Annotated in this window: 53 protein-coding genes and 1 tRNA gene (2 of these 54 cut by a window edge); 33 read left to right on the top strand and 21 right to left on the bottom strand. The window is 74.0% G+C overall.

Annotated elements, in window-relative coordinates; translation table 11 throughout:
- A protein-coding gene (locus BIV28_RS07410; RefSeq protein WP_076260607.1) for an MMPL family transporter crosses the window boundary here: on the bottom strand, positions 1 to 1778 show its 5' portion. 274 nt of this gene lie to the left of the window's left edge; the window shows 1778 of its 2052 coding nt (coding positions 1-1778); it begins with the start codon at positions 1776 to 1778; its stop codon lies beyond the left edge, outside the window.
- Between the two features lie 64 nt (positions 1779 to 1842).
- Between BIV28_RS07410 and BIV28_RS07405 the strand changes: the two genes are divergently transcribed.
- Positions 1843 to 2388, top strand: a complete 546-nt coding sequence (locus BIV28_RS07405; protein WP_242652821.1) for a MarR family winged helix-turn-helix transcriptional regulator — start codon at positions 1843 to 1845, stop codon at positions 2386 to 2388.
- 27 nt (positions 2389 to 2415) lie between these two features.
- Here BIV28_RS07405 and BIV28_RS07400 read toward each other — a convergent pair whose 3' ends face one another.
- The 4 genes from BIV28_RS07400 to BIV28_RS07385 form a co-directional block, all read right to left on the bottom strand.
- Positions 2416 to 3666, bottom strand: a complete 1251-nt coding sequence (locus BIV28_RS07400) for an NAD(P)/FAD-dependent oxidoreductase (protein ID WP_076260604.1) — start codon at positions 3664 to 3666, stop codon at positions 2416 to 2418.
- Positions 3667 to 3729: 63 nt separating this feature from the next.
- On the bottom strand, positions 3730 to 3963 hold the full coding sequence (locus tag BIV28_RS07395; protein ID WP_076260603.1) for a hypothetical protein: 234 nt from the start codon (positions 3961 to 3963) through the stop codon (positions 3730 to 3732).
- An 85-nt stretch (positions 3964 to 4048) separates the two neighbouring features.
- Positions 4049 to 4690, bottom strand: a complete 642-nt coding sequence (locus BIV28_RS07390; protein ID WP_341350204.1) for a dimethylarginine dimethylaminohydrolase family protein — start codon at positions 4688 to 4690, stop codon at positions 4049 to 4051.
- 180 nt (positions 4691 to 4870) lie between these two features.
- Positions 4871 to 5839 (bottom strand): LysR family transcriptional regulator, encoded by a 969-nt coding sequence (locus BIV28_RS07385; protein ID WP_076260602.1) that lies wholly within the window; start codon positions 5837 to 5839, stop codon positions 4871 to 4873.
- A 140-nt stretch (positions 5840 to 5979) separates the two neighbouring features.
- Between BIV28_RS07385 and BIV28_RS07380 the strand changes: the two genes are divergently transcribed.
- The 7 genes from BIV28_RS07380 to BIV28_RS07350 all read left to right on the top strand — a co-directional run bounded on the left by BIV28_RS07380 (position 5980) and on the right by BIV28_RS07350 (position 15055).
- Positions 5980 to 6747: a MerR family transcriptional regulator gene (locus BIV28_RS07380; protein ID WP_076260601.1), complete on the top strand. Its 768-nt coding sequence runs from the start codon at positions 5980 to 5982 to the stop codon at positions 6745 to 6747.
- Between the two features lie 182 nt (positions 6748 to 6929).
- Complete coding sequence (locus BIV28_RS07375) at positions 6930 to 7964, top strand: aspartate-semialdehyde dehydrogenase (RefSeq protein WP_076260600.1); 1035 nt, start codon at positions 6930 to 6932, stop codon at positions 7962 to 7964.
- Positions 7965 to 8057: 93 nt separating this feature from the next.
- Entirely contained in the window at positions 8058 to 8717 is a 660-nt protein-coding gene (gene tmk / locus BIV28_RS07370; RefSeq protein ID WP_076260598.1) for a dTMP kinase, read from the top strand.
- Complete coding sequence (locus BIV28_RS07365; protein WP_076260596.1) at positions 8714 to 9874, top strand: DNA polymerase III subunit delta'; 1161 nt, start codon at positions 8714 to 8716, stop codon at positions 9872 to 9874. Before tmk ends, BIV28_RS07365 begins: the two co-directional genes overlap by 4 nt.
- A 65-nt stretch (positions 9875 to 9939) precedes the next feature.
- Positions 9940 to 11496: an alpha/beta hydrolase gene (locus BIV28_RS07360; protein ID WP_076260595.1), complete on the top strand. Its 1557-nt coding sequence runs from the start codon at positions 9940 to 9942 to the stop codon at positions 11494 to 11496.
- Entirely contained in the window at positions 11490 to 13406 is a 1917-nt protein-coding gene (locus BIV28_RS07355; RefSeq protein ID WP_083707123.1) for an alpha/beta hydrolase, read from the top strand. The genes BIV28_RS07360 and BIV28_RS07355 overlap by 7 nt, the downstream gene beginning before the upstream one ends.
- 11 nt (positions 13407 to 13417) lie before the next feature.
- Complete coding sequence (locus BIV28_RS07350; protein ID WP_076260593.1) at positions 13418 to 15055, top strand: alpha/beta hydrolase; 1638 nt, start codon at positions 13418 to 13420, stop codon at positions 15053 to 15055.
- Between the two features lie 104 nt (positions 15056 to 15159).
- Here BIV28_RS07350 and BIV28_RS07345 read toward each other — a convergent pair whose 3' ends face one another.
- Positions 15160 to 16086 carry an NADP-dependent oxidoreductase gene (locus tag BIV28_RS07345; RefSeq protein ID WP_076260646.1) on the bottom strand — a complete coding sequence of 309 codons (927 nt, stop codon included), beginning with the start codon at positions 16084 to 16086 and terminating at the stop codon, positions 15160 to 15162.
- Between the two features lie 247 nt (positions 16087 to 16333).
- On the opposite strand from BIV28_RS07345, the gene BIV28_RS07340 reads away from it, so the two are divergent.
- Positions 16334 to 16407, top strand: a tRNA-Thr gene (locus BIV28_RS07340).
- Between the two features lie 247 nt (positions 16408 to 16654).
- Positions 16655 to 18058: a right-handed parallel beta-helix repeat-containing protein gene (locus BIV28_RS07335; RefSeq protein WP_076260592.1), complete on the top strand. Its 1404-nt coding sequence runs from the start codon at positions 16655 to 16657 to the stop codon at positions 18056 to 18058.
- On the opposite strand, the gene BIV28_RS07330 is transcribed toward BIV28_RS07335, so the two are convergent.
- A complete protein-coding gene (locus BIV28_RS07330; protein ID WP_207555830.1) occupies positions 18055 to 18465 on the bottom strand; it encodes a hypothetical protein in 411 nt (136 codons plus the stop codon). The genes BIV28_RS07335 and BIV28_RS07330 overlap by 4 nt on opposite strands.
- Before the next feature lie 600 nt (positions 18466 to 19065).
- Here BIV28_RS07330 and BIV28_RS07325 point away from each other — a divergent pair.
- The 3 genes from BIV28_RS07325 to BIV28_RS07315 are packed head-to-tail and all read left to right on the top strand — an operon-like array spanning position 19066 to position 21337.
- Positions 19066 to 19683: an SRPBCC family protein gene (locus BIV28_RS07325; RefSeq protein ID WP_423221533.1), complete on the top strand. Its 618-nt coding sequence runs from the start codon at positions 19066 to 19068 to the stop codon at positions 19681 to 19683.
- Entirely contained in the window at positions 19680 to 20849 is a 1170-nt protein-coding gene (locus BIV28_RS07320; protein WP_076260587.1) for a phosphotransferase, read from the top strand. Before BIV28_RS07325 ends, BIV28_RS07320 begins: the two co-directional genes overlap by 4 nt.
- On the top strand, positions 20846 to 21337 hold the full coding sequence (locus BIV28_RS07315; protein WP_076260586.1) for a GNAT family N-acetyltransferase: 492 nt from the start codon (positions 20846 to 20848) through the stop codon (positions 21335 to 21337). Before BIV28_RS07320 ends, BIV28_RS07315 begins: the two co-directional genes overlap by 4 nt.
- Before the next feature lie 165 nt (positions 21338 to 21502).
- On the opposite strand, the gene BIV28_RS07310 is transcribed toward BIV28_RS07315, so the two are convergent.
- Together BIV28_RS07310 and BIV28_RS07305 are read right to left on the bottom strand one after the other, a co-directional pair.
- Positions 21503 to 22759, bottom strand: a complete 1257-nt coding sequence (locus tag BIV28_RS07310; RefSeq protein ID WP_076260584.1) for an MFS transporter — start codon at positions 22757 to 22759, stop codon at positions 21503 to 21505.
- Between the two features lie 123 nt (positions 22760 to 22882).
- Entirely contained in the window at positions 22883 to 25297 is a 2415-nt protein-coding gene (locus BIV28_RS07305) for an HAD-IC family P-type ATPase (RefSeq protein WP_076260582.1), read from the bottom strand.
- A gap of 152 nt (positions 25298 to 25449) precedes the next feature.
- Here BIV28_RS07305 and BIV28_RS07300 point away from each other — a divergent pair, with 152 nt between their 5' ends.
- The 4 genes from BIV28_RS07300 (at position 25450) to BIV28_RS07285 (ending at position 30080) form a co-directional block, all read left to right on the top strand.
- A complete protein-coding gene (locus tag BIV28_RS07300; protein WP_207555828.1) occupies positions 25450 to 26889 on the top strand; it encodes an NAD-dependent malic enzyme in 1440 nt (479 codons plus the stop codon).
- Between the two features lie 4 nt (positions 26890 to 26893).
- Positions 26894 to 28225: an MFS transporter gene (locus BIV28_RS07295; RefSeq protein WP_076260580.1), complete on the top strand. Its 1332-nt coding sequence runs from the start codon at positions 26894 to 26896 to the stop codon at positions 28223 to 28225.
- Between the two features lie 30 nt (positions 28226 to 28255).
- Positions 28256 to 28618 carry an MmcQ/YjbR family DNA-binding protein gene (locus tag BIV28_RS07290; protein WP_076260579.1) on the top strand — a complete coding sequence of 121 codons (363 nt, stop codon included), beginning with the start codon at positions 28256 to 28258 and terminating at the stop codon, positions 28616 to 28618.
- 160 nt (positions 28619 to 28778) lie between these two features.
- Complete coding sequence (locus BIV28_RS07285) at positions 28779 to 30080, top strand: MFS transporter (protein ID WP_076260577.1); 1302 nt, start codon at positions 28779 to 28781, stop codon at positions 30078 to 30080.
- Between the two features lie 52 nt (positions 30081 to 30132).
- Here BIV28_RS07285 and BIV28_RS07280 read toward each other — a convergent pair whose 3' ends face one another.
- From BIV28_RS07280 to BIV28_RS07260, 5 genes are all read right to left on the bottom strand, one after another.
- Positions 30133 to 30615 carry a hypothetical protein gene (locus BIV28_RS07280; RefSeq protein ID WP_076260576.1) on the bottom strand — a complete coding sequence of 161 codons (483 nt, stop codon included), beginning with the start codon at positions 30613 to 30615 and terminating at the stop codon, positions 30133 to 30135.
- A 110-nt stretch (positions 30616 to 30725) separates the two neighbouring features.
- A complete protein-coding gene (locus BIV28_RS07275; RefSeq protein ID WP_083707122.1) occupies positions 30726 to 31952 on the bottom strand; it encodes an MFS transporter in 1227 nt (408 codons plus the stop codon).
- On the bottom strand, positions 31949 to 32410 hold the full coding sequence (locus BIV28_RS07270) for a MarR family winged helix-turn-helix transcriptional regulator (RefSeq protein WP_076260574.1): 462 nt from the start codon (positions 32408 to 32410) through the stop codon (positions 31949 to 31951). Before BIV28_RS07270 ends, BIV28_RS07275 begins: the two co-directional genes overlap by 4 nt.
- 156 nt (positions 32411 to 32566) lie before the next feature.
- A complete protein-coding gene (locus BIV28_RS07265; RefSeq protein WP_076260573.1) occupies positions 32567 to 33502 on the bottom strand; it encodes an LLM class F420-dependent oxidoreductase in 936 nt (311 codons plus the stop codon).
- Between the two features lie 54 nt (positions 33503 to 33556).
- Positions 33557 to 34222, bottom strand: a complete 666-nt coding sequence (locus tag BIV28_RS07260; RefSeq protein ID WP_242652819.1) for a TetR/AcrR family transcriptional regulator — start codon at positions 34220 to 34222, stop codon at positions 33557 to 33559.
- A 113-nt stretch (positions 34223 to 34335) separates the two neighbouring features.
- Between BIV28_RS07260 and BIV28_RS07255 the strand changes: the two genes are divergently transcribed.
- Both BIV28_RS07255 and BIV28_RS07250 read left to right on the top strand, forming a co-directional pair.
- Positions 34336 to 34599 (top strand): hypothetical protein, encoded by a 264-nt coding sequence (locus tag BIV28_RS07255; protein ID WP_076260570.1) that lies wholly within the window; start codon positions 34336 to 34338, stop codon positions 34597 to 34599.
- Positions 34600 to 34606: 7 nt separating this feature from the next.
- Entirely contained in the window at positions 34607 to 36106 is a 1500-nt protein-coding gene (locus BIV28_RS07250; RefSeq protein ID WP_076260568.1) for an MFS transporter, read from the top strand.
- A gap of 151 nt (positions 36107 to 36257) precedes the next feature.
- Here the strand turns inward: BIV28_RS07250 and BIV28_RS07245 are convergent, their stop codons facing one another.
- A complete protein-coding gene (locus tag BIV28_RS07245) occupies positions 36258 to 36965 on the bottom strand; it encodes a LysE family translocator (protein ID WP_076260567.1) in 708 nt (235 codons plus the stop codon).
- Positions 36966 to 37035: 70 nt separating this feature from the next.
- On the opposite strand from BIV28_RS07245, the gene BIV28_RS07240 reads away from it, so the two are divergent.
- Positions 37036 to 37995, top strand: coding sequence for a LysR family transcriptional regulator (locus BIV28_RS07240; protein ID WP_076260565.1), 960 nt, complete (start codon positions 37036 to 37038; stop codon positions 37993 to 37995).
- A gap of 25 nt (positions 37996 to 38020) precedes the next feature.
- Here BIV28_RS07240 and BIV28_RS19935 read toward each other — a convergent pair whose 3' ends face one another.
- Both BIV28_RS19935 and BIV28_RS07230 read right to left on the bottom strand, forming a co-directional pair.
- Positions 38021 to 38848: a hypothetical protein gene (locus BIV28_RS19935; protein WP_076260563.1), complete on the bottom strand. Its 828-nt coding sequence runs from the start codon at positions 38846 to 38848 to the stop codon at positions 38021 to 38023.
- 99 nt (positions 38849 to 38947) lie between these two features.
- Complete coding sequence (locus tag BIV28_RS07230) at positions 38948 to 39526, bottom strand: RNA polymerase sigma factor (RefSeq protein WP_076260561.1); 579 nt, start codon at positions 39524 to 39526, stop codon at positions 38948 to 38950.
- A gap of 94 nt (positions 39527 to 39620) precedes the next feature.
- On the opposite strand from BIV28_RS07230, the gene BIV28_RS07225 reads away from it, so the two are divergent.
- Positions 39621 to 40568, top strand: a complete 948-nt coding sequence (locus BIV28_RS07225) for a serine/threonine-protein kinase (RefSeq protein WP_076260560.1) — start codon at positions 39621 to 39623, stop codon at positions 40566 to 40568.
- 32 nt (positions 40569 to 40600) lie between these two features.
- Here the strand turns inward: BIV28_RS07225 and BIV28_RS07220 are convergent, their stop codons facing one another.
- A complete protein-coding gene (locus BIV28_RS07220) occupies positions 40601 to 41119 on the bottom strand; it encodes an inorganic diphosphatase (protein WP_076260558.1) in 519 nt (172 codons plus the stop codon).
- A 173-nt stretch (positions 41120 to 41292) separates the two neighbouring features.
- Here BIV28_RS07220 and BIV28_RS07215 point away from each other — a divergent pair, with 173 nt between their 5' ends.
- The 5 genes from BIV28_RS07215 (at position 41293) to BIV28_RS07195 (ending at position 46637) form a co-directional block, all read left to right on the top strand.
- The gene (locus BIV28_RS07215) at positions 41293 to 42846 is read left to right on the top strand and encodes a D-alanyl-D-alanine carboxypeptidase/D-alanyl-D-alanine-endopeptidase (RefSeq protein ID WP_242652817.1); all 1554 of its coding nucleotides are present in this window, start codon (positions 41293 to 41295) and stop codon (positions 42844 to 42846) included.
- A 124-nt stretch (positions 42847 to 42970) separates the two neighbouring features.
- A complete protein-coding gene (locus tag BIV28_RS07210; protein ID WP_076260555.1) occupies positions 42971 to 44101 on the top strand; it encodes a zinc-dependent metalloprotease in 1131 nt (376 codons plus the stop codon).
- Between the two features lie 21 nt (positions 44102 to 44122).
- The gene (tilS, locus tag BIV28_RS07205) at positions 44123 to 45112 is read left to right on the top strand and encodes a tRNA lysidine(34) synthetase TilS (RefSeq protein ID WP_076260554.1); all 990 of its coding nucleotides are present in this window, start codon (positions 44123 to 44125) and stop codon (positions 45110 to 45112) included.
- Positions 45113 to 45233: 121 nt separating this feature from the next.
- Positions 45234 to 45785: a hypoxanthine phosphoribosyltransferase gene (gene hpt / locus BIV28_RS07200; RefSeq protein ID WP_076260552.1), complete on the top strand. Its 552-nt coding sequence runs from the start codon at positions 45234 to 45236 to the stop codon at positions 45783 to 45785.
- Between the two features lie 12 nt (positions 45786 to 45797).
- A complete protein-coding gene (locus tag BIV28_RS07195; protein ID WP_076260551.1) occupies positions 45798 to 46637 on the top strand; it encodes a DUF1028 domain-containing protein in 840 nt (279 codons plus the stop codon).
- 6 nt (positions 46638 to 46643) lie between these two features.
- On the opposite strand, the gene BIV28_RS07190 is transcribed toward BIV28_RS07195, so the two are convergent.
- On the bottom strand, positions 46644 to 48740 hold the full coding sequence (locus BIV28_RS07190; RefSeq protein ID WP_076260549.1) for a GTP-binding protein: 2097 nt from the start codon (positions 48738 to 48740) through the stop codon (positions 46644 to 46646).
- A gap of 332 nt (positions 48741 to 49072) precedes the next feature.
- On the opposite strand from BIV28_RS07190, the gene ftsH reads away from it, so the two are divergent.
- From ftsH to BIV28_RS07160, 6 genes are all read left to right on the top strand, one after another.
- A complete protein-coding gene (gene ftsH / locus BIV28_RS07185; protein WP_076260548.1) occupies positions 49073 to 51178 on the top strand; it encodes an ATP-dependent zinc metalloprotease FtsH in 2106 nt (701 codons plus the stop codon).
- Positions 51179 to 51181: 3 nt separating this feature from the next.
- Entirely contained in the window at positions 51182 to 51754 is a 573-nt protein-coding gene (folE, locus tag BIV28_RS07180) for a GTP cyclohydrolase I FolE (RefSeq protein WP_076260546.1), read from the top strand.
- 74 nt (positions 51755 to 51828) lie between these two features.
- On the top strand, positions 51829 to 52644 hold the full coding sequence (gene folP, locus BIV28_RS07175; protein WP_083707134.1) for a dihydropteroate synthase: 816 nt from the start codon (positions 51829 to 51831) through the stop codon (positions 52642 to 52644).
- Positions 52645 to 52693: 49 nt separating this feature from the next.
- On the top strand, positions 52694 to 53581 hold the full coding sequence (gene folK / locus BIV28_RS07170) for a 2-amino-4-hydroxy-6-hydroxymethyldihydropteridine diphosphokinase (protein WP_076260544.1): 888 nt from the start codon (positions 52694 to 52696) through the stop codon (positions 53579 to 53581).
- Complete coding sequence (locus tag BIV28_RS07165) at positions 53578 to 54069, top strand: DUF3180 domain-containing protein (protein ID WP_076260543.1); 492 nt, start codon at positions 53578 to 53580, stop codon at positions 54067 to 54069. The genes folK and BIV28_RS07165 overlap by 4 nt, the downstream gene beginning before the upstream one ends.
- Before the next feature lie 193 nt (positions 54070 to 54262).
- Positions 54263 to 55174 (top strand): hypothetical protein, encoded by a 912-nt coding sequence (locus tag BIV28_RS07160; RefSeq protein WP_076260541.1) that lies wholly within the window; start codon positions 54263 to 54265, stop codon positions 55172 to 55174.
- 24 nt (positions 55175 to 55198) lie between these two features.
- On the opposite strand, the gene BIV28_RS07155 is transcribed toward BIV28_RS07160, so the two are convergent.
- Positions 55199 to 55459: a hypothetical protein gene (locus BIV28_RS07155; RefSeq protein WP_207555827.1), complete on the bottom strand. Its 261-nt coding sequence runs from the start codon at positions 55457 to 55459 to the stop codon at positions 55199 to 55201.
- A gap of 8 nt (positions 55460 to 55467) precedes the next feature.
- The gene (locus BIV28_RS07150) at positions 55468 to 56670 is read right to left on the bottom strand and encodes an NADH-quinone oxidoreductase subunit D (protein ID WP_076260538.1); all 1203 of its coding nucleotides are present in this window, start codon (positions 56668 to 56670) and stop codon (positions 55468 to 55470) included.
- 118 nt (positions 56671 to 56788) lie between these two features.
- Between BIV28_RS07150 and BIV28_RS07145 the strand changes: the two genes are divergently transcribed.
- A protein-coding gene (locus tag BIV28_RS07145) for an MFS transporter (RefSeq protein WP_083707120.1) crosses the window boundary here: on the top strand, positions 56789 to 57065 show its beginning. Its footprint extends 1106 nt past the window's final position; only the first 277 of its 1383 coding nucleotides appear in the window; the start codon lies at positions 56789 to 56791; its stop codon lies beyond the right edge, outside the window.

The raw sequence follows: 57065 nt of genomic DNA, 5'->3' as shown, positions 1-57065 counted from the left end.
CCGAGGCGTGGCCCGTGCCGCCGCGTCTCCTCCTGCGCCCGGGTGACGAGGAAGATGTTGTAGTCGACGCCGAGTGCCACGAGGAAGACGAAGGCGTAGAGCGGCGCGTTGTCGTCGAGGGCCTCGAACCCGAACACCTTCGTGAAGATCCACCACGACGCGCCGACGCTGGCCAGGTAGGTCGCCACGACGGTCGAGACGAGGACGAGCGGCGCGACCACGGAGCGCAGCAGCAGGCCGAGCGCGACGAGGACGAGGCCCAGGACGATCGGCAGGATGACGAACCGGTCGCGCGAGGACGCCTCCGCCTGGTCGAGCGCGACGGCCTCGGTGCCGCCGACGTGGGTCTGCGCGATCGGCGCCACGGCGTCGCGCAGGGCGCGAACGGTGGACGTCGCCTCGGGAGAGCTCGGCGCGGCGGAGATCACGGCGTCCACCTCGGCGACGCCGTCGCCGCGCGCCGTGACCCGGGCGCTCGCCACGCCGTCGACCCCGGCCGCGGCCGTGCGGACCGCCTCGGCGTCGCCCGTGGTGACGATGACGGCAGGGTCGGCGCTGCCGGCCGGGAACGACTGGGCGAGACGCTCCCCGGCCGCGATGGCCTCGGGCTTGGTGAGGAACTGGTCGGACTGCTTGAGGCCGGTGTCGACGGCGAGCAGCCCGCTCGCCATGGCGGCGAGCACGACGAGCGTCACGGCGATGACGCGTCGCGGGTGCGCGGCCACGCGGTCGCCGACGCGGCGCCAGAGGGAGTGGCCGTCGGCGAGCGACTCCTGGCCGACGTGCGGCACGCGCGGCCAGAAGACCCAGCGCCCGAAGCACACGAGGGTGGCCGGCAGGACGAGGAGCACGAACGCCGCGGCGACGACCACGCCCACGGCGCAGGCGAGCCCGAGCCCGCGCGTCGCCGGGAAGAGCGAGAGCAGCAGCGTCAGGAGGCCGACGACGACCGTGACCGCGCTCGACAGGACGGCCTCGGCGGTGCGGTGCAGGGCGAGGGACATCGCCTCGCGGCGGTCCTCGTGGTGGCGCAGCTCGTCGCGGTAGCGGGAGATGAGCAGCAGGGCGTAGTCGGTGCCGGCGCCGAAGACGAGGACCGACAGGATGCCGATCGTCGACTCGTCCCAGGCCTGCCCGAAGGCCGACAGTACGTGCGTGGCGACGACCGCGGCGACGCGGTCGGCCACGCCGACGACGACGAGCGGTACGACCCAGAGGATCGGGCTGCGGTAGGTCAGCACCAGCAGCAGTGCGACGACCGACGCCGTCGCGAGCAGCAGCCGCGTGTTGGCGCCGTCGAAGACCTTGGCGAGGTCGGCCTCGACGGCGGCCGGGCCGGTGACCTGCGCAGTGAGTCCCTCGGGCAGGCCCTCGCGGGCGGTGGTGCGGATGTCGGCGACGGCCTTGCCCGTACCGGTCGCGTCGGTCGCGGTGACGGGCACGACGACCAGCGCGGCCGTGCCGTCGTCGCTGCGCTGCGGCGGGATGCGGCCCCCGCCGGGCAGCGCCGCCGCGCGCTCCTGCACGGCCGCGAGGTCGGCGGCGTCGAGGCGCCCGCCCTCCCGCGAGAAGAGGACGACGGCGCTCGAGCCCTTGACCTCGGGCAGGCGCTCGCGCAGCTGCGCGGCGGCAGCGCTGTCGGAGCCGACCGGCAACGCGTCGGTGGTCGAGGCGGTGCGCGTCGCCTCCCCGACGGCGCCGACGACGCCCATGGCCCCTGCAAGCGCGAGAATGACGATGGCGATGGCCCACCATCGCCGCGTGATCCTGTCGGTCATACCCCGCACGACCCACCTCCGGACTAGGATGAGTAACTGGGTTACTCAGAAGATTACTAAGTTGGTGAGTGAGATTAGCACGAAGCGACGCGACGCGTCAGCGACCCCCGGCGCCGCCACCCGGCCCGGAGGCGCCGGTGCCCCCGACCTGCCCGAGGGCGGGCTGGTCCCCGGGGTGCCGCAGTGGCGCACGACGCCGACCCTCGCCGCCCTCCAGGAGCTCGTCGAGCTCTCCGAGACCGTGCCCGCGACGGTGGCCCGCCAGGCCGGGCTCTCCACCTCCGAGCTGCACTCGCTGCGCCACCTCATGCGCGGCCCGATCGGCCCGGTCGAGCTGTCGCGGCTGCTCGGCGTCACCTCGGCCGCCTCGTCCGGCGTCGTGGACCGGCTCGTCTCCCACGGGCACGCCGAGCGGCGCTCGCACCCCGGCGACGGCCGCCGCACCGAGGTGGTCATCACCGACAGCGGCCGGGCCGAGGTGCTCGCGCGGATGCGCCCCATGTTCGAGGCGCTCGCCGCGCTCGATGCCTCGCTCGCCGACGACGAGCGTGCGGTCGTCGAGCGCTACCTCCGTGGCGCCATCGACGCCATGACGTCGCTGACCCGCTGACCCGCTGACCCGCCGGCGCCCGGCCGGTCAGGGCAGGTGGGCGTTGACCGCCTCGGCCGCGCGCTGGCCCGACACGAGCGCGCCCTGGATCGAGGCGGTGTCGCGGTGGTCGCCGCAGACGAAGAGCCCGTCGCCCACGTGCACCGGCGAGCGCACCTCGAGCGGGGGAGCCATGAGCGGCAGGGCCGCGGCGACCCGGTGGCGCGTCACGGTGCGCCAGCCGCTCGTGTCGCACCCGTAGATCTCGCCGACGTGGCGCAGCACCTCGGCCTCCGCGGCGTCGCCGTCGGGCCGGTCGAGCAGGCAAGTGGCCTCGACGAGGTGGCGCGTCGGCGGGGCGTAGCTCGGTGCCGCCGCCGACAGGACGGCGGTGTTCCACACGGGTCCGGGCGAGGTGTGGTCGTGGCGGCGGCCGTCGAGGGCCACGAGCGGCAGCTCGGTCGGCGGCTCGGGCGCCTCGAACCACCAGGTGACGAGCCCCCGGGTGGCCGGTTCCGGCAGCGGCGTCAGGTCGGCGACGCCACCCGGGTCGGTCGCGACGACGGCCGCGCGGGCGCGCAGCCGCGTGCCGTCGACGCGTACGTCGACGGCCTCGCTCGACGCGTCGATCGACTCGACGTGGCTGTGGAGGCGGACGCGGTCACCGAGCGGGCCGGCCAGCTGCTCGGGCAGCGCCTGCATGCCCTGGGCCGGCACCGCCGGGCGCCCGAGGGCGAACATCCGCACGAGCAGCTTGGTGAAGTTGGCCGAGCTGGTGCCGTGGCTGTCGACGAGGACGCCGGCGAGGAACGGGTCGAGGACCTCCCGGCGCAGGCGCCCGGTGACCCCGGCTTCGTCGAACGACTCCGCGAGGGTCGTGTCGGGCTGGCGGATGACGGTCTGCGGGTCGGCCATGACGCGCGCGGTCCACCGGGTCACGCCGGCGAGCTCGCGCGGGTGCAGGTAGCCCGAGCGGATGGTGCGGGCCAGCAGCTTGGGTTCGCGGACCGGGTCGGCGACGACCTGGAGGCCGTCGGTGCGTCGCACGAGGACGCCGGAGCCGAACGGCTTGAGGTCGAGGGCGCCGACGTCGACCCACCGGCGCACCGCCGGGTAGGCGGGGTTGAGCACCTGGAAGCCGCGGTCGCAGCGGAACCCGTCGACGACGTCGGTGCGGACGCGCCCACCGACCGCGTCGCTCGACTCGAGGACGACGACGTCGCGACCCAGCTCGGTCAGCCGTCGTGCGCACCTCAGACCTGCGAGCCCAGCACCCACGACGACGACGTCTGCGTCCACTGAAGGATCACCCCACTGCTCGAGTCCGGCCCCCGCTTGGGCAGCCTAGACCCGCGGCGTGGCTCAACGGGGCGCCGGACGCAGCGGGTTCGGGCCGGTGACGGCGGACCCGGTGGGCCGGGCCGACCGGCGCCGCAGCGCGACGGCGAGGACGACGAGGGCCGCGGTGACGTTGGCGCACGTCGCGACGGCGACCCAGCCGAGGTAGGCGCCGAACGTCCAGTCGAGCACGGCCCGCTCGGGGAGCCCGCCCACGGCCGGGATAGCCGTCAGGCGCCGCACCAGGGTGCCGAGCACCCAGGCCGACGTAGATCGGCGTCCACACCGAGAAGGCGGGGTCGCCGGTGCGACGTCAGCCACTTTGCCCGGATCGATAACGCCCCTAGCCGCGCAGGCGCACCGACAGGCAGGTGACGCAGCCCTCGAGCTTCTCGAACTCGGAGATGTCGACGACCGTCACGTCGAGGCCGCGCCCCTCGAGCAGGTGGGCGGTGCGCGGGGCCGCCGCCGACATGAGCACCGACTGGCCGCCGAGCAGCACGACGTGCGCGCCGGCCTCCTCGGGGACGGGCACGAAGGTGTCCCACACCGACGGGTCGTCGACGAGCGGCGGGTAGCCGATGACGCTGCCGTCGGGGAGCGCGGTGACGGCCGACTTGAGGTGCAGGACCCGCGAGACCGGCACCGGCACGACCTCGACCCGGTTGCGGGAGAAGGCCGCCGCCAGCTGGCGGACACCCTCGGCGTCGGTGCGGCCGCCGACGCCGACCCACACGTGGCGGCCGTGCTTGAGCACGTCGCCGCCGTCGAGCGTGCCCGGAGCGGTCACCTCGACGACGCGGTAGCCGTGCGCCTCGACCGCCTCGCGGACGCCGACCCGCTCGTCGCGCCGGGCGGGCGCGCCGCTGCGGCACAGCACCGCGACATCGCCGTGCACGACGACCTGGTCCTCGACGAACACGCCGTCGGGACAGGCGTCGACGGGGGCCACCTCCTCGAGGTGCCAGCCCCGCCGGCGCAGCACGTCGCAGTACTCGTGCTACTGGCGCAGCGCCAGCCCGGCGTCGACACGGGTGGCGCGCTCGAGGTGCGTCACGATCCCGTCCGCGAGCAGGGGGGAGGGTCGGCGGACGAGCGCGAGGCGACGGTGCACGCGCTCACCCTAGGGGGCCGACGCGTCCGGCCCCGGCGCGCGAGCCCGGGCTCAGTTGGCGAGGGTCGGCTTCTCCTCCGACAGCGCGGTGCGCCACCAGTCCTGGGTCTGGGCCGTGTGGGTCAGCTGCTCGCGGTAGGCCGAGCCGGCGGCCCGCGCACACCGCTCGACGTCCGGCTCGTCGAGCGCCCCACGGCGCCAACGGAGTACGCGCCTGGCGGTGATCGGCTGGCCGGTGAGCGGGCGCAGCACGCCACCCGGCGGGGCCGACGCCGTCGGTACCGCGAACGACACGGCGCGCCCGGCCACGACCGAGGGCCACAGCGGGCCGAGGTCGTGCGGGCCGTAGCTCGACCGGAGCGTCATGCCGAGCCGGGCCAGCACCGCCGCCGTGGCCTCGCTGCCGGGGTCGATCTCCGACGGCGGCAGGATCCAGTCCTCGCCGGCGAGGTCGGTGATGTCGACGCATCGGCGGGACGCGAGGGGGTGCGTGGCCGACAGCGCGACGAGCAGCGGCTCCCGCTCGACGACGCCCCGCTCGCCGATCATCGGCGACTCGACCGGCGTCGCGGCGGTCAGGACGATGACGACCGCGACGTCGATGCGCCCGTCGACGAGGGCCGCCGTGGTCGTCGTGCCCGGCAGCGGCGGCACGGGCATGAGGGGGCGGCGCATGTCGGTGGCGTAGGCCTGACCGACGAACGAGCTGAAGAAGCGCATCGAGTCCGAGGAGATGCGCAGCGGTCCCCGGGCCGAGGCGTCGGAGCGGATGTCCTCGCGGAGCCCGGCGAGCTCGTCGAGGACGGCCCGGGCCCGCGCGACGACGCGCTCGCCGACCGCCGTGCACTCGACGCCGGCACCCGCAGGGCGGAACACGGTGCACCCGAGGAACCGCTCGATGCGCAGCACCTCCGAGCCGAGCGTCGACTCGGTGACGCCGAGCGCGGCCGCCGCCGCCGGCACGCTGCCGTGCTGGGCGACCGCCGCGACGACGCGCAGGTGACGGACCTCGAGCTCCACGTCCCCGAGACTAGGGCGAGTGCCCCTCTCGTGCCCCCGGACCGGGTGCCCTTGAATGGGCTTGACCCTCACGCCACGTGAGGCACCACGCTCGACCCATGACCACGAGAGCGACGACGAACGCGAGGCTGGAGCCGCACATGACCACCTGGACGGTGGGGCAGGTCGCCGACGTCTTCGGCGTGACGGTGCGCACCCTGCACCACTACGACGAGATCGGCCTGCTCACCCCGAGCGCGCGTTCGGCGGCCGGCTACCGCCTCTACACCGACGCCGACCTGACGCGTCTGCAGCAGGTCGTCGTCTACCGGCGGCTCGAGCTGCCGCTGGAGGAGATCGCCGGCCTCCTCGACGGCGACGAGGACGCGGTGACGCACCTGCGTCGGCAGCGCGACGCGGTCATGACCCGGCTCGACGAGCTCAGTGGGATCGTCGCGGCCATCGACCGAGCACTGGAGAGAGAGATGAGCAACCAGCCCGCCACGCCCGAGGAGATGAAGGAGCTCTTCGGCGACGGCTTCGAGGACGAGTACCAGCAGGAGGCGCAGGAGCGCTGGGGGGAGACCGACGCGTGGAAGCAGTCGGCGGCCCGGACCCAGCGTTACACGAAGGCCGACTGGGAGCAGGTCAAGGCCGAGATGGACGCCGTCAACGCGGCCTTCGTCGCGGCGATGAGCGCCGGGGAGCCGGCGACCAGCGAGGCGGCGATGGACGCCGCCGAGCGCCACCGCCGGCACATCGCCGACCGCTTCTACGACCTCGACCACGACTTCCACCGCGGCCTGGCCGACATGTACGTCGCCGACCCGCGGTTCACGAAGACGTACGAGGACGTCGCGCCCGGACTCGCGCAGTACGTCCACGACGCGATCCACGCGAACGCCGACCGCCACGCGTCAGGCAGCTGACGCGTCGCACGGCCCCTCTTCCTCCCGCGATTCGAGGTATTCGGCGACCGCCGGTGGTCGCCGAACACCTCGAATCGGCGAAGGGCCGGTCAGGGGGAGCGAGGGGCGGGGAGATCGAGCGGGCGTGACCGAGGGGTGAACGCGGCCCGGGCCCGCCACGGCCCGGGCCGTAGCCTTGTGACATGCGAGTCGGTGTCTTCGGTGCTACGGGTCAGGTCGGCGGGGTCATGCGGGCCCTCCTCGAGGAGCGGGACTTCCCGCTCGACGACGTGCGGTTCTTCGCGTCCGCGCGCTCGGCCGGCACGACGCTGCCGTTCAAGGGCCGCGACGTCACCGTCGAGGACTCGGCCACCGCCGACTTCTCCGGCATCGACGTCGCCCTCTTCTCCAACGGCGGCGCCGCGAGCAAGGAGCTCGCGCCCAAGGTCGCCGCGGCCGGTGCCGTCGTCGTCGACAACTCGAGCGCCTGGCGCAAGGACCCCGAGGTGCCGCTCGTCGTCTCCGAGGTCAACGCCGCCGACCTCGACACGATCCCCAAGGGCATCGTGGCCAACCCGAACTGCACGACGATGGCCGCGATGCCGGCCCTCAAGCCGCTGCACGACGCCGCGGGCCTCGTGCGCCTGCACGTCAGCAGCTACCAGGCCGTGAGCGGCTCGGGCGGCAAGGGCGTGCAGGAGCTCGACCGCCAGCTGCGCGGCGCCTACGCCGCCGGCGACCCGGCCGGCCTGGCGCTCGACGGCCGCGCCGTCGAGGTGCCGGAGGCGCAGGTCTACGCCGTGCCCGTCGGCTTCAACGTCGTGCCGCTCGCCGGCTCGATCGTCGACGACGGCTCGCTCGAGACCGACGAGGAGCAGAAGCTGCGCAACGAGTCGCGCAAGATCCTCCATGCCCCCGACCTGCGGGTGTCGGGCACCTGCGTGCGCGTGCCGGTCTTCACCGGGCACAGCCTCGCGATCCACGCCGAGTTCGAGCGCGACATCACGCCCGAGGAGGCGCTCGACCTGCTCAAGAACGCCCCCGGCGTCGTCGTCACCGACGTGCCCAACCCGCTCGAGGCCGCCGGTCGCGACGAGGTCTTCGTCGGTCGCGTCCGCGTCGACCAGGCCGCACCCGAGGGCAAGGGCCTCGTGCTCTTCGTCGTCGGCGACAACCTGCGCAAGGGCGCGGCCCTCAACGCGGTCCAGATCGCCGAGGCGCTCCTCGCCCGACGCTGACTCGCGCCTCGTGCGCCACCCGGGACGGTCGCGTCGCGGAGGGGCCCGTGGGACCGGCGGGCGGTGACGGTGCCATCGCCTAGGCTCGGGGCCGTGACGGAGACGCCCACCGCCAGCACCGCGCGAGCCAGTACGGCGCCCGGCCTCTTCGTCTGCTTCGAGGGCGGCGACGGCGCCGGCAAGTCGACGCAGGTGCGACTGCTCACCGAGGTCCTCGAGGGCCGCGGGCGTCGGGTCGTCGTCACCCGGCAGCCGGGCGGCACCCCGCTCGGCCAGCAGATCCGCGACCTCGTGCTGCACGGCGACCACATGGACTCCCGCGCCGAGGCGCTGCTCTTCGCCGCCGACAAGGCCCACCACGTCGAGACCCTCATCCGACCGGCGCTGGCCGAGGGCGCGGTCGTCATCACCGACCGCTACGTCGACAGCTCGATCACCTACCAGGGGGCCGGCCGCGACCTCGGGGCCGGCGAGATCCGCGACCTGCAGCACTGGGCCGTCGGCGGCGTGCTGCCCGACCTCACGATCGTCCTCGACGTCGCTCCCGAGGTCGGGCGGGCCCGGCGCGGCGACGTCCACGACCGGCTCGAGTCCGAGGCCGACGCCTTCCACGCGGCGGTCCGCCAGGGCTACCTCGACCTCGCGGCCGCCGACCCCGGCCGCTACCTCGTCCTCGACGCCGCCGAGCCCGTGGAGTCGCTGCACGCGGCCGTCCTGGCCCGCGTCGACCACCTCCTCGAGAGCCGCTCATGACCGTCTGGCGCGACCTCGTCGGCCAGGAGCCGACCATCGAGACCCTCTCGCGGGCCGTCCGCGACGAGGCCGCGATGACGCACGCCTGGCTCTTCACGGGGCCGCCGGGCTCCGGGCGGTCCACGGCCGCAAGGGCCTTCGCCGCCGCACTGCAGTGCCCGCAGGGTGGCTGCGGCGAGTGCGTCGAGTGCCGCACCGCCCTCGACGGCACCCATGCCGACGTCAAGGTCGTGGCCACGGAGGGCCTGTCGATCAAGGTCGCCGAGGCGCGCGCCCTCGTCCAAGAGGCGGCGATGCGTCCCTCGGTCGGGAGGTGGCGCATCATCATCATCGAGGACGCCGACCGCCTCACCGCCTACACCGACGCCCCGGCCGACGCGCTGCTCAAGGCGCTCGAGGAGCCGACGCCTCGCACGGTGTGGATGCTGTGCGCCCCGAGCCTCGAGGACGTCATCGTCACGATCCGCTCGCGCTCGCGGCACGTGCGCCTGCGCACCCCGCCGGTCGAGTCGGTCGCCGAGCTGCTCGAGCGCCGCGACGGCGTCGAGCCCGCGATGGCCCTCTACGCCGCGCGCGCCGCCCAGAGCCACATCGGCCTGGCCCGCCGCCTGGCCCGCGACGAGCAGGCCCGCATCCGGCGGCGCGACGTCATCGCCATGTCGACGAAGATCGTCGGCGTGGGCGATGCCATCGGCGCCGCGGCCGACCTCGCCCAGATCGCCGAGGAGGAGTCGTCGGCGTCGAGCACCGAGCGCGACGCCGCCGAGCGCACCCGGCTCATGGAGACCCTCGGCGCCGACCCCGGTGCCCGCGTCCAGCCGCCGCACATCCGCTCGCAGCTCGCCGCCCTCGAGCGCGAGCAGAAGACCCGCGCCACCCGGCACGGCCGCGACGTCATCGACCGGGCGCTCGTCGACCTCACCTCGATCTACCGCGACGCCCTCGTGACCCGGCTCGGCTCCGACGTCGGCCTCGTCAACCCCGACGCCGTCGACCGGGTCCGCGGTCTCGCTGGGGTCTTCACCGCCGAGCAGCTGCTCGGGGCGATGGACGCCATCAGCGAGGCCCGCGACCGCATCAACGCCAACGTCCAGCCGCTGCTCGCGCTCGAGGCGATGGCGCTGCGGCTGCGGCTCCCGCGCGATCTCGGCATGTGAGGAGCCCCACCCGCCCCGTGCGGCGCCGGCTCGCGCGCCCAGCCGGACCGGTTACCGTTTCGGGCATGACGACACGCCCTGCCGCCATCGCCCGAGCCCTCCTCGCGACGACGGTGACCGCGGCGCTCGTCCTCACCGCGGCCGCGTGCGACCGGTCCGACCCGCCGGTCCCGAGCGCGAGCAGGTCGGGGCTGCCCGAGGCCACCGCGGCCCCCTCCCCGCAGCTCGCGCGCTACTACTCGCAGAAGCTCGACTGGAAGGCGTGCGGCACCGCCGAGTGCGCCGACCTCACCGTCCCGCTCGACTACGCGGCGCCGGACCCCGCGAGCGACATCACGATGAAGGTCGTCCGGGTCAAGGCCCGCGACCAGGGCCACCGGATCGGCTCGCTGCTCGCCAACCCCGGCGGGCCGGGCGCGTCGGGCGTCGACTACGTGCAGCAGGGCGCCGACACCATCGTCGGCCCGCAGGTGCGCAAGTACTTCGACCTCGTCGGGTTCGACCCTCGCGGCGTGGCCCGCTCGGAGCCGATCGACTGCCTCAGCGACTCCGACATGGACACCTACCTCGGCACCGACACGACTCCCGACACCCCGGCCGAGGAGCAGGCCCTCCTCGAGCAGAACAAGAAGCTCGCCGCCGGGTGCGCCAAGGACAAGCCCGAGCTCGTCAAGCACATGTCGACGGCCGAGGTGGCCCGCGACATGGACGTGCTGCGCGCGGCCGTGGGCGACCGGCAGCTGAACTACCTCGGCAAGTCCTACGGCACGTTCATCGGCTCGACCTACGCCGACCTGTTCCCGCAGCGCGTCGGCCGCGTCGTCCTCGACGGCGTCGTGCCGCCGGACCTCACGAGCAAGGAGCTCGCCGCCGGTCAGGCCAAGGGCTTCCAGATCGCGACCAACGCCTACCTCGCCAGCTGCGTCCAGGAGGGTGACTGCCCGCTCGGGAACACGGTGCCCGAGGCCGCCAAGGGGCTCGACGACTTCTTCGCCCGGCTGGACCAGGACCCGCTGCCCACCGGTGACGCCACGATCCCGCGGATGGACGAGGCTTGGGCCCGGCTCGGCGTCGCCTACGCCCTCTACGACCAGGGCGCGTGGGGCATCCTCACCCAGGCCCTCCAGGAGGCGAAGTCGGGGTCGGGCCAGACGCTGATGCAGCTGGCCGACGGCTACGCCAGCCGGCACCCGGGTGGTGGCTACGACGGCAACCTCCTCGAGGCCATCAACGCCGTCAACTGCCTCGACCGGCCCGACAGCCCGGACCTGTCCGCCTACGAGGGCTACGCCAAGGAGTTCGCGAAGACCGCGCCGACGTGGGGCGCGACCCTCGCGTGGGGCGCGCTGCCGTGCGGCTTCTGGCCGGCGAAGTCCACCGACCAGCCGCACGAGGTGCGCGCACCCGGGGCCGACCCGATCGTCGTCATCGGCACGACCCGCGACCCGGCCACGATCTACGAGTGGAGCAAGCGCCTCGCCGACCAGCTCGAGAACGCCTCACTCATCACCTTCGACGGTGACGGCCACACCGCCTACCGTCGGAGCAACACGTGCGTCGACTCCGCCGTCGACGCCTACTTCGTGCAGGGCCGCGTGCCCAAGGACGGACTCACATGCTGAGCGACACCCCGAGCGACGCCGAGCAGCCCGAGCAATCGGACCAGCCCGGGCGTCCGGCGGGCGCAGGTGAGCCCACCCGCGAGGACCTGCCGGAGGCGCCCGCCCAGCCCTACGCGTCCCTGCCCCGCGCCTACGCCGTGCCCGGCGCGTCGGGTGCGTCGGACACGACCGATGGCCCGGGTGCACCGGGCGTCCCGGACCCCGCCGGCGGCTGGGGCGGCCCGGGTGCCGGCGGCGGGTCGGTCGGGTCGGCCGGGTCGGCGGGAGCCGCACCGACGCCGCCCGGCGCGCCCCGCTCGCGGGCCCGGGTGGTCGTCGCCGCCGTGGCCGTCGCGGCGCTCGTGGCGGTCGTCGGGCTCATCACGTGGCGGGCCGCCAACCCGGTGACGCCGACGGCCGAGCGCGTCACGCCCTCCGGCGCGCCGGTGACGCCGCCGAGCGCGTCGGCCTCCCCGACGCCGGGCGCCTCCCCGACGCGTCCGGCCCCGGGTGGCTACCCGGCCGCGCTCGCGGCGTACTACACGCAGCAGGTCGCGTGGAAGGGCTGCAGCGACAACCCGCGCCAGCTGTGCGGCACCCTCGACGTGCCGGTCGACTACACCAAGCCGCAGGGGGACCGCTTCACGCTCGCGCTGCGCAAGGCGCCGGCCACCGACCCGTCCCGACGCGTCGGATCCCTGCTCATCAACCCGGGCGGACCCGGTGGGTCGGGTGTCGAGTACGCGCAGTACTCCTCGTTCGTCTTCTCCCCGGCGGTCCGCGCCGCCTACGACATCGTCGGCTTCGACCCGCGAGGCATCGGCGGCTCCGACGCCGTCTCCTGCCTCACCGACTCCGACATGGACCGGCTCTTCAGCACCGACCCGACGCCCGACACCCCCGAGGAGAAGCAGGCGGTGCGCACCACCGCCGACTCGGTGGCCCGCAGCTGCGCGGCTCGGGGCGGGCAGCGAGCCCTCCACATGAGCAGCACCGAGGTCGCCCGCGACATGGACGTCATGCGCGTCGTCTTCGGCGACAGCAGGCTCAACTTCTTCGGCGGCTCCTACGGCACCTTCCTCGGCGCGATCTACGCCGACACCTTCCCCGACAAGGTCGGCCGGATGGTCCTCGACTCCGCGATGTCGCCGAACCAGACCGACGCCGAGGAGATGACCTACGACATCCAGGGCTTCGAGGCCTCGATCGACGCGTTCATCGATTGGTGCGTGGCCCGGCCCGACTGCGCGCTCGGTTCGGACAAGGCGGCGGCCCGCGGCAAGATCGCGGGTCTGCTCGACGCCGTGGAGCAGCACGGCCTGGCCACGAGCAAGCCGGGCCTGACGCGCATCGGGGAGGGTTGGGTCGGCTTCTCGATCTTCATGTGCCTCTACAGCGACACCTCGTGGCCGACCCTCAACCGCGGTCTGGCGCAAGCGTTCTCGGGCCGGGGCGACATCCTGCTGGCCAAGGGCATGTCGGTCGTCGAGCGCAGCGCCACGGGACGGTATGCGACGAGCAGCTACCTGCAGGCCATGCTGCCGGTGCGGTGCGCCGACTGGCCCCGCTCGAAGGACACCCCGGCCTCGCTCGCCGAGCAGGCTCGCCTGAAGAAGGCCCACCCGCTCTGGGCGAAGATGACCGGCGAGATCTACGACAGCTGTGCGGCGTGGCCGACGCAGGGCCGCACCCCGAAGGGCACGACCCTCGCGGTCGGGGCCGCCCCGATCCTCGTCATCGGCAACGAGCGCGACCCGGCCACGCCCATCGGTGGCACGAAGCAGCTGGCCAAGGACCTCGCATCGGGCGTTCTTCTCACTTCCGACCATGACGGGCACGGCACCTACTACGCTGGCAACTCGTGCGTGGACCAGGCCGTGGACGGCTATCTCGTGCAGGGGAAGGTGCCCACGGACGGCACGACCTGCTGACCCGACTCGTCGTGCCCCTCACCGCCCTCGCGGTGCTGGGAGCGATGTTCTGGCTGGCCACCGGGCCGCAGCCCGCCCGCCGACCGGCACACCCGACGTCGACGACCGCCTCGACCGCCGTGCCGGCGGCCCCCGCACCGGTCGCCGCCGCCGAGTCCGGCTCGGACACCGAGCCGGTCGAGCTGTCCGACCCGACCACGCCGCTGCCGCAGGGTCTCGAGACGTTCTACGCCCAGAAGGCCGCCTGGGGCACCTGCGCCGGCGCGTCGGCCGGCGACACCGACCAGTGCGCGACGGTCTCCGTGCCGGTCGACTACCTCGACCCGCGCGGCGAGACGGTGCGGATCGCCCTGCGCCGCCTCCCGGCCACGCACCCGGACCAGCGCCGCGGCACGCTCTTCGTCAACCCCGGCGGCCCCGGTGCCTCGGGCGTCGAGATGGTGGACCAGGCCCCCGACTACTTCTCGGAGTCGATCCGCGGGGTCTGGGACGTCGTCGGTTTCGACCCGCGCGGCATCGGCGGCTCGGGCGGCTTCACGTGCATGCGACCCCGCGACCTCGACGCGATGTACGCCTCGGACCCGACCCCGGAGACCGCCGCCGAGCGTCGGGCGCTGGACCGGGCGCGCGTGGCGCGGCTCGCCGGGTGCCTCGAGCGCGGCGGGCCGCTGGCCCGGGCGATGGGTAGCGAGCAGGTGGCCAAGGACCTCGACATCCTGCGGGCCGCCGTCGGCGACACGCACCTCAACTACTACGGCATCAGCTACGGCACCCTCATCGGCGCGCTCTACGCGGCGCAGTTCCCCGACCGGGTCGGCTACACCGTCATCGACTCGGCCGTCGACCCTGACTACGTGTCGTCGTCGGCGGTGACCCAGGACGACATCGACTACTGGGCCGAACAGTCGGCAGGAGAGGCGGACTCGGTGTTCGCCGACTTCGTCGACTCCTGCGTCGAGGACGGCGACTGCCCGCTGGGCGATGACCACGCCGTCGCCGCGCGGCGCCTCGTCGCCTTCCTCGACCGGCTGGACCGCACGCCGATGCCGACCGACGAGCCCGGCATCCCGGTGCTGACCGAGGGGTGGGCGGCCACCGGCCTGGCCGGCGCCATGCGCGACCAGTCGATGTGGGGCGACGCCGTCGAGGCGCTGCGCTCGGCGCTGGAGGACGACGACGGCTCCGGCCTCCTGTGGCTCGCCGAGGACGCGGTGTCACGCGACTCCGACGGCACCTACTACGGCGGCTACGAGTCGGTGCACCTGCCGATCCACTGCGCCGACTGGCCCTCCGACGCCTCGACGTCGATGCGCCCGACCGCCAAGGTGCTGGCCGCGCACCCCCTCTACGCCCACCTGTTCGCCGAGGTGCAGGACTCCTGCGCGGCGTGGTCGGGCACGCAGCGCACCCACCTCGTCATCACGGCCGACCCGACGACGCCGGTGCTCGTCCTCGGCAACGAGGGCGACCTGACGACACCGCTGGACCAGACGCAGCGCATGGCGCACGCGATCTTCGGGTCGCGCTTCGTCAGCGTCGTCGCCGACGGCCACGGCGTGTACGACAACGGCAACGACTGCGCCGACGCGATCGTCGAGAACTACCTCGTGCGCTCGCTCGTGCCCAAGGACGGCGCTCACTGCGCCTGACGCGCACGATGCGGGGGGTGTGCGTGGTGCACCGACGCGTCGGGCATGCCGGTGGCGTCAGGGCGCTCGGAGCGCCCTGACGCCACCGCGCGTGCGCGTGCCGGTCAGTCCTCGGAGACGCGGACGACGACCTTGCCGGCGGCGTGGCCCTCGGCGCTGAAGCGGAACGCCTCGGCTAGCTCCTCGAGCGGGAAGGTCCGCGCGACGGGCACGGTCAGCGCGCCGGCGTCGGCGAGGTCGCCGAGCTCGGCCAGCTCGACGCCGTCGGGGCGGACCCAGACGTAGGAGCCGCCGGCCTGCGCCACCGACGCGTCGGCGATCGACGCGTGCCGGCCGCCCTCGGCGAGCACGGCGAGCGTCGTGTCGAGCACGCCACCGACGAAGTCGGCGACGGCGTCGACGCCCTCGGGCGCCAGCGCCCGGACGCGGTCGGCGAGCCCCTCGCCGTAGGTGACCGGCTCGGCGCCCAGGGCGCGGAGGCGGTCGTGGCTGTGCTCGGACGCGGTGCCGATGACGCGGGCCCCGAGCGAGCGGGCCAGCTGCACGCCCAGCGAGCCGACGCCGCCGGCCGCGCCGTGCACGAGCACGGTGTCGCCCTCGCCGACGCCGAGGCGCTTGAGGACCCGCAGCGCGGTGAGGCCCGCGAGCGGCAATCCGGCCGCCTCGTCCCACGAGAGGCTGCGCGGCCGGGGGGCCAGGGCCCGGGCCGGCACCGTGACGAGCTCGGCGAAGGTGCCGCCGTGCACGTAGTCCTTGCGGGCGTAGGCGACGACCTCGTCACCCGGCGCGAACTCCGGGGTGTCGAAGCCGACCGCCTCGACGACGCCGGCGACGTCCCAGCCGGGCACGACCGGGAAGCGGACGTCCATGACGGCGTCGAGGCCCCCGGACATCAGCTTCCAGTCGACGGGGTTGACCGACGCCGACCGGACCCGCACGAGGACCTCGCCGGGGCCGAGCCGCGGGCGCGGCTGCCGGGTCAGGCGCAGGACGTCCGGGTCGCCGTACGCGTCGTAGGTCATGGCGCGCATCGTGCTCTCGTCCGTCTCGTTCGTCTCGTTGGTGTCACTCACGAGGGGGACAAGGACGGCGCTCCGGCGTGTCATTCCCGCGACCCGGGTGAGGGTGGTCACGAGGGTTCCGTGGCCCGTGGCGGGGTGGCCGACGGGGGCGTCCGGCGCGGCCCCGGCGCTCGGGTCCGGCCGATTTCTCTCGGACCGGGGCGATGCGTATACTCAACCACCGTGCCGGGCCACCCCGTGTGGGCCGTCGCGACCTGCCGCTTTAGCTCAGTCGGCCAGAGCGATTCACTCGTAATGAATAGGTCGTCGGTTCGATTCCGACAAGCGGCTCAGACAAGGCCCCGGTCCTCGCGACCGGGGCCTTTCTGCGTCCCGGCACCGATCGGGAGTACAGCAGACGACGTAGACCGACCTCGGACGTCTGGGGGACGTGCCGGCGGCGGGACGGTGCGCAGACTGGCCGCTAGCCGCGGCCGTCGGAAGCAGACCGGCCGAGCCACGGCGCGGAGACGGCAGGGGATCCGCCATGGCAGGAGCACGAACTCACGTACACGCACGCGCCCTGAGGCGCCGGGCGGTGCTCGCCGCCGGCGTGCTCGCCCTCGGGCTGGGGCTCGCCCCGCTCGGGGCCGCCGACGGGGCGCAGATCTACGTCTTCGTCCGCAAGACCGGGTGCTCGGACACGGGTTCGGGCACCTCGTCCCTGCCGTACTGCACCATCGTCAAGGCGGCCAAGGCCGCGACGGCCGGCCAGATCGTCGTCGTGTACGCCGGCACCTACACCGGCGAGGTGTTCCCCTGGCACTCCGGCACGAAGACCGCACCGATCACCTTCCGCCCGGTCACCGGCAACGCCGTCGTCGTCTCCGGGGCGCGGCACGGGTTCACGATCTCCAACCAGAGCTGGATCACCGTGTCCGGCTTCACGATCCAGAACACGACGAGCAACGGCGTCTACGTCTACAACGCCACGGGGCTGACCCTCACCGGCAACACGGTGCAGACCTCCGGCAGGCGCGTGTCGGGGTCGGCGGCGTACGGGATGTACCTCAACGCGATGACGAGCTCGGTGCTCAAGGGCAACAAGGTCCTCAACAACTCGGCGTCGGGGATCTTCGTGACCAACGGGTCGACCGCCAACCAGATCGTCGGCAACGAGGTCGCCGGCAACGCCTACGGCTACGTCCGCAACGCGGTGGGGATCGACCTGCGGGCGCCGGGGAACCTCGTCAGCGGCAACCGGGTGCACCACAACGAGGACTCCGGGATCCAGATGTTCCCGGGCGGTGACCGCAACAAGATCATCGACAACGTCGTCTACGCCAACAAGGGCTTCAGCACCGCAGCCCTGACCAACTGCAGCCACCCGGCCACCGGCAACACCGCCGGCTGCATCACCGGCGACCACGGCATCGACAGCTCGGGCGTGACGGGCGGCTGGATCATCGGCAACACCGTGTACGGAAACGCCACCTCGGGGATCAACCTCGAAGGCATCGCCGCAGGGGTGTCCAGCGGGTACCGGATCGTCAACAACATCTCCGTCGAGAACGCCGTCAACTGTCCCGACGGGGCCGGCGGGTACGTCAAGTGCCCACGGAACGCCGGGAACATCCGGGTCGACAAGAACTCGGTGCTCGGCACCAGCCTGGACTACGACGTCCTCAACCTCAGTGTGGCCGGCACGATGATCGTCTGGGGCTCGACGTCCTACTCCTCGCTGGCGGCCATGCAGGAGGACAGCGGGCAGGACCTGCACGGCCTCCAGGCGGACCCGCTGTTCACCAACGCTCCCGGCGGGGTCCTCACCCTCCGGGCCGGGTCGCCCGCCATCGACTCGGCGGACTCCAGCGCCCCCGGGCAGGCCGCGACCGACGCCGCCTCCCGCACCCGGGTCGACGACCCCGCGACCACCAACCGGGGGGCGGGCGTCCGCACCTACGACGACCGCGGAGCCTACGAGTTCCAGCCCAACGGCTAGCGCCGCCGGGCGGCACGGCCCGGGTCGATGCGGTCGAGCTCGGCGGAGAACGAGGCCTCGAACTCGGCCAGGAGCAGTCCGAGCGACTCGGCGCCGGGTCGCACGTCGCGGTGCCGCCGGCCGTCGCGCACGTGCCGCCACGTGCCGTCGCCGTGGACGACGAGCTCGAGCCGCAGCTCCGGAGTCCGCCCCGGCGGGGTGAACGAGGTGACGGTGACCGGCCACGACGGTCGGCGCCGACGGGGCAGGGGGAGCCGTCGGGGCGTCGTCGCGGAGACCTCCCGCGTGCGCCGTCGGGCGAGCTGGGCGAAGCGCGGGGCGAGCACGTCGAGCCAGGCCGCGTACTGCGCCGCGTTCTCCCGGCGGCGGTACGCGGCGTCGATCATCCGGTCCTGGTCCCAGGACACGTGGACCCCCGTCCGACGTCGATGCGCCCGGGCGGTCGGCACCGAGCCACCCCATGGTGGCAGACCTCCCGAGGGCGACGCGTCGGGTGGGGGAGGTGCGGGGCTTCCGCACGTGGGAAGCGGCGGAAGCCCCGCGCGCCTGGGAGGGGCGCAGCACGGAGGGCCGTCGCCGAGCAGGGGTTCCCGGCGCGACCCTCCGTGGACCTCATCGTGCCAAACAGTGGGCGAACGCGGGGCGAAATCGACAAACCCCTGCCCGTATCCGTGACGCGTCCGGCGGATGCGGTCGCGGCGAGCGTGGGGCCGTCGCGCGGGCGGCGACGACCGGACCGGAACCGGCGAGAAAAAGTTCCGGGATCCCGTGAAAACCCTGTCATGATCCGCGCCTTGCACCGTCTCACCAAGTGACGGCGGCGGTGCGCCCCCGAACGCACCGCCGTCGTCCGGGGCTTCGGACGGCCGTGGAGGGAACGTCCGAAGCCCCACCCCCGGTCGACGGGACCGGGGTGACGGTGGAGCCGTCGCCCGCCGCAGGGCGAGCGACGGACCACCTCCCAGGGGCGGGACGACGTCGGGGACGCAGCAGCCGGTCAGGGCCTGATGCGTCCCCGGCGCCACGCCCTGCCCCGCCGGTCACGACACCCACGCCACGGCGCCGAGACGCGGCCCGGTCCGGCCACCCACTCGGCCCCCGGACAGTGCGAGGGTGGAGCCGTGCGTCCGTTCCGCTTCCGGCACACATGGGTCGTGCCGGCCGACACCGCCGCGACGTTCGCGGCGCTCGCCGACGTCGACGCCTACCCGCGGTGGTGGCCCCAGGTGCGCCGGGTCCGACGCATCGACGCCGACAGCGGCCATGCGTACGTACGCAGCCTCCTGCCCTACACCCTGGACCTCGTGCTGACCCGGGAGGTCGAGGACGCCGAGGCGGGTGTGCTCCGCGTGCGGATCGGTGGCGACCTCGAGGGCTGGAGCGAGTTCCGCCTCGAGCCCGGGCCGGGCCGCCCCACGCCCGGCCGGACGGTGACCCTCGCCCGGTACACCCAGGAGGCGGTGGTGACGACCGGCGGCCTCGAGCGCCTCACGCCCGTGGCAGCCCCGGTGCTCCGGCTCAACCACACGTGGATGATGCGGGCGGGGGAGCGGGGCCTGGCCGCCTGGCTCGGGCGGCCCTCCGGCACGGGCGAGCCGGGAGGCTCTGGCACAGTGGCCCGGTGACCGACGCCAGCGACACGACGGGCGGCCCCGTGGCTGCGGCCAGCGGGACCGGCTCGAAGGACGACCTCGTCGGCGAGACCCTCGAGGTGGCCGGCCGGCTCCTGGCCGCCGAGCTCGAGCCGGACGGCGCCGCCTTCCCGGGCAGCCGCCGCACCCTCGTGGTGCGGGCCCGTGACGCGTCGGGCGGGTCGGTGATCGTGAAGCGCTACCTCACCGACGAGGTCGAGGCTCCGTGGGCGCGCGAGGCCGCCGCGCTCGCGGCCCTTTCGACGGTGCCCGGGGCGCCGGCCCCGCGGCTGCTCGCCGAGAGCACCGACCCACGGGTCGTCGTGCTGTCCGACCTCGGTGACGCGCCGCACCTGGCCTCCCATCTGCTCGGGCCCGACCCCGACGCGGCCGCCGGCTCGCTCGCCGACTGGGCCGAGGGCCTGGCCCTCCTGCACGTCGCCGGGCGCGGGCTCGAGGCCGCCTTCGTCGACGGCGTCCGCGCCCGGGCGGGAGCCGACCTCGTCGTCGACTACCTGCCGGCGCACCTCGACGCGGCCGCGGGGGACTGGGCGCGGCTGTCGCGGGCGCTCGGCGTCGACGTGCCCGACGCCGCGTGGGACGTGCTGCGCACGGTGCCGGACCGCTTCCGCGTCGACGCCTCGAGCCTGTCGGCGGCCGACATGTGCCCCGACAACAACCTGCTGACCGACGCCGGGGTGCGCCTGCTCGACTTCGAGTTCGCACTGTGGCGTCCGGTCGCCTGGGACGTCGCCTACCTGCGGGTGCCGTGGCCGACGTGCTGGTGCGCCTGGTCGCTCGAGGCGTCCGCTGCGCAGGTGGCGCTCGAGCGGTGGCGCGCCGTGGCGGCGCAGGCCTGGCCCGGGGTCGCCACCGAGGCCTTCGACGCCGACCTCGCCCTCGCGAGCGAGGCGTGGGCGTGGCTGGCGGGGTCGTGGTGCGTGGCCGAGCTCGTCGACGGCGCCGAGCGGACGCCGAACCCGGCCAAGCCGATGCCGCGGATGCCCGACCGCTGCCTGCGCTTCCTGCGCACCGCCGCTGCCGGCGTGGCGCTGCCCGAGCTCGCCGATGCCGCGGGCCGGCTCGCCGACGCGGTGGCCAGCGCGCACGGCGCGGTCGCGGTGCCGCTGGCGCCGGCGTTCGCGGGAGCGGCGTCGTGACCGACCTCGCCGACGGGTGGACGACGCGCCGGGCCGGTCGCGCGGACATCGAGGCCGTCCTCGACCTGCGGGCCCTGATGTTCTCGGCGATGGGGGTGCCCGGCGTCGAGGACCCCGCGTGGCGGGCGGCCGCCCGGTCGTGGTTCGAGGCCGAGATCGACGGGGCCCGCTGCTGCGTCGTGCTCGCGGTCGATCCCGCCGGACGCGTCGGGGCCGGGGCCATGGGTGGCCTGCGGTTCGAGGCGCCGTCGCCGGTCAACCCGAACGGCGTGTGGGGCCTGCTCAACAACGTCGCGACGCACCCCGAGGCCCGACGCCGGGGCCTGGCGCGGGCGTGCGTCGAGGGCGTGCTCGCCTGGTTCCGCGAGGACACCCGGGCGTCCGTCGTCGAGCTGAACGCGACGGGGGAGGGTGCCGGCCTCTACACCGACCTCGGCTTCGCCCCGGCGGCCTGGCCGGCGATGCGCCTCCGCCTGGCGCGCCCCTGAACCCGCGCCCTCGCGATGACCGCCGAAAGTGCGCCATGGCGCAGTTCTGGCGCGCCCCAGGCGGATTCGACCGCCGAAAGTGCGCCACGGCGCAGTTCTGGCGCGCCTCGGGGCCGGGCTTGCTCGCCAACTCGGCCCGGGCGGAGTTGGCGTGGTGGGCGTCGCCTAGGGGTGCGAGGGGGCCGGGGTCGCGTCGGCGGCCGAGGTGGGCGCAGAGTCCAGGGCTCGGGCCAGGACGCCGCGGGCCGAGAGGGCGAGGACGAGCGCCAGGCCCCCGGCGACGACCGTGACGGCGTAGGCCGGCGTGTGGCCGCCCCAGTCGGCGAGCCGTCCGGCGACCGCCGCGCCGAGGGCGTAGCCGAGGCCGGTCGCGGCGGCGAGGGCCGTCATCGCGGCCCCGGTGCGCGAGGGCGGGGTGACGCGCTCGGCCAGCGTGAAGGTCGTGATCATGTACGGCGCGACGGTGAACCCGAGCACGAGCAGCACCGGCACGAGCCCGCCGAGCGAGCCGACGAGCAGGAGCGGCGCCGAGAGCGCGAGCAGGCCGAGGGAGAACGAGCGCAGCCGCCGGGGCAGGCCGACGCTCGGGGGCAGCATCGCCACGGCGAGCCCGGCCACGACGCTGCCGACGCCGAGCAGCGCGTGCAGGTAGCCGGTCAGGCCCGGCGATCCGGCGGTGGTCGCGAGGACCGAGGTGCCGGTCTGGACCGACCCGAAGACCGAGCCGATGAGCAGCTGCGCGACGCCGAGGACGACGAGCGCCGGGGTCAGCAGCGGGCCCGACGCCGCGTCCGAGTGCGCCGTGGTGCGGTGGGTGACCTCGGCGGTCTCGTGGAGGGCGAACCACGTGCCGAACACGGCGAGCGTGACGGCCGCGAACGCGAGCGCCGCCGTGGGGCTCGCCACCGAGACGCCGAGACCGACGATGGCCGGGCCGAGCACGAACGACGCCTCGTCGGCCGCGCCCTCGTAGGAGAAGGCGGCGTCGACGAGCCGGGTCTGGTGCCGGCCGGTCGAGGCCGTGATCGGCCGCCAGCGCACCCGGGCGAGCGGGCCCACCTGCGGCAGGAGGAGGCCCGCGACCGCGCTGGTGAGCGCCGCGACGCCCCAGGGCAGCCCGGTTCCGACGACGACGAGGACACCGGCGACGGCCGCGGCGCCGGCGAGCGACTGCAGGGCGACGACGCGTCGCTGGCCGAGGCGGTCGGCCCGCGCACCCCAGAAGGGGGCGCCGACGGCGTTGGCGACGGCGAGGGCCCCGGCGCAGAAACCGCCGGCGCCGTAGCTGCCGGTGGCGCCGGCGACGAGCAGGAGCGTGCCGAGCTGGGCCATGGCCAGGGGCAGGCGGGCGAAGAAGGCGACGACGATGTACGTCGCGCCGGTGAGGCCGAAGAGGCGGCGGTACGAGTCGATGGGTGACACGGGACTCCGGTGGTCGGCGCGCGGGTAGCGCGCAGCGGGTGCGCAACCTACCCGCCCAACAGGTCACGCGGAGTCCCTGAGCTGCCTCCAGTGTACGCCCGGCCGGCCGGGGGCCCGGACGCGTCAGTCGCGCACGTGGTGCGCGGCCGACACGCTCGGGGCGGTCCGGTAGACGACCTCGACCAGGGCGGCGCCGACCAGCCCGACTCCCAGCGACTGCCAGGCGAGGGCCGGTGGCGCGTCGAAGGTGAAGAACGTCCGCGCGAACGGCACGACGAACGCGAGCACGGCGACGCCGACGAGCGAGGCGACGAGCGCCGCCTTCCACGCGCGGAACGGCCGGGCCAGGATGACGAGGATCCAGAAGAAGACGACGAGGAGGGTGATCGTCGCCCCGGTGCCGGCCTGCCAGCACGCCACGTCGGTGACGCCGCGGGTGCCCTCCTCGGGGGCGCACCGGGTGACGAAGTCGGCCCGCGGCACCCCGTAGTGGCTGCCGGCGAGCAGGTAGGAGGTGATGACGGCGAGGCCGGCGACGGCCCCCGCCGGTACCGCGAAGCGCAGGATGCGGCGCAGGAACCCGGGCAGGTAGCGGCGCTTGTTCGGCCCCAGCGCGAGGAAGAAGGCCGGGATGCCGATCGTCACGGCCGACACGAGGGTCAGGTGCCGCGGCAGGAACGGGAACGGCACGGCGATGAGCGCCGCCGCGAGGATGGCGACGAGGCTCATGGAGTTCTTGGCCACGAAGAGGTTGGCCACGCGCTCGACGTTGCCGATGACGCGTCGGCCCTCGGCCAGCACGTCGGGCAGGTGCGAGAACCGTCCGTCGAGCAGGACGAGCTCGGCGACGGCCTTGGTGGCCTGCGCGCCGTTGCCCATCGCCACGCCGATGTCGGCGTCCTTGAGGGCCAGCGCGTCGTTGACGCCGTCGCCGGTCATCGCGACGACGTGCCCGTCGGCCTGCAGCGCGTGGACGAACGCGCGCTTCTGCTCGGGGGTGACGCGCCCGAACACCGTGGTGCGCGAGAGGACCTCGCGCAGGGCGTCGGGGTCCTCGGGCAGCGTCCGGGCGTCGACCGGCTCGCCGGCGTCGAGGCCGACGGCGCGGGCCACCGCGGCCACCGTGACCGGGTTGTCGCCCGAGACGACCTTGATGGCGACGCCCTGCTCGCGGAAGTAGGCGAGGGTGGCGGCGGCGTCGGGGCGCACCTGCTCGGTGAGGGTCACGAGGGCCGCAGGGGCGAGGCCGGCGGGCGGTGTCGCACCGTCGAGGGGCGCGGCACTGCGGCACAGCAGCACGACGCGTCGGCCGGAGTCCGCGAGGCACGCGACGCGCGCGCGCAGCTCGTCCGGGTCGTCGCCGAGCAGCACCTCGGGGGCCCCGAGCACCCACGTGCCGTGGCGCTCGAACGAGGCGCCGCTCCACTTGCGGGCCGAGCTGAACGGCACGGACGCCGTCCGCGTCCACCCCGGCGAGGCCACCGAGGCCCCGACCGCCGCGAGGGTGCCGTTGGCGTTGGGGTCATCGGCCAGGGCGCCCAGGGCGAGCCGGACGGCGCCCGCCTCCTGACCGGCCAGCGGCTCGGCGCCCTCGAAGGTGATCTCCCCGCTCGTCAGCGTGCCCGTCTTGTCGAGGCACACGACGTCGACGCGGGCCAGCCCCTCGACGGCCGGCAGCTGCTGCACGAGGACGCTGCGCCGGGTCAGCTGCACGGCCGACAGCAGGAACGCCACCGACGTCAGGAGCACGAGGCCCTCCGGCACGAGCCCGACCACGCCGGCGGCCGAGCGGATGACGACCTCGCGCCAGCCCTGGTCGCCGACGGCGCGCCACTGCGACCAGATCGTCACCGGCAGCGCGACCGCGATGACCCACGTGATGTAGCGCAGGAGGGTGTTGATCGAGGCCTGGATCTCCGAGTGCGTCCGGGTGAAGCGCCGGGCGTCGGCCGCGATCCGGTTGACGTACGCGTCGGCCCCCACGGCTTGCGCCACGTAGCGCCCCGACCCCGCGACGACGCTCGTGCCCGACCGGATCGCCTCGCCGACGCCGTGGGCCACGGGGTCGGACTCGCCGGTGAGGTTGGCCTCGTTGAGCTCGAGGCCGGCACTGGTCGTCAGGACGCCGTCGGCAGGCACCTCGTCGCCGGTGCGCAGCTCGACGACGTCGTCGAGCACGACCTCGTCGGTGGGCACAACGACGACCGTGCCGTCGCGCACGACCCGCGTCGTCGGGGCGTTGAGCAGCGCCAGCCGGTCGAGCTTCCGCTTGGCCAGGTACTCCTGGACGATGCCGATGGCCGAGTTGACGACGAGCACGACGCCGAAGAGGGCGTCGGCGAACGAGCCGGTGACGAGGACCAGGACGAAGAGCGCGCCGAGGATCGCGTTGAACCGGGTCAGCACGTTGGCGCGGACGATCTCGCCGAGGGAGCGCGACGTGCGCTCGGCGAGCCGGTTGACCTGGCCACGGGCGACGCGCTCGGCGACCTCGGCGCTCGTCAGGCCGGGCGCGGCGTCGGGCGACAGGTCGGTCACGCCCCCATTGTCCCGTCCGGGTCCGCTCGGGCCCCGGGAACGGCGGCCCCCCGACGGCGTCGGGTGGCCCGGAGCCCCCGGGCGCGCCGAGGTTACTGGCCGGTCCGCGGACGCGTTTCGGGCGGTTTCTCGGATCGTGGGACGATTGGCCCGTGACTGAGTCGATCCAACGTGCCCGCGCCACCACCGCCTCCTACTCGATCACGATGCGAATCCACACCGGCACCGACCCGGCCGTCATCGGCACGCTGGCGGTCAAGGTGGCCGAGAGCGGCGGCATCACCACGGCGCTCGACATCGTCGACTCGCACCCGGACCGGCTCGTCATCGACCTCACCTGCTCGGCCAGCAACGCCGAGCACTCGACCGAGATCGTCGCCGCCGTCGAGACCCTCGAGGGCGTGCGCGTCCACAAGGTCAGCGACCGCGTCTTCCTCCTGCACCTCGGCGGCAAGATCAGCGTCCAGAGCAAGGTCAACCTGCGCAACCGCCAGGACCTCGCGATGGCCTACACGCCCGGCGTCGGCCGCGTCAGCCAGGCCCTCGCCGACCACCCCGAGGACGTCCCGAAGCTGACGATCAAGGGCAATTCCGTGGCCGTGGTCACCGACGGCTCGGCCGTCCTCGGCCTCGGCAACATCGGCCCCGAGGCCGCCCTGCCGGTCATGGAGGGCAAGGCGGCCCTCTTCAAGCGGTTCGCCGACATCGACGCGTGGCCGATCTGCGTCGACACCACCGACGTCGACGAGATCGTGCGCACCGTCGAGCTCATCGCCCCCGGCTTCGGCGGCATCAACCTCGAGGACATCGCCGCGCCGCGGTGCTTCGAGGTCGAGGCCAAGCTGCGCGAGCGCCTCTCGATCCCGGTGTTCCACGACGACCAGCACGGCACCGCCATCGTCGTGCTCGCCGCGCTGAAGAACGCCCTGCGCATCATCGACAAGAAGCTGCCCGACGCCCGCATCGTCGTCTCCGGCGGCGGCGCGGCCGGCTCGGCCATCGTCCAGCTGCTCCTCGCCGCGGGCGCCACCGACGTCACGGTCAGCGACCGGCCGGGCCTGCTCAACAAGGCCGACGAGTCGCTGACGCCGGCGTGGCGCAGCCTCGCCGAGAAGACCAACCCGCGCGGCCTCACCGGCACCCTGCGCGACGGCCTGCAGGGCGCCGACGTCTTCATCGGTGTCAGCGCCCCGCGGATCCTCGACCCCGAGTGGATCGACGAGATGGCCGACCAGCGCATCGTCTTCGCCCTGGCCAACCCCGACCCCGAGGTCGACATCCACGAGGCGACCCAGCGCGCCACGGTCGTCGCGTCCGGGCGCAGCGACTACCCGAACCAGATCAACAACGTGCTGGCGTTCCCCGGCGTCTTCCGCGGCCTGCTCGACGCCCGCGCCACCGACGTCACCACCGAGATGCTCATCAAGGCCGCCGACGCCATCGCCTCGGTCGTCACCGACGAGCAGCTCAACCCGAACTACATCATCCCGAGCGTCTTCCAGCCGGACATGAGCAAGACCGTCGCCAAGGCGATCGTCGACTGCGTGCCCAAGGCGCCGACGAAGTCCATCCCCATGACGGGAGCCAACTGAGGGCATGACGAGCAGCACCACACCCGCCCTCCGGTACCCGCTCGACGGGCGTCGCGCCTGGGCGGTGTGGGCTGCCGCCATCTCGGTCTACGTCCTCGCGGTCTTCCACCGCACCTCGCTCGGCGTCGCGGGCCTCGAGGCCGCCGAGCGGTTCGGCATCAGCAGCGCGCAGCTGTCGACGTTCACGATCCTGCAGGTGCTCGTCTACGCGGCGATGCAGCTGCCCGTCGGCGCGCTGCTCGACCGGTTCGGCTCCAAGCGCCTGCTCGGCATCGGGCTGACGCTGCTCACCGCGGCCCAGCTCGGCTTCGCGTTCGTCCAGTCCTACCCGGCGGCGCTCGCGTGCCGGGTGCTGCTCGGCATGGGCGACGCCATGGTGTTCATCTCGGTGCTGCGCCTCGTCGCCGTGTGGTTCTCGCCGCGGCGCACGCCGATGGTCACCCAGATCACCGGCGTGCTCGGGCAGCTCGGCGCCCTCGCCGCCGCCGGTCCGCTCGCGGCCGCCCTCGCCCACTTCGGGTGGACGCCGTCCTACACGGTGGCGGCGTCCGTCGGCGTGCTCACCGGAGTCGCGCTCGTCGCGGTCGTGCGCGACTCGCCCTACGCCGATCACCACCGCGAGGAGCTGCGGCTGCGGGCCCTCGCCCGTGCCCTGCGCGACGCCTGGCTGGTGCCCGGCACCCGGCTCGGCCTGTGGTCGCACTTCACGTCGCAGTTCGCGGCCAACATGTTCACGATGCTCTGGGGCTTCCCGTTCCTCGTCGCCGGCCAGGGCCTGTCGTCCTCGACCGCGAGCGCGCTGCTCATGGTCATGGTCGTCACGACGGTCGTCACGAGCCCGCTCGTCGGCACCCTGACGATGCGCTTCCCGTTCTCGCGCAGCACCCTCGTGCTGTGGATCGTCGCGGGCGCGGTGGCCGCGTGGACCGTCGTGCTGCTGTGGCCGGGCCGGGCGCCGCTGTGGCTGCTCGTGGTCCTCGTCGTGCTCATCGCGGTCGGTGGTCCGGGGTCGATGATCGGCTTCGACCTCGCCCGCACCTTCAACCCGCCCACCCGCATCGGCAGCGCCTCGGGCATCGTCAACACCGGCGGCTTCGTCGCGACCCTGACGGCCGTGGCGCTCGTCGGCGTCGTCCTCGACCACGTGGCCCCGGCCGGGCCCTCGACCTGGGACCTCGACGCCTTCCGCCCCGCGATGGCCGTGCAGTACCCGGTCTGGGCGCTCGGCATCGTGCAGATCCTGCGCTACCGCCGGCGGGCGCGCCGGGCCGCGCGCGAGTCCGACCCGGAGGCCTACGCCGCGATGCAGGCGGGGGAGTCGGTCACCTTCCACTAGCCGGACCGACCGGGCGGGTACGGTGCGGGCATGGCGACGTGGGCCGACGTGGACCTCATGTGCGGACGCCTTCCCGGCGCCGAGCAGGGGCAGGCGCACGAGGGCTCGCCGGCGTGGTTCGCCGGCCGGCACCCGTTCGCCCGGCTGCGGTGGGACGACGCCGGCCGCGAGCTGGTGCAGGTGTGGACCGACGAGATGGACACCGGGCCGGCGCTCGCCGAGCGGCGCGACACCTTCGTGCGCATCGACACCTTCCGCTACCGCGTCACGATGTGGGCCCGCCTCGACCGGCTCGACGCCCGCGAGCTCGCCGAGCTGCTCCTCGACTCCTACGACGTGCGCGGCGGTCCCCGGCGCCGCGGCGACACCGGCCTGGCCGACCTGCTCCGCTGACGCGTCCGGCGGGCCCCCTCCGGCGCCCCTCCCACGCCCCTCCCACGCCCCTCCGACGCCCGTTCCCCCGCTCGTTCCCAGCGTTTTCCCAGCCGGGAGGTATCGGGTCGAGAGCGGGCACGCCGGACATCCCGGCGTCCCATGACGACAGGGAGGTCGCATGGCAGCGCCGACGCAAGCCCGCACGAAACTGACCCCGGACCAACGCAACTCGTTCGCCGCCGCCTACCTCGGCTGGGCCATGGACGCCTTCGACTACTTCCTCGTCGTCCTCATCTACGCCGACATCGCCAAGGACTTCGGCAAGTCGCTGCCGCAGATGGCCTTCATCACGACGATGACGCTCGTCATGCGTCCGGTCGGCGCGTTCGTCTTCGGCTTCTGGGCCGACCGACGCGGCCGCCGCGTCCCGCTCATGACCTGCGTCGCGTTCTACAGCGTCGTCGGCTTCCTCTGCGCGTTCGCGCCGAACTTCGGGGTGCTCATGGTGCTGCGGATGCTCTACGGCATCGGCATGGGCGGCGAGTGGGGTCTCGGGGCGGCGCTCGCGATGGAGAAGCTGCCGACCGAGCGTCGCGGGTTCTTCTCCGGGATCCTGCAGGGCGGCTACTCGATGGGCTACCTGCTTGCCTCGCTCGCCTTCCTCGTCGTCAGCTCGTGGCTCGGGCTGTCGTGGCGCTGGATGTTCGCGCTGTCGATCATCCCGGCCACCATCACCTTCATCATCCGCTCGCGCGTCGTCGAGTCGGAGGTGTGGCAGAACGCCAACGAGCGGGTCCGCCAGACGAGCACGTCGGTGCGCCAGCTGCTCGCCAACCCGGCCATCTGGCGCCGCTTCGTCTTCCTCGTGCTGCTCATGACGGCGTTCAACTGGATGAGTCACGGCACCCAGGACGTCTACCCGACCTTCCTCAAGGCGACCGAGGAGGGCGGCGCCGGGCTCGCCAAGAGCACCGCCACGTGGATCGCCGTCATCTACAACGTCGGCGCCATCGCCGGCGGGGCCGTGGCCGGCGCGCTGTCGGAGCGGTACGGGCGCAAGGTCGTCATCATCACCTGCGCGGTGCTCGGCCTGCCGATCGTCCCGCTCTTCGCCTTCTCGCAGACCGCCGGCATGCTCGCGCTCGGGTCGTTCCTCATGCAGGTCATGGTCCAGGGCGCCTGGGGCGTCATCCCGGCCCACCTGACCGAGCTGTCGCCCGACGAGATCCGCGGGTTCTACCCCGGCGTCACCTACCAGCTCGGCAACTGCCTGGCCGCCTTCAACCTGCCGATCCAGGAGGCGCTCGCGACCTCGCACGGCTACCCGTTCGCCCTCGCCGCGACGATCGTGCCGGTGTTCATCGCCGTCATCGTGCTCACGGCCTTCGGCAAGGAGCGGCGCGGCATCCGGTTCGGCACCGCTGAGGCGAGCCTCATCGAGTCCGGCACCGGCAGTCTCGCGACGACCCGCCAGGCGTGACGCCGTCGGGCCCGGTCGCGCAGGTGGCCGGGCCCGGCCACGTCGAGGCGCCTCAGCCCGGCGGCAGGGGCGTCGGCAGGTCCGTGGGGTCGATGCCGAGGTCGGCGAAGAGCTCGTTCGGGCTCCCGAGCGCGACGTCGACGAGGTCGGGCGGGAACATCTGCCGCACCTGCTGCTCGGCGTCGGCGGTGTCGGGGTAGCTCACCTGGTCGCCGTCGACGCGGAACGGCACGGCGTAGGTCGCCGGCGAGGTGTCGCTGACGCAGACCGTCCAGGCCCACGACGTCGGCGGCTCGGAGCGCAGCAGGCGTACCCGGCAGTCGATGCCGGCACCGAGCTCGGTGAACAGCGGCGTGCCCTCGACGAGCCCCTCGAGGCGGCGCTCCTCGGCGAGCACGGCCGGGTCGGAGCGGTCGGGCAGGTCGCTCGGTGAGAGCCAGCGGAACACCCCGACGAACATCGGCAGCACCAGCGCGGCGACGAGCAGCCCGACGACGACGAGCGCGACGCGTCGGCGGCCGAGGGCGAGGGTCATGCCGCAGAGTATGCCCGGACGGGTCCGCGGCCGCCGACGCGTCGATGCGGACACGCGGACGCCGCGCCCCTGAGCAGGGGCGCGGCGTTCGTCGGAGGGGGAGGCGTCGGTCAGGCGTCGCCGACCGTGAGCGCCTCGGCCTCGGTGCGGGAGGTGACCTCCTCGGCGCCGTGGGCGGGGGCCTCGTCGAGGGCGCCGATGATGCGGCGGGCCGTCGACAGCACGAGGACGGCGAGCACGACGGCGACCGAGCCGACCCAGAACGGCAGGTGGATCGACTTCTCGCCGAGGTTGCCGGCCAGCCACGGGGCGATGGCGCCGCCGCTGAAGCGCACGAAGCTGTAGGCAGCCGACGCGACGCCGCGCTCGACCGGCGCGACCTTCATGACGGTCTCGGTGATGAGCGTGTTGTTCACGCCGAGGAAGGCGCCGGCGAGGATGACGCCGACGACGAGGACGGTCTTGTCCTCCGTCCAGATCGCCATCGCCGCGAGGATGACGGCGAACCCGAGCAGGGCCCCGACGATGCCGGCCATGGTGCCGAACCGGCGCTGGATCATCGGCGCCACGAACACCGAGGTGATCGCGAGCAGCAGCCCCCAGCCGAAGAAGATGAAGCCGATCTCGTGGGCGCCCATGGCGAGCGGGAACGGGGTGAAGGCCAGCAGCGTGAAGAAGCCGAAGTTGTAGAGCAGCGCGGTGATGCCGACGGTGAGCAGCCCGCGGTGGCCGAGGGCCTTGAGCGGCGCGGTGATCGAGGTCGGGCGCGATGCGGGCGGGGTGGCCGGCAGGGTCGTGACGGTCGCGATGAAGGCGACGGCCATGAGGATCGCGACGCCGTAGAACGGCCAGCGCCACGAGATGCCGCCGAGCCAGCCGCCGAGCAGCGGGCCGGTCGCGATGCCAACGCCGAGCGCGGCCTCGTAGAGGATGATCGCCTGCTTGACCGAGCCGGACGCCGCGTTGACGATCGTCGCGAGCGCGGTGGCGATGAAGAGGGCGTTGCCGAGGCCCCACAGGGCGCGGAAGGCGACGATCCCGCCGACGGTGTCCTGGCTGCCGGCGAGGGCGGAGCCGACGATGATGAGCGCCAGGCCGAGCAGCAGCGTGCGCTTGGCGCCGACGCGGCTGCTGACCCAGCCGGTGCCGAGCATCGCGACGCCCATGACGGCCAGGTAGCTGGTGAACAGCAGGGACACCTGCGAGGGGCCCGCGCCGAGCTCGTCGGCGATCGGCTTGAGGATGGGGTCGACGAGGCCGATGCCCATGAAGGAGATCACGCAGGCGAAGGCGATCGACCAGACGGTCTTGGGTTGACGCCACATGGGGGTGGTCATCCGTCCTTTCGGGTGTGGTGCGGGGTGGGGGCGTCCGCCGCGGCGGCCAGCAGCTCGTCCATGACGTCGATGGCGACGCGGACGCGCTCGAGGGCCGGCCCGTCGAGCTTCTCGAGGGCGGGGGACAGGACGGCCAGTCGGGCCCGGCGCACGCTCTCGAGCGCGGCGTGGCCCTCGTCGCTGAGGGAGACCACCGTGGCGCGCGCGTCGTCGGGGTCGGACGCGCGGTGCACCCAGCCGGACGCCGCGAGGCGCTGGAGCTGGGTGGTGATCGTCGGCTGGCTGCTGTGATCGGCGGCCGCGAGGGCGCTGACGCGGGAGGGGCCGAGCTCGTCGAGGAGGGCGAGCAGGCGGGCCTGCGCGAAGGGCACGTCGAACGACGCGTGCCGGCTGGCCCAGCGCGAGAGGCGCGCGGCCGAGCGCAGCAGGTCGTTGCCCAGGGTGGTCGGAACGGTCACCCGACCCAAGTTACATAGATAACCTATGCATTTCAAGTCGACGAGACGTGTGACGGGTGAGGCGCAGTGCTCACTCGACGGAGGAGGTGGCCACCCCCCCTGCGTCGAGTGAGCACGCGGCCCCACGCGTCACACGGCGGGCCGCCCGCCGGGCGGTCAGCGCAGCTGGGGGAGGACCTTCGTCGCGACGTCGGACAGGTGGTCGAGGTCGGCGAGGTCGAGCACCTGCAGGTAGACGCGCTGGGCGCCGGCCTCGGCGAAGGCGCCCAGCTTGTCGACGATCTCGGCGGCCGAGCCGGCCAGGCCGTTCTCGCGCAGCTCGTCGACCTCACGGCCGATCGCCCCGGCCCGACGGCGCAGCGTCGCGTCGTCCTCGCCGAGGCACAGCACCTGGGCGACGGAGTAGGTCAGCGAGTCCGGGTTGCGGTCGACGTCGGCACAGGCTGCGCGGACGCCGTCGAACAGGCGCCTCGAGTCGGCGGCCGACACGAAGGCGGCGTTGAACTCCGACGCGAACCGCGCGGCGAGGGCGGGCGTGCGCCGCTTGCCCCCACCGCCGACGATGATCGGCACGCCGCCCTCCTGGACCGGCTTGGTCAGCGCCGGGGACTCCGTGACGGGGTAGTGCTTCCCGGCGTGCGTGTACGTCGCCCCGACCGGCGTCGACCACAGGCCGGTGACGACCTCGAGCTGCTCCTCGAGGCGGTCGAAGCGCTCGCCCAGCGGCGGGAAGGGGATGCCGTACGCGGTGTGCTCGGCCTCGAACCAGCCGGCTCCGAGGCCCAGCTCGACGCGGCCGCCGCTCATCTGGTCGACGCCGGCCACCTGCACCGACAGGGGCCCGGGCAGGCGGAAGGTGGCCGAGGTGACGAGCGTGCCGAGGCGGATCGTGCTCGTGTCGCGGGCGAGGCCGGCGAGGGTCGTCCACGCGTCGGTGGGGCCGGGTCCGCCGTCGCCGCCCATGGCCAGGTAGTGGTCCGAACGGAAGAAGCCCGAGAAGCCGAGGTCCTCGGCCGCCCTGGCGACCGCGAGGAGGTCGTCGTACGTCGCGCCCTGCTGGGGCTCGGTGAAGATGCGCAGGTCAACGGTCATGACCGTGCAACCACGCGGGTCGCGCCGGCAATCCCGCCGGAGCGGACGGGTTCGTCAGTCGCGGACGATGCCGTCGACGATGACCTCGAGCATGGGGCGCACGTCGAGGTCGGCGTGGCTCGTGTCGGCGACGCTCGCGACGCCGCTGACGAGGCGCATGACGTTGGCGGCGTCGACGCCGGCGCGCAGCTCGCCACGGGCGTCGAGGTGGGACACGACGCGTCCGTTGGCCTCGCCCATGACGCGGCACTTGCGGTACATCGGCGAGTTGGGGTCGTCCATGGCGGCGCAGATCTTCGTCGCGGCGCCGCGGTGCAGCGTGATGTGGTCGATGAAGTGCTCGAACCAGCCCATGAGCATCTCGCGCGCCGGTGCCCCGGTGGCGATGGCGGTGTCGGCGTCGGCGGCGACGCGGTCGGTCCAGTCCTGCATGAGGGCGTCGACGAGCGCCTCACGGTTGGGGAAGTGCCGGTAGAGGGTGCCGGGACCGACGCCGGCGCGCCTGGCGATCTCGTCGAGGGAGGCGTCGGTGCCGCGCTCGGTGAAGACGATCCGGGCCGTCGCGAGGATCTTGTCGTAGTTGCGACGGGCGTCGGCGCGCATCGGGCGGGCCGGCTTGGCACTTTTTTCGGCGGGGTCTGCGGTGGCCGGATCGTGCTGTGCAGCAACGGAATCCGGCGACGGAGCGAGCGTCGCCTCGCCGAGGTCGGCAGGCGTCACGGGAAAACCCCCTTGCGAAAACGGAGAGTGTCTCCGTATTGTTGGTCGAGCAGAACCGGAGTGGTTCTCCGCTAATAGTAGCGCCGACTGTCGTTCCAGAGGAGTCCGGCCGCATGACGACCACGATCCGCCCCACCCGCCAGGCCCTGCGCCTGCACCAGTCCCACCTCGCGACGACGCACCGAGCCCCGCTCGTGACGCGCGGCGAGGTCACCACCGCCCACGACGCCCACGACGCCCACGAGACCCACGACGGCGGCGTCCGCACCCGTACCCGCGCCACGGCGTTCACGCCGCTGCGTCGCGACCCGCTCAGCGTCGAGCGGCACCTGACCTTCCAGCCGGCCGCCTCGCACGGCCACCCCGACGAAGCCTGAGGCCCTGATGTCGACCACCACCCACTCCCCACGAAGCACCGCTTCCACCGCACCCACCTCGTCCACGCAGCCGACGCGGGACCGCGCGGCCCGCCGCGCCTCGATCGGCATCGGCATCGTGCTCGTGGCCCAGCTGATGCTCGTGCTCGACGCCACCGTCGTCAACGTCGCGCTGCCGCACATCGCGACCGACCTCGGCTTCACGCCGGCCGGCCTGTCGTGGGTGCTCAACGCCTACACGCTGGCCTTCGGTGGCCTGCTCCTGCTCGGCGGACGCCTGGGCGACGTCCTCGGGCGCCTGCGCACCTTCGAGATCGGCCTCGCGGTCTTCACCGTCGCGAGCTTCCTCGGAGGCCTGGCCACGACGCCGGGCTGGCTCATCGCCGCCCGGACCCTCCAGGGTGTCGGCGCCGCCTTCGCGGCCCCCGGCGTCCTGGCTCTCGTCACGACGAGCGCGCCCGACGAGGCCGCCCGCAACCGAGGCCTGGCCCTGTTCACCGCCGTGTCCTCGGCCGGCGCCTCGATCGGCCTGCTCCTCGGCGGGGTCCTCACCGACTTCGTCAGCTGGCACTGGACCCTCTTCGTCAACGTGCCGATCGGCGCCGTCGTGCTCGTCCTGGCCCGCCGGTTCGTCACCGAGACCCCGCGCGTCCGCGGCCGCTTCGACGTCGTCGGGGCGATCACCGCGACGCTCGGCTCGGTGGCCGTCGTCAACGGGTTCATCTCCGCGCCCGACCACGGCTGGACCTCGCCGCTGACCCTCGGCTCGTTCGCCGTGGGCCTGGCCCTGCTGGCCCTGTTCGTGCGCACCGAGGGCCGCGTCGCCAACCCGCTCCTGCCGCTCGGCCTCGTCCGGGCCCGGTCGCGGGCCGGTGCCCTGGTGCTCATGGCGCTCGTCGTCGGCGCGCAGTTCTCGACGTTCTTCCTCGTGACGCAGTACCTCCAGCTCGTCCTCGGGTTCAGCCCGGTGGCCACGGGGGCCGCGTTCCTGCCCCTGAGCCTCGCGATCTTCGCGACCTCGCGGGTCAGCGCCCGGCTCGTGGCCAAGGTCGGGCCGCGGGCGCTGATGCTCGTCGGCACGATCGGCCTCACGGCCAGCTTCGTGTGGCTCAGCGGCATCTCGGAGTCGAGCACCTACGCCGCCCACCTGCTCGGGGCGCTCGTGCTCAACGGCGTCTCCGCGGCCCTGGTGTTCATGCCCGTCACCGTCGTCGTCCTCGGCGGCGTCGACCGTGCCCAGGCCGGCACCGTGTCGGGCCTGCTCCAGACGGCGCAGCAGCTCGGCGGGGCCGTCGGCCTCGCGGCCATCGTCAGCGTCTACGCCTCGCAGGCCGAGCCCGGACGCTTCGTGCCCGGAGTCGAGCCCGCGTTCCTCACCTCGGCGACGTTCACCCTCGTCGCGCTCGTCGTGGCCGCGGTCGTGCTGCGGCCGCGCAAGGGCCGCGAGCCGGAGCCGTCGCGCGAGACGGTCGCGGTGGCCACGGCCGACGGGGCCGAGGCCGCCTGACCCGCCCCGCCCTTCAACCGTCGAAAAGCCACGAAGGGCTGGCTGCCCGCAGTCGAGAGGCCACGCCGCGTCACGCGGCGTGGCCTCTCGACGTGTCCGACACCACCGAACGTGGCCTCTCGACGGGTGGGGCAGGCGCGCCGGGGTGGCCTCAGGCGTGGACGGTGGCCGCGACCGACAGCCCGACGGCGACGAGCGACGCGGCGCTGACGCCGTCGACGACGCGTCGGGCGGTGGGCCGGGCCAGCAGGGCGCGACCCCGGTGGACCAGGGCGATGCACGCGAGGTTCCAGACGCCGGCGAGCGTCGTCCAGAGCACTCCCAGCGCCAGCACCGTCACGACGGCTGTCGGGCCCGGCACGACGAACTGCGGCAGCACCGACACCGCCGTGACGGGGCAGCGCGGGTTCGCCAGCGACGTCACGGCCGCGGCCCGGAAGCTCGTGCTCGCGGTCATGGTCGTGCTGCGTTCGGCACGGTGCCCGAAGCGCGTCGCGGCGCCGCCGCCCGGGGTCCTCTGCCGTGCAGTCGACGAGACCTGCACGGCGACAGGGTGATCCGCGCGCCGACGCAAGCGCACCAGCCCGTGCAGCCCTCCGACCACGAGCACCGCTGCTCCTGCTGCGCGGAGCCCCGCGAATGCCGTCGGGTGCGCCGCGGCCAGTGCGCCGAGCCCTGTCGCCACCGCCGTCGACCATGCCAGGATGCCGACGCTCGTGCCCGCCACGGCAGCCAGGCCCCCGGCGACTCCCCGCGCGACGGTCTCGCGCAGCACGACGAGGTTGTTGACGCCGGGGACGAGCACGAGCGTCACGGCGACGGGGAGGAAGGCGGCCAGGGCGGCGGTCGTGGTGGTCACACCCCGACCCTTCCCGCATACGGGCATTCAGTGAAGTCACCTGAGTGAGCGCGAGCATTAAGATCAGTTGATGCGCATCGATCCCGAGCAGCTGCGGATGTTCGCCCTCATCGACGCGCACGGCTCGCTCGCCGGCGCGGCCGCCGAGCTCGGCGTCACGCCGGCCGCGGTCACCGGACGCGTCGCCCGGGCCGAACGGCACTGGGGCGTGCCGCTCGTGCTCCGCGACTCCCGCGGGGCCCGGCTCACCGAGGCCGGCCACCAGCTCGCCGCCCACGGCCGGGAGGTCGACGCCGTGTGCGAGCTCGCCGAGTCGGCGATGTCCGGGGCGCTGACGCTCGTCTCACGCCGGCTGCGCGTCGGCACCTTCATGTCGGCCGCCCTCGGTGTCCTGCCCGACGCCGTCACCGCCCTGCGCCACCGCTTCCCCGACAGCGACCTGTCGATCGTCGAGGGCACGAGCCCGACGCTGCGCGAGCAGGTGGCGGCCGGCGAGGTCGACGTCGCCGTCGTCGGCACCTACGGCGAGGAGCCGCCCCTACCGGGCTGGCTCGTCGCGACGCCGCTCTTCCGCGACCCGCTCGTACTCTGCCTGCCGAGCGACCACCGCCTCGCCGCCACACCACCGAGCCGACCCGTCCGCCTGGCCCTGCTGCGCGACGAGCGGTGGATCGCGATCCTCGCCGGCGAGGCCGCCCGCGCCCAGTTCGACGCCGCCGCGGCCGGTGCCGGCATCGAACCGAGCATCTCCTTCGAGACCGAGAGCTACGACGTCGCCCAGGCCCTCGTGGCCACCGGGCTGGGGGTGGCCGTCATCTCGCAGATGGCCGCGCGGCCCGTCCCCGGCGTCACCCACCGCGAGCTCGAGCGTCCCCGCCTGCACCGCGAGCTGTGGGCCGTGCACGCCCGCGACACCCGGCTGACACCCCTCGCGCCGGAGTTCGTCACCCTCGTGCGGCGGGTCTGCGACGACCTGACCCACCGCTGGGCGGGGACCCCGCTGGCCGAGGTGGTGCGCGCCCAGTCGTGAGCCGCGTCCGGCCCGGTGCCGTGCGTCACCCGAGCCGCGCCGCCGAGTGCCGGACGAGAGCGGCTCCGTCGGGCGGGGTGTCGGTCCCGTCGTAGTAGGCGTCGACGACCGAGGTGCGCGAGCCGAGGCGCACGTTCGCGACGAGCTCGTAGGACGTGCGGCCCTGGTCGACGATCCGCAGCACCCACCACTGGCCCTCGCCCTCGCCCTCGAGACGCACCTGGTGGACCGGCCCCGCGGACCAGGCCACGGGCTGCGCCGCCACCTCGTTCTGCGGGCAGGCGGTGCGCCACTCGTCGACGGCGTCGAAGGACCGGCGCGCGTCGGTGGTGGAGCGGAACTGCTTGACGTACTGGTTGGCGCCCCCGCGGTCGCGCTGCGCGACGCCGCTGAACACCGCGCGGATGCCTTCCTCCTGCTCGGGGCTCTGGTCCTGGCAGACGCTGATCGTCGCCTGCCCCGCGCCCTCCGCGGCGGTCGTGATGCGCACCGGCGACCAGCCCGCGTCGAGGTAGTCGCCGGCGACGAGCAGGTCGGCCTCGCCCAGCGGGCTCGCCGCCGGCGTCGACGGTGCGGGAGCCGTGGCCGTCGTGGCCCGCGGGGTGGTGGTTGCCGGCGTCGCGGGCCGGGGGGCGCGCGACGTGGCCGGCGTCGTGGCGGGTGTCGTGCCGACCGTGGTGGCGGGCGGGGTGGCGGGTGGCGTGGCGGGCGTGGTGGCCGAGGTCGCCGGACCGTGCGACGAGGCCGCGGCCGTGGGGGCGTCGACGGTCCGGTGCAGGGCGATGCCGCCCCCGACGCCGGCGACGGCGGCCGAGGCGAGGACGGCGGCGACGGTGGTGCGCGTGATGGTCATGGTCTCTCCTGTGGCGGTGGTGGCCCGGCCGGGTGGCCCGGGCGGTCACCGGTGGAGATGCGTGCGGTGGCCCGGAAGTTGTGGGGAGAACTCCCCATGTCAGCCGAGGCGCTCGACGAGCCGCTCGCGCAGGAAGACCCGGGCGTCGTGGATGCGCGCCTTGGCGGTGCCGAGCGGCACGCCGGTCTGCTCGGCCACCTCGTCGTAGGGCAGGCCGCCGAGGTCGCGCAGCACGAACGCGTCGACGAGGTGCGGCTTGGCCGCCTCCAGCGCTTCGAGCGCCTCGAGGAGGTCGACGCGTGAGCCGGCGATGACGCTCGTGGTGCGGGGGTCGCCCCGCTCGGGCAGGAACTCCACCGGGTGCTCGGTGCCCCGACGCTTGAGCGAGCGGTACGTCGTGCGGGCGCTGTTCGAGGCCACGACCGTCACCCAGCCGAGGAACGAGCCCGAGCCGGAGAACGTGTCCAGCTTGCGCGCCACCGACACGAGCGCGTCCTGGCACGCCTCCTCCGCGTCGGCACGGTGCGGCAGGAAGCGGGCGCAGCGGCGCATGACGAGCGGCTCGAGGGCGCGCAGGAGGTCGTCCATCGCGCGCGGCTCACCCGAGGCCGCCGCCACACGCAGGCGCTCCAGCTCCTCGGGAGCGAGCTCCCCGGTGGTCGGACCCTCTGTCGGCATGCTCGTCCTTCCCCTGGACCCCTGTGTGAACGGCTGCCCGGGAACGGCACCCGTGGACGGCGCCGACGCGAGGCATGGACCATGATGGACCGCGATGGAGGCTATCGGGCGGTACCAGCTGCGGCACCGGCTGGGTTCAGGGGCGTTCGCGACGGTGTGGCTCGCGCACGACCCCGACCTGTCCGTCCCCGTCGCCATCAAGGTGCTCGCCGACAACTGGACCACCGACCTCGACATCCACCGCCGGTTCCTCGCCGAGGCCCGGCTGCTGCGGCGCATCGGCGACGACCGCGTCGTCCGGGTCCACGACATCGGCGAGCTGCCCGACGGCCGCCCGTTCTTCGTCATGGACCTCGTCGAGGGAGGCACCCTCGCCGACGTCGTCCGGGCCGGCTGCGCTCCCGGGACGGCCCTGCGCCTCGCCGCCGAGGCCGCCCGCGGCCTGCAGGTGCTGCACGACCACGGCGTCGTGCACCGCGACGTCAAGCCCGGCAACCTCCTGCTCGACGAGCGCACCGGCGAGCCGCACGTCGTCATCGCCGACCTCGGCATGGCCAAGGCGCTCGCGGAGTCGTCCGGCCTGACCGTCACGGCGGGGACCCCCGCGTACATGGCACCCGAGCAGGCCCACGGCACCAGCGGTTTCGACCAGCGCGCCGACGTGTACGCGGTGGGCGCGGTGGCCTACGCGTTGCTCGTGCAGCGCCCCCCGTTCGGCGTCGAGTCGGGCCTCGCCGGCATCGCCGGGCGCGACCCGAAGCTGACCCCCGCCCCGGTCGCGGCCGAGGTCGGCGCGCCCGCCGACCTCGACGCCCTGCTGCGCTCGGCCCTGGCCCATGACCCCGCCCGCCGTCCGTCGACGGCCACCGAGCTCGCCGACCGGCTCGACGCCCTGCGCGAGCGCATCGAGGCGGGGGAGGCGGCGGCCCGCCCGACGCGTCCGGGACGCGAGTGGACGACCGGCGCCGTGGCGGCGCTCGCCAGCGCCGCCTTCGGCGTGTTCACCCTCGCGACATGGCTGACCCTCCGCCTCCTCGGGTGAGGTGACGGAGGGCCGGCTGGAAGGGTCGGGGGTCAGTGGCCCTGCGGCATGGCCCAGCGGGCCGTCGAGACGCCCTGCTCCTTGGCGCGCTCGAGGGCCTCGCTGATGATCTTCTCGGCGGCCTCGCGGTTGCCCCAGTCGGAGGCCTCGACGTGCTTGCCGGGCTCGAGGTCCTTGTAGCGCTCGAAGAAGTGCTGGATCTCCTTGAGCGTGAACTCGTTGACGTCGGAGATGTCCTGGATGTGGGCGTTGCGCGGGTCGACCGGCACGCACAGCACCTTGTCGTCGCCGCCGGCCTCGTCGGTCATGTGGAAGACGCCGATGGGCCGCGACTCGACGACGACGCCCGGGAAGAGCGGCTCGGGCAGCAGCACGAGCGCGTCGAGCGGGTCGCCGTCCTCGCCGAGGGAGTCCTCGATGTAGCCGTAGTCGGCCGGGTAGGCCATGGGCGTGAAGAGGTAGCGGTCGAGGCGGATCCGGCCGGTCTCGTGGTCGACCTCGTACTTGTTGCGCTGTCCGCGCGGGATCTCGATGGTGACGTCGAACTCCACGTCTTCCCCTTCACACGGTGGTGGGCGGCCGGGCTCGCGCCGGGTGGCGCGGGGCCGCGATGCCGGCGCAGCGGCCGGCGGCTGACAGAATCTTCCGCGACAGTCTGGCAGCAACGACCACCGTTGCGCGAAACCGGTCGCGCCTCAGACGGCCGGCGAGAAGGGGTGAGCCCGTGATCCGCGGGATGACGTACACGATGGCCGCGATCTGCTCGGCCGTCGTCATCCTGCTCGGCTACGCGGTGCTCGACGTCGCCGGCGCCGCCCCCGGCGTGCTCACCACGGCCCCGCTGCCGCCGCCTCCGCCGACCGAGACGCCGGGCACCCGGACCCTGCCCCTCGTGGCGCAGCCGACGCCGTCGACCTCGGTGCCGCAGCCGCTGCCCTCGCTCGCCGGCGAGACCGCCGCGCCCTCGGCGTCCGGCGTCGAGGCCGCGCTGGCCGACGTGCGGGGCACGGCGGCGCTGCGCGACTCGGCCCTGGTCGTGCGCGACGGGCAGAGCGGCCGGGTGCTCCTCGACCAGGACGGCGCCGCCCTGCGCATCCCGGCCTCGACGACCAAGCTGCTGTCCGCGGCCGCCATCGGGCAGGTGTTCCACGCCGACGAGACCCTCTCGACCGTCGTGCGGGCCGGCGCCGGCTCCGACGAGATCGTCCTCGTGGCCGGCGGCGACTCGCTCATCAACCCCGGCAAGGGCGAGCCCGACGCCGTCGCCGGGCGCGCCGGCCTGCGCGACCTCGCCGACGAGGTGGCCCGGTCGCTCAGGGCCCGCGGCCTCACGAAGGTGCGCCTGTCGGTCGACGAGTCCTACGCCGACGGGCCGCTGCTCGCCACGACGTGGGGCAGCGACTACCGCCGCCTCGCCATCACCGGCCCGGTGTCGATGCTCGGCCTCAGCACCCAGCGCGCCACGTCCGGCCACCCGGCCCTGTCCGACCCCGTCGCCTCGGTCCGCGACCGGCTCGCCGAGCTGCTCGGCGGTCGCGGCGTCGACGTCTCGGTGGAGAAGCGTCCGGGGTCGCTGGCCCGCCGCGCCACCACCGACAACACGGCGGTCGTCCCGACGCCGACGCCGTCGCCCTCCCTCGACGCCACGGCCCCCACCGGTACGCCCTCCGCCTCCGGGACCGGCGCCGCGGGGGCGCAGGGCGGGTACGCGCCCGGCACCGTGCTCGGCAGCATCGAGTCCGCGCCCGTGCGCGACCAGCTCGCCCTCGCGCTCACCGACAGCGACAACGCGCTGACCGAGATCCTCGCTCGCCAGGCGGCCTTCCGCGCCGGCGCCGGCACCTCGTTCCCCGAGGTCGGGGCCTGGGTCGTGCAGCAGGTCGGGGCGCTGGGGCTCGACACGACGGGCGTCACCCTCTCCGACGCGTCCGGGCTCTCCCGCGAGAACCGGGTGCGGGCCGACCTGCTCGCGGACGTGCTCGTCCTCGGCTACGACGGCCACCACCCGGTGCTGCGGCGCGCCCTCGACGGCATGCCGATCAGCGGGCTCACCGGCACGCTCGCGGGCCGCTTCACCGGCTCCGACCACGACGCGGCCGGCCGCGCCCGCGCCAAGACAGGGACGCTGACCGGCGCGAACGCGCTCGCCGGGTCGGTCGTCGACGACGACGGCCGGCTGCTCGTCTTCGTGGGTATGGTCGCCGGGGCGGGAACCAACGACGCCCGGGCCGCGTTGGACCGTTTCGTAGCGACCGTCGCCGCGTGCGGCTGTCGCTGACGGGCCGGTGGGCCGCCCGGGACGTGTCGTCTGCTGCGTCGAGCACCGACGACCTCACCCGCGCGGCCCGATCGGGCCGGTGACCGAGACGTCACGAGAGCCGTCACGAACCGGAAGGGCCGCGATGACCGACACGACCGTCAACAGCGCCACGGGCGGAGCGACGAACGAGGGTCCCGGCGGCGCCGGACCGACCGGTGGTGGGTCCGACGGGTCGGCCACGCAGTACGTCGACTACGAGTTCGCCAAGCGCACCGGCCGCGCCGTCGTCGCTGCCGGTCCGCAGGTGACGCCCGCCGAGGCGGAGGCCATCGTCGCCGACCTGCGCGAGGCAGCCGCGTCCGCAGTCGGGCCCGTCGCCTCGACGAGCGGCCTCGTGGCCCCCGACGACGCGCCACCTCCGCTCGTCGTCGACCGCATCGGCTGGATCGGGGCCAACGTCGACTCCTTCAGGGCGATGCTCGAACCGGTCGTCGACAAGCTGGTCGCCAAGAAGAAGATGCCCACGCCGACCGTCGCGGCGATCGGCGGCAAGGTCACCGGCGCCGAGATGGGCGGCCTGCTCGCCTTCCTCGCCACCAAGGTGCTCGGCCAGTACGACCTCGCGCCCGGCGGCACGCCCCGCCTGCTCCTCGTCGCCCCGAACATCGTCGCCACCGAGCGGCGCCTCGGCGTCGACCCCACGGACTTCCGTCGCTGGGTGGCCATGCACGAGGAGACCCACCGCGTGCAGTTCACCGCGGTCCCGTGGCTGCGCGACCACCTCGTGCGGGAGTCGCAGGCGCTCGCCGTCGACCTCGCCCCGACCCCCGAGGACCTCAGCCGCCGCCTCGAGGCGCTGACGAAGAACCTGCCCGACGTGCTCGGCTCGGGCGAGGGCGTCGCGCAGATCCTCGCCACGCCCGAGCAGCGCGCGAAGATCGCCGAGCTCACCGCGGTCATGTCGCTGCTCGAGGGCCACGCCGACGTCGTCATGGACGACGTGGGCCCGCAGGTCATCCCGAGCGTCGGCGACATCCGCCGCAAGTTCGACCAGCGCCGGCAGGGGTCGGCCGGCATCGACCGCATCCTGCGCCGCCTCCTCGGCCTCGAGGCGAAGATGCGCCAGTACCGCGACGGCGCCGTCTTCGTGCGGGCCGTCACCGACCAGGTGGGCCGCGACGGCTTCAACGCCGTGTGGTCCTCACCCGACGCGCTGCCTCGCGCGGCCGAGATCGTCGAGCCGGCCGCCTGGGTGCGCCGGGTCCACGGCTGAGGCAAGGGAGCCGCCACCGACATGCCCGGTCCCGACCCCGCCGTCGCCGCCACCCGCCTCGCCGTGCGCGAGCACCTGCTCGACCTCCCGCCCGGCGCCCTCGTGCTCGTGGCCTGCTCGGGGGGTCCCGACTCCGTGGCGCTCGCCGGGGCGCTCGCCTTCGAGGCACCCCGGGCCGGGATGCGGGCCGGCGCCGTCGTCGTCGACCACGGCCTGCAGGACGGCTCGGACGGCGTCGCCGACGGGGCCGCCGAGCTGTGCCTCGGCATGGGCCTGGACCCCGTCGAGGTCGTGCGCGTCGACGTGCGCACGTCCGGCTCGGGCCTCGAGGCCGACGCCCGCACCGCCCGGTACGCCGCCTTCGAGGAGGTCGCCACCCGCTTCGGCGCCGACGTCGTGCTCATCGGCCACACCCGCGACGACCAGGCCGAGCAGGTGCTCCTCGGCCTCTCGCGGGGGTCGGGCGCGCGCTCGCTCAGCGGCATGCCGACGCGTCGCGGACGCTTCGTGCGCCCGCTGCTGTCGCTGCCGCGCGCGACGACGCTCGCCGCCTGCGCCGCCTACGGCATCGAGCCGTGGGAGGACCCCCAGAACGCCGACGACACCTTCCGGCGCGTCCGCGCCCGTCGCCTGCTCGCCACGCTCGAGGCCGAGCTCGGGCCCGGGTTCGGCGCGGCGCTGGCCCGTAGCGCCGACCTGCTGCGCGAGGACGCCGACTACCTCGAGACGCTCGCCCGCCAGGCCCGCGCCGGGCTGCCCGAGGCCCCGGGCGGCGGGGTCGACCTCGAGGCCCTCTCGGCGCTGCCGCGGGCGCTGCGCACCCGCGTCTGGCGGCTGCTCGCGGCCGAGGCCGGGGCGCCGCTCGCCGACGTCAGCGCCGCCCACGTCGAGTCGCTCGACGCGCTGCTCACCTCGTGGCACGGCCAGGGCCCGCTCCACGTGCCGGGCGGCATCGCCGTGGCGCGCGAGCGGGGCGCCATCCGCTTCACCGCCCTCGACGCCGCCGGCTGACCCGTGGCCGGCCGGGCCGTCGCGGGGTGGGGGCGACGCATCGGCCCCGCTGCTGTTGAATGGGTCCGCACGTCCGTGCGCGTCCCCGCACCACCACGCACCACCCCGCGAAGGAGCCCCCGTGGACCACGAGCACATGGGCGACGACCTGGCCCAGGTACTGCTCACCGAGGAGCAGATCCAGGCCCGTCTCGCCGAGCTCGCAGAGGAGATCTGGAAGGACTACGAGGGCAAGGAGTTCCTGCTCGTCGGCGTCCTCAAGGGGGCGGTCGTCGTCATGGCCGACCTCATGCGTGCCCTGCCAGGCACCGCGCCGATGGACTGGATGGCCGTGTCGTCGTACGGCTCGGGCACGAAGTCCTCGGGTGTCGTGCGGATCCTCAAGGACCTCGACACCGACATCACGAACCGGCACGTGCTCATCGTCGAGGACATCATCGACTCGGGCCTGACGCTCTCGTGGATCAAGTCGAACCTCGAGTCGCGCAACCCGGCCTCGGTCGAGATCTGCACGCTGCTGCGCAAGCCCGACGTCGTCAAGGTCGACATCCCGGTCAAGTACGTCGGCTTCGACATCCCCAACGAGTTCGTCGTCGGCTACGGCCTCGACTACGCCGAGAAGTACCGCAACCTGCGCTGCGTCGGCACCCTGGCCCCGCACGTCTACGCCTGAGGGCCGGACGCCGTGACCTTCTCGATCGTCGCCCGGCAGGGTGAGGCCTACGGCGTCGCCGTCGCGAGCAAGTTCCTCGCGGTCGGCGCCGTCGTGCCCGGCGCCCGCCTCGGCACCGGGGCCGTCGCCACGCAGTCCTACGCCCGAGTCGCCTACCTCGGCGAGCTGCTCGCGCGCCTCGGCACCGGTGAGGACGCCGCGTCGGCGCTCGAGGAGGCCACCGCCCTCGACGACGGCCGCGAGACGCGTCAGGTCGGGGTCGTCGGCGTCGCGAGCGCCGCGACGTTCACCGGCCGCGAGTGCAACCCGTGGGCCGGGGGCGTGGCGCGCGACGACGGCGACACCGCGTACGCGATCCAGGGCAACATCCTCACCGGCCCGGAGGTCGTCGAGGCGATGGAGCAGGCGTGGCACGCCTCCGCTGGGCAGGGCCTGGCGAGGCGGCTCCTCGCGGCGCTCGTCGCCGGCGACGCCGCGGGCGGGGACTCACGCGGCCGGCAGAGCGCGGCCGTCTACGCCGTCGAGCCCGGCACGGGCTACGACGCGTCCGGCGTGCTCGCCGACCTGCGCGTCGACGACCACGCCGACCCCGTCACCGAGCTCGGCCGCCTCCTCGACGAGTGGGAGATGTACTTCGGCCGGCCCGAGGGCGTCCAGGCGCTGACCGGGCCCCTCGGGGACGAGGTCGCCGACCGGCTCGCGCAGGCCGGGCACCCCGTCGGCGACGGCGGCGCGCCCGACCTGCCCACCGCCCTCGCCGACTGGGCCGGCAACGCCAACTACGAGGCCCGGCTCAGCCCCGACGGCATCGACCGGCGCGTGCTCGAGGCCCTCCGCGCCGCCACCGCCTGAGCCCGTTCACAGCTTGCCCGCCACCCGGAGCAGGTACTCGCGCCGGTGCAGCGGGTCGTGGTCGGTGCGCGGGCGCGAGGGTGGCGCGCCGGCCACCGGCCGGTAGCCGTCGAAGCCCGTGGCGAGGTCGCCGAGCCCGCTCGTGAGACCCGGCACCCGCTGCTGCAGCTCGTGCAGCCGCTCGGCCGGCACCTCGCCGCGCAGCCGCGTGACGTCGCCGAGCACCGTCGTGCCGTCCGGCGTCGCCCGCACGTGCGCGAGCATCGTCAGCGTCGCGCCGAGCACGTCGCTCGGCACCTCGAGGTCGAAGCGGTGGAACGGCTCCTCGACCGTCGTGCCCGCCAGGCGCAGCGCCTCCATGAGCACGAGCGGGGTGAGGCCCCGGAAGTCGCCCGCCGTGCTGCTCATCGACTTGTCGAACTTCTGGTGCATGTGGCTCTGCCGCGGGTAGTACCCCGAGTGCGTCATCGTCACGACGCAGTCGGTGACCGCCCAGCCGTGCAGCCCCTGGCCGAGCGTCGCGTGCACGGTCTCCTCGACCGCGGTGAAGAACGCCGGCGGCATCGAGCCGAGCTCGACCTCGAGGGCGAACCGGACGCCCGTGCCGGCCGGGGCGGCGTCGACGCGCAGGCCGACGGTGGCCAGGAACGGGTTGGGCGCGACGCCGATGAGCTCGTGCGCGGCCCCCGACCCGACGACGCGCTCGCGGCAGATGACGCTGGTCGTGCTGAAGGTGGCCGCGACGCCGTGCTCGGCCTCGAGCGTCGCGCCGATGACCTCCTTCTGCACCTCGCCGTAGAGCGACACGTGGGTCTCGCCGCGCAGCTCGTCGTGGCGCAGGTCGATGAGCGGGTCCTGCTCGGCCAGCCGCGTCAGGGCCGTGTGCAGCGCGGACCGGGCGTCGGGGTCGACCGGCTCGACCACGGTCTCGAGCGTCGGCGGCGAGAACTCGTGCACGAGCGGGCGGGCGACCCGGGCATCACCGACGAGGTCGCCGATGCGGGCCCGTTCGAGGCCGACGACCCGCGCGATGTGGCCCGCGGACACGCGCCCGGTGCGCCGGACCCCGCCCAACGCGTGGACGTCGAGCCCCGTGACCCGCTCCTCCCACGGCTCGTGGTCGTGGCCGGACTCCACCGCCCGCCCGTCGTGGACGAGGACGCGGTCGCGGACGGCGAGCGAGCCCGAGGTGACGTCGACGAGCGCGACCTTCTCGCCGGCCGGCCCGCGCTGGACGGCGAAGACCGTGCCGGCCAGGGGCGCGTCGGCATCGGGCGTGCCGGCCGGGAGGAGCCGGGGCAGGGCCGCCGCGAGATCCGCGACGCCGGCGCCGGTGATCGCCGACCCGACGAGCACCGGGCAGGCCCGCCCGGTGGCCGTCCGGGCGCCGAGCGCCGCCCGGAGCCGGGCCGCGTCGACCGTGTCCGGCCGGTCGAGCCAGTCGGCGACGAGGTCGTCGGGGTCCTCGTCTACGTCGGACAGTGCCTCGACGAGCCGTTCGGTGACGCGTCGGTCGTCAGATCGGGCGTCGTCGGACCGCGCCAGGCCGAGGGCCGCCAGCCCGTCCGGGACGACCGACGCGGCCCGCGCGCCCTCGTCGACGGGGCGTGACAGCAGCACGGGCGTCAAGCCGAGCCGGTCACGCACCTGGCGCAGCACGGTGTCGGTGCACGCGCCCGCTCGGTCGAGCTTGTTGACGAACAGGACCGTCGGGATGCGCAGGCGGCGCAACGCCCGCCAGAGGACGCGCGTCTGGGCCTGCACGCCCTCGACCGCCGACACGACGAGCACCGCGCCGTCGAGGACGGCGAGCGAGCGCTCGACCTCGGCGATGAAGTCGGAGTGGCCCGGGGTGTCGACGAGGTTGACCGTCAACGGCTGCGCCGGCGTGAGCGGGTCGGGCAGCTCGAACGAGACGACCGCCGCCTTGATCGTGATGCCGCGGGCGCGCTCGAGCGCGAGGGTGTCGGTGCGGGTGCTGCCGGCGTCGACGCTCCCGAGCTCGGCGATGACGCCGGCGTGCAGCAGGAGACGCTCGGTCAGGCTCGTCTTGCCCGCGTCAACGTGGGCGAGGATCCCGAGGTTGGTGGTGCGCGGGCGCACCGGTGAGGTGGGTGGGGTGTCCAAGGTGCTCCATGTCCGGTACGCAGGTGTGGGTGACCTGCTCGGGTGACATGAAGCAGCGGCGCATCCCGCTCTCCTCTCCTCGTGGTGCGTGCCTCCTGGCGCGCTCCCGCCCGGTCGGGCGGTGGCACCAGTCCAGCAACCGGCGACCGTGGGCGGCAACCGGTTTTGGCGCCGCCGCCCGAACGGGTACGGGCTGGTTGGTCAGGCACCGGCCGGATGCGGAACACTGGTAGTTCGCCGGACGTTGTGCCGGAGGACGAACTCACCGGACGAGCAGGAGGACCGGGGCTGCCCAGCCCCGCACGTACATGGACGCTAAGCGGATTCTGCGCACCCCACTGCTGTGGATCTTGGTCCTCATCAGCGCGCTCGTCTTCGGCATGATGTTCTCGCAGTCCGGCCCGCCACGGATCGACACCTCCGAGGCGATGAAGCAGATCACGAGCGGCAACGTCACGTCGGCCAAGCTCATCAACAACGAGCGGATGGAGCTGACGCTCGCCAAGCCGTACACGTCGCCCGACGGGTCGGTGAAGGACGCCACGTCGGTCTACGCCTACTACGTCGACGCCCGCGCGACCGACGTCGTCAAGGCGCTCGACGCCAAGGCCCCGCCGCAGGGCACCGACGACTACATCGAGCAGCAGAGCTGGTTCGGCTCGCTGCTGTTCTCGATCCTGCCGATCATCGTCATCCTCGCGATCTTCTGGTTCCTCATGGGCCAGATGCAGGGCGGCGGCAACCGCGTCATGCAGTTCGGCAAGTCGCGCGCCAAGCTGGCCACCAAGGACACCCCGAAGGTCACCTTCGCCGACGTCGCCGGCTGCGACGAGGCCATCGAGGAGCTCCAGGAGATCAAGGAGTTCCTCCAGGAACCGGCCAAGTTCCTCGCCGTCGGCGCCAAGATCCCCAAGGGCGTCCTGCTCTACGGCCAGCCCGGTACCGGCAAGACGCTCCTCGCGCGGGCCGTCGCCGGCGAGGCCGGGGTGCCGTTCTACTCGATCTCCGGTTCGGACTTCGTCGAGATGTTCGTCGGCGTCGGCGCCAGCCGCGTCCGCGACCTCTTCGAGCAGGCCAAGGCCAACGCGCCGGCCATCGTCTTCGTCGACGAGATCGACGCCGTCGGTCGCCACCGCGGCGCCGGCCTGGGCGGCGGCCACGACGAGCGCGAGCAGACGCTCAACCAGCTGCTCGTCGAGATGGACGGCTTCGACGTCAAGACCAACGTCATCCTCATCGCGGCGACCAACCGCCCCGACATCCTCGACCCGGCCCTGCTGCGCCCGGGCCGCTTCGACCGCCAGATCGCCGTCGACTCGCCCGACATGATCGGCCGCCACCGCATCCTCGAGGTGCACGCCCAGGGCAAGCCGATGGCCGGCGACGTCGACCTGCTCGCCGTCGCGCGCCGCACGCCCGGCTTCACCGGTGCCGACCTCGCCAACGTCCTCAACGAGGCCGCCCTGCTCACCGCGCGCAGCGACAAGAAGGTCATCGACAACGTCGCGCTCGACGAGGCCATCGACCGCGTCATCGCCGGCCCGCAGAAGCGCACCCGCATCATGTCGGCCAAGGAGCGCAAGATCACGGCCTACCACGAGGGCGGCCACGCCCTCGTCGCCGCGGCGCTCAACCACACCGACCCGGTGACCAAGGTGACGATCCTGCCGCGCGGCCGCGCCCTCGGCTACACGATGGTCATGCCCGTGGACGACAAGTATTCGACGACCCGCAACGAGATCCTCGACCAGCTCTCGTACGCCCTCGGCGGACGCGTCGCGGAGGAGATCGTCTTCCACGAGCCGACCACCGGTGCGAGCAACGACATCGAGAAGGCCACCGGCATGGCCCGCAAGATGATCACCGAGTTCGGCATGAGCGAGCGCATCGGTGCCATCAAGCTCGGCCAGTCCAACGGCGAGGTCTTCCTCGGCCGCGACATGGGCCACGAGCGCGACTACTCCGAGCGCGTCGCGAGCGTCGTCGACGAGGAGGTCCGCAAGCTCATCGAGGCGGCCCACGACGAGGCCTACGCGGCGATCAACCAGAACCGCGACGTCCTGGACCGCCTCGTCCTCGAGCTGCTCGAGAAGGAGACGCTCAACCAGGCCGAGCTCGCCGAGGTCTTCACGGCCGTCGTCCGGGTGCCCGAGCGCCCGACGTGGCTGTCCTCGCAGACGCGCGTGCCCGGCGACCGTCCGCCGGTCCTGACGCCCGCCGAGATCGCCGCCTCGCAGAACGGCTCGGGCCAGAACGGCCACCTCCCGCCGCCGGTCGCCCCCGACCGCGCGCTCGAGGAGAAGATCGACGAGGCCGCGTCCGTCGGTGCGCACCCGCTCGCCGAGGAGCACCCGGCCGAGGAGGTCATCGAGGTGCCGGACGACCGTCCGGTCAACCCCCACGAGAAGGGCTGACGGGTGGCGGTCGACCACGCGCGCGCCGAGGCCGCGGTCCGCGAGCTGCTGCTCGCCGTCGGTGAGGACCCCGAGCGCGAGGGCCTGCGCGACACGCCGGGCCGCGTCGCCCGGGCCTACGCCGAGATCTTCGCCGGACTCGACCAGACGGCCGAGTCGGTGCTCAGCACGACGTTCTCCATCGACCACCAAGAGCTCGTCATCGTCCGCGACATCGAGCTCTACAGCACGTGCGAGCACCACCTCGTGCCGTTCCACGGCGTGGCGCACATCGGCTACATCCCGGACAAGCACGGGCGGGTGACCGGCCTGTCGAAGCTGGCCCGGCTCGTCGAGGTGTTCGCCCGGCGCCCGCAGGTGCAGGAGCGGCTCACCTCGCAGATCGCCGACTCGCTCGTCGAGCACCTCGACGTGCAGGGCGTCATCGTCGTCATCCAGGCCGAGCACCTGTGCATGTCGATGCGCGGCATCCGCAAGCCGGGCGCCTCCACCCTCACCTCGGCCGTCCGCGGCCAGCTCCGCGACCCGGCCACTCGAGCGGAGGCCATGGCGCTCATGCTCGAGGGCAACAAGTGAGCGGACGCTACGCGGAGCCGGGAGCGGGCTCTCCCGCCGAGGAGCTGCTGGCCACCACCGAGCGCACCCTCGTCATGGGGGTCGTCAACGTCACGCCCGACTCCTTCTCCGACGGCGGCGAGTGGTTCGAGCCCGACGCGGCGATCGCGCACGGGCTCGAGGTGCTCGCGGCCGGCGCCGACGTCGTCGACGTCGGTGGCGAGTCGACGCGTCCGGGCGCCGAGCGTCCGTCCGTGGCCGAGGAGCTGCGCCGCGTCGTGCCCGTCATCGAGGCGCTGAGCGCCCGCGGTGCCGTCGTGTCGGTCGACACGATGCGGGCCGAGGTGGCCGCGGCCGCCGTCGAGGCCGGGGCCACGATCGTCAACGACGTCTCGGGCGGGCTCGCCGACCCCGAGATGGTGCCGCTCGTCGCGGCGGCCGGCTGGCCGTTCGTCGCGATGCACTGGCGCGGCCACAGCACCCAGATGCAGTCGCGGGCCGTGTACGGCAACGTCGTCGGCGAGGTGCTCGACGAGCTCTCGGCCCGCCGCGACGAGCTGCTCGAGGCCGGCATCGCACCCGAGCGGCTCGTGCTCGACCCGGGCCTCGGCTTCGCCAAGACGGCCGAGCACAACTGGGCCCTCATCGCGGCGCTGCCGGTGCTGCACGGCCTGGGCCACCCGATCCTGCTCGGCGCCTCGCGCAAGACCTTCCTGGGCCGGCTCGGTCGCGGCGCCGACGAGGCCCCGCGCCCCGCCGCCGAGCGCGACGTCGAGACCACCGCCACGTCGGTCATGGCCGCGATGGCGGGCCTGTGGTGCGTCCGGGTCCACGACGTCGCCTCCACCGTGCGGGCCCTGGCCGTCGTCCAGGCGGCCCTCGACCACGCCCCCGAGGACCTCGCCGACTGACCCGGCGACAGCCACCCACCCGATGAGAACGACGGAGGAGAACCGACCGATGCCCGACCGGATCGTGCTGCAGGGAGTGACGGCGCGCGGCCACCACGGAGTCCTCGCGAGCGAGAAGCGCGACGGCCAGACGTTCCTCGTCGACGTGACGATGATGCTCGACCTCGAGCCGGCCGGCCGCACCGATGCGCTCGGGGCCACGGTCAACTACGCCGAGGTGGCGGGCGACGTCGTCGCGCGCATCACCGGGCCCTCCTTCGACCTCATCGAACGCCTCGCCGAGGTCATCGCCGACGACGTGCTGCGCCACGACCTCGTCCACACCGTCGAGGTCGTCGTGCACAAGCCCGAGGCGCCGGTCGGCCACCCGTTCACCGACGTCCAGGTCAGGGTCACCCGCACCAACGCCGCCCAGGTCGTCATCGCGCTCGGCACCAACCTCGGCGACCGCGCCCACACCCTGACCGACGCCGTCGCGGCCCTCACGGCACTGCCCGGCATGACGGTCACCGGGGTGTCCGACATCGTCGCCACCGACCCGGTGGGCGGTCCCGACCAGCCCGAGTTCCTCAACGCCGTCGTCGTGGGCCGCTCCCTGCTGCACCCCACCGACCTGCTCGCCGAGCTGCACCGCATCGAGGCCGACCACGGTCGCACCCGCGACGTCCGCTGGGGCGCGCGGACCCTCGACCTCGACCTCGTCCAGTACGGGCGTCCCGGCGGCCACCGCGAGGTGGTGCGCGACGACGCGCGGCTCACCCTGCCGCACCCTCGCGCGCACGAGCGCGCCTTCGTCCTCGTGCCGTGGCTCGCGGTCGACCCCCGCGCCAGCCTGCGGGTCGGCGAGGGGCGCCACGGCATCCGGCCCGTCGAGGACCTCCTGGAGGGTCTCGACCGGTCCGGCGTCCGGCCCGGCCCCGCCTGGGAGCAGCTGTGAGACCGCACTCCGGCATCCGGGTCACCGCCCTGGTGCTGACCGGCCTCGTCGTCACGGTCCTGGCCTGGCTCGGGCTCCGTTCGGTGGCCGGCGGCGGCCGCGGCGTGCCCGACCCGGGGTGGATCGGCCTCGTCGCCATGCTCTTCCTCGGTGGCGGCCTCGTCGTCGCCGGCTGGCAGGTGCGCAAGGTCCGTGACGGCCTCGCCCAGCCGCACGTGACGCCGCTGCGCGCGGCCCGCACCCTCGTGCTCGGGCAGGCGGCCGCCCTCACCGGTGCCGCCCTCGTGGGCTGGTACGTCGCCAACGTGCTCGTCCTGCTGCCCGACGCCGACGTCCAGTCCCAGCGCGACCGCATCTGGCCGTTCGTCGCGCACGCGGTCGTGGCCGTCCTGCTCTCTGCCGCCGGGATGCTCGTGCAGCGCTGGTGCCGCCTGCGCCCCGGCGACGAGGACGACCACCCCGGCAACGGCCACGACCCCAAGGCCTGACCCGCTCTGCCAACCACCCTGCGTCAGTGCTCACTCTCGCTGAGCAGTGACGGAGGGCGCAGGCGGACCAGCGCCCGCTTCGAGGCATCAGCGCAACGGAACCACCCTGCTGTGGTGTCATCAGGACATGCAGTCACGGGGGAGTGGAGGCCACGGTCGCACGCACCGTGGGCGGGCGCGGTCACGCGCCGTCGTGGCGAGCCTCGCGGTCGCCGTCGTCGCGCTGGCGGGGTGCAGCGCGTCGTCCGGAGGCGCCGGCGCGGCGACGCCGCTCGAACGCGTCCGAGGGGTCGATGCCTCCGACGCGCCCAGCGCCGTCCCGTTCGAGCCGACGGCCAGCGCCGCCTTTCGCGCGCGGGCCCAACAGGCCGTCGACCGTCTGCGGGCCAGCGGTGCCGTGCGCGCCTACAGCGCCTCGCTGGCGCTGCTGTCCCCGCGCATCGTCGAGACGGGTTACCCCGACGACGCCACCAAGACCGCCTTCGGCTCGTACGCCTTCCGGGCAGGTCCCGACCTGTCCGGGGCAGCGCGGTCCGGTACGGTCACGCTCGTGCACGGGGGCACCCAGCCCGTCGACCTCATGAGTGCGCCCGACACGCTGGTGTGGGTGCTGAAGCACGGCATCGGCTGCGACGGCGACCCCGGCGGCCCGTGCCCGGTGGTGAACCGCGCCGACCTGGGCCGGGTGACGCTCGCGACGAGCCGCGGGCCGGCGTCGGTGCCGGTGTGGCGGTTCTGGGCCGACGGGCTGACGACGCCCTACCAGGTGGTCGCCGCGAGCGAGGCATCGCTGCCCGACCTGCCGCTGACCATGGTCTTCGACGACTACGACTACCACGTGCTGGGGGCCGCGTGGGCGCGCGGCCGCCCCGGCAATGGCGTCGAGGTGGCGGTCGAGCACGGCTCGTGCGACCTGCAGATCGTCTCGCACGTGCTCGAGACACCCGACCTCGTCGTCGTCGGCGGCTCGTCGCAGCCGTGGACCGGCGGCACCTGTCACGCGGCGGGCCACGCGACGCCGAGTCTCGTCCCGCTGTCGCGACCGCTGGGGACGCGCCCGGTCGTCGACGTGCAGACGGGACGGTTCCTCACCGAGACGATGTGAGGGTGCCGACCCGCGTCGGACGGGCTAACGGGCGGTGGTGAGCACCGGCGGCCTCGTCGACGTGGGCGAGACCGGCGTGATCGTCGAGGTTGTGGCGCTCGTGCGCGGCGGCCCGGGCGGGCCGTCGGGCGTCGTCGTGCGCGCCGGCCAGGGCGGCGGGATGGTGTCGACGGTGTCCTCGTCGGAGCACGCCGCGGCGAGCGTCACCGACGCCGTGATGACGGCGACGGCGGCCGCGCGCAGCCACATGTCGCGCCCGACGCGTCGTCCCGTCCCGGTTCCCACGGCGCCCCTCACTTGTCCACGTCGCCGACGACGAAGAACATCGAGCCGAGGATGGCGACCATGTCGGCGATGAGCTGGCCCGGCAGCATCTCGGTCAGCACCGAGACGTTGTTGAACGAGGCCGAGCGCAGCTTGAGCCGCCACGGCGTCTTCTCGCCGCGGGAGACGAGGTAGTAGCCGTTGAACCCGAGCGGGTTCTCGGTGGCGCAGTAGAGCTGGCCCTCGGGCACCTTGAGCACCTTGGGCAGCTTGACGTTGATCGGGCCCTGCGGCAGGGCGACGAGCCGGTCGAGGCACGCCTCGGCGAGGTCGAGCGACACGTGCACCTGCTCGAGGAGCACCTCGAGGCGGGCCAGGCAGTCACCGGCGGTGCGGGTGACGACGCGTCCGGGACCGCCATCGGCGAACAGCTCGCCGTAGGCGAGGTAGGGGGTGTCGCGGCGCAGGTCGACGTCGACGCCGCTGGCGCGCGCGATCGGCCCGGAGACGCCGTAGGCGAGGGCCGTCGCGCGGGCGAGCACCCCGACGCCGCGGGTGCGGCCCTCGAGGATCTCGTTGCCGACGACGAGCCGCTCGAGGGCGGGCAGGCGCCGCCGGACGCTCTCGACGGCGTGGCCGGCCCGGCCGAGCCAGCCGGCGGGGAGGTCCTCCTTGAGGCCGCCGACGCGGTTGAACATGAAGTGCATCCGCCCGCCCGACACCTCCTCCATCACGGCCTGCAGCTCCTCGCGCTCGCGGAACGCGTGGAAGACGGGCGTGATGGCGCCGAGCTCGAGCGGGTAGGAGCCGAGGAACATCAGGTGGTTGAGCACCCGGTTGAGCTCGGCGAGCAGGGTGCGCGCCCAGACGGCCCGTTCGGGCACCTCCATGCCGAGCATCTGCTCGACGCCGAGGACGACGCCGAGCTCGTTGGAGAACGCCGAGAGCCAGTCGTGGCGGTTGGCCAGCACGATGATCTGGCGGTAGTCGCGCACCTCGAAGAGCTTCTCGGCGCCGCGGTGCATGTAGCCGATCACGGGCTCGGCGGTGACGATGCGCTCGCCGTCGACGACGATGCGCAGCCGCAGGACGCCGTGCGTCGCGGGGTGCTGCGGACCGATGTTGAGGACCATGTCGGCGGTGGCGAGGCCACCGGCCCCGACGCCGACGGTCAGGGCCTGGCGGCGCGTCGGGGCCGTGGTCGTGCCGGGGGCGTCGGACGCGGGGGCCATGTGCCCGAGTATGCCGTGCCGTGCCGGGCACCGCCGCCGTGGGGCCGTCGCCGTCGACCGGACGGAGCCGGACGAAAAGGACGGGCCGGGTGTCGCCACCCTGTGGTCTGATGCTCCGATGCGCGACCGCGTCGCCCGACTTCTGCCGCCGAGCCCGCTCGCCCGCCGCCTCAGCGCGCAGTCGATCCTCTTCGCGGTCGGCGAGGGCGTCTTCCTCACCGGCAACGCGGTCTTCTTCACCCACATCGTCGGGCTGAGCGCCGCCCAGGTCGGCCTCGGCCTCACCATCGCCGGCGTCATCACCTTCTGCCTCGCGCTGCCGCTCGGCCGCCTCGCCGACCGGTTCGGGCCCAAGCGGGTCTGGGCGCTGGGCGCCCTGCTCGAGGCCCTCGTCT

This window comes from Intrasporangium flavum (assembly GCF_001956915.1).
Classification (GTDB): Bacteria; Actinomycetota; Actinomycetes; order Actinomycetales; family Dermatophilaceae; genus Monashia; species Monashia flava.
Note: the sequence above shows the minus strand (reverse complement) of the source record. Positions and strands in the feature narration are given on the sequence as shown.

What these genes read in the sequence shown, in the direction of transcription:
- folP (WP_083707134.1), top strand. Translation starts at nt 51,829, where the DNA reads ATGGGGGTCGTCAACGTCACGCCCGACTCCTTCTCCGACGGCGGCGAG.
- BIV28_RS07240 (WP_076260565.1), top strand. Translation starts at nt 37,036, where the DNA reads ATGCGCATCGATCCCGAGCAGCTGCGGATGTTCGCCCTCATCGACGCG.
- BIV28_RS07345 (WP_076260646.1), bottom strand. Translation starts at nt 16,086, where the DNA reads ATGCGCGCCATGACCTACGACGCGTACGGCGACCCGGACGTCCTGCGC.
- BIV28_RS07275 (WP_083707122.1), bottom strand. Translation starts at nt 31,952, where the DNA reads ATGACCACCCCCATGTGGCGTCAACCCAAGACCGTCTGGTCGATCGCC.
- ftsH (WP_076260548.1), top strand. Translation starts at nt 49,073, where the DNA reads ATGGACGCTAAGCGGATTCTGCGCACCCCACTGCTGTGGATCTTGGTC.
- BIV28_RS07285 (WP_076260577.1), top strand. Translation starts at nt 28,779, where the DNA reads ATGGCAGCGCCGACGCAAGCCCGCACGAAACTGACCCCGGACCAACGC.
- BIV28_RS07150 (WP_076260538.1), bottom strand. Translation starts at nt 56,670, where the DNA reads ATGGCCCCCGCGTCCGACGCCCCCGGCACGACCACGGCCCCGACGCGC.
- BIV28_RS07280 (WP_076260576.1), bottom strand. Translation starts at nt 30,615, where the DNA reads ATGACCCTCGCCCTCGGCCGCCGACGCGTCGCGCTCGTCGTCGTCGGG.
- folK (WP_076260544.1), top strand. Translation starts at nt 52,694, where the DNA reads ATGCCCGACCGGATCGTGCTGCAGGGAGTGACGGCGCGCGGCCACCAC.
- BIV28_RS07380 (WP_076260601.1), top strand. Translation starts at nt 5,980, where the DNA reads ATGACCACCTGGACGGTGGGGCAGGTCGCCGACGTCTTCGGCGTGACG.
- tilS (WP_076260554.1), top strand. Translation starts at nt 44,123, where the DNA reads ATGCCCGGTCCCGACCCCGCCGTCGCCGCCACCCGCCTCGCCGTGCGC.
- BIV28_RS07225 (WP_076260560.1), top strand. Translation starts at nt 39,621, where the DNA reads ATGGAGGCTATCGGGCGGTACCAGCTGCGGCACCGGCTGGGTTCAGGG.
- BIV28_RS07230 (WP_076260561.1), bottom strand. Translation starts at nt 39,526, where the DNA reads ATGCCGACAGAGGGTCCGACCACCGGGGAGCTCGCTCCCGAGGAGCTG.
- BIV28_RS07290 (WP_076260579.1), top strand. Translation starts at nt 28,256, where the DNA reads ATGGCGACGTGGGCCGACGTGGACCTCATGTGCGGACGCCTTCCCGGC.
- BIV28_RS07210 (WP_076260555.1), top strand. Translation starts at nt 42,971, where the DNA reads ATGACCGACACGACCGTCAACAGCGCCACGGGCGGAGCGACGAACGAG.
- BIV28_RS19935 (WP_076260563.1), bottom strand. Translation starts at nt 38,848, where the DNA reads ATGACCATCACGCGCACCACCGTCGCCGCCGTCCTCGCCTCGGCCGCC.
- BIV28_RS07325 (WP_423221533.1), top strand. Translation starts at nt 19,066, where the DNA reads ATGCGTCCCCGGCGCCACGCCCTGCCCCGCCGGTCACGACACCCACGC.
- BIV28_RS07265 (WP_076260573.1), bottom strand. Translation starts at nt 33,502, where the DNA reads ATGACCGTTGACCTGCGCATCTTCACCGAGCCCCAGCAGGGCGCGACG.
- BIV28_RS07255 (WP_076260570.1), top strand. Translation starts at nt 34,336, where the DNA reads ATGACGACCACGATCCGCCCCACCCGCCAGGCCCTGCGCCTGCACCAG.
- BIV28_RS07250 (WP_076260568.1), top strand. Translation starts at nt 34,607, where the DNA reads ATGTCGACCACCACCCACTCCCCACGAAGCACCGCTTCCACCGCACCC.
- BIV28_RS07355 (WP_083707123.1), top strand. Translation starts at nt 11,490, where the DNA reads ATGCTGAGCGACACCCCGAGCGACGCCGAGCAGCCCGAGCAATCGGAC.
- BIV28_RS07375 (WP_076260600.1), top strand. Translation starts at nt 6,930, where the DNA reads ATGCGAGTCGGTGTCTTCGGTGCTACGGGTCAGGTCGGCGGGGTCATG.
- BIV28_RS07360 (WP_076260595.1), top strand. Translation starts at nt 9,940, where the DNA reads ATGACGACACGCCCTGCCGCCATCGCCCGAGCCCTCCTCGCGACGACG.
- BIV28_RS07365 (WP_076260596.1), top strand. Translation starts at nt 8,714, where the DNA reads ATGACCGTCTGGCGCGACCTCGTCGGCCAGGAGCCGACCATCGAGACC.
- BIV28_RS07295 (WP_076260580.1), top strand. Translation starts at nt 26,894, where the DNA reads ATGACGAGCAGCACCACACCCGCCCTCCGGTACCCGCTCGACGGGCGT.